At 68.3% G+C, this 57,671-nt stretch carries 47 protein-coding genes (2 of these 47 cut by a window edge); 18 read left to right on the forward strand and 29 right to left on the reverse strand.

The features are described from left to right. The 6 genes from AB5T46_RS10045 to AB5T46_RS10070 form a co-directional block, all read right to left on the reverse strand. Positions 1 to 1,214, reverse strand: partial view of an HlyD family type I secretion periplasmic adaptor subunit gene (locus tag AB5T46_RS10045; RefSeq protein WP_370563784.1) — the 5' portion only. 208 nt of this gene lie to the left of the window's left edge; only the first 1,214 of its 1,422 coding nucleotides appear in the window; its start codon is at positions 1,212 to 1,214; its stop codon lies off the left edge, out of view. Positions 1,215 to 1,305: 91 nt separating this feature from the next. Beyond that, positions 1,306 to 3,483, reverse strand: a complete 2,178-nt coding sequence (locus tag AB5T46_RS10050; RefSeq protein ID WP_370563785.1) for a type I secretion system permease/ATPase — start codon at positions 3,481 to 3,483, stop codon at positions 1,306 to 1,308. A 168-nt stretch (positions 3,484 to 3,651) separates the two neighbouring features. Further along, the gene (locus AB5T46_RS10055; protein ID WP_370563786.1) at positions 3,652 to 5,586 is read right to left on the reverse strand and encodes an aspartate:alanine exchanger family transporter; all 1,935 of its coding nucleotides are present in this window, start codon (positions 5,584 to 5,586) and stop codon (positions 3,652 to 3,654) included. A gap of 60 nt (positions 5,587 to 5,646) precedes the next feature. After that, complete coding sequence (locus AB5T46_RS10060; RefSeq protein WP_370563787.1) at positions 5,647 to 7,020, reverse strand: glutamate decarboxylase; 1,374 nt, start codon at positions 7,018 to 7,020, stop codon at positions 5,647 to 5,649. A 56-nt stretch (positions 7,021 to 7,076) separates the two neighbouring features. Further along, the gene (gene glsA / locus AB5T46_RS10065) at positions 7,077 to 8,141 is read right to left on the reverse strand and encodes a glutaminase A (protein ID WP_370563788.1); all 1,065 of its coding nucleotides are present in this window, start codon (positions 8,139 to 8,141) and stop codon (positions 7,077 to 7,079) included. A 93-nt stretch (positions 8,142 to 8,234) separates the two neighbouring features. After that, positions 8,235 to 9,674 carry a DcaP family trimeric outer membrane transporter gene (locus AB5T46_RS10070; RefSeq protein WP_370563789.1) on the reverse strand — a complete coding sequence of 480 codons (1,440 nt, stop codon included), beginning with the start codon at positions 9,672 to 9,674 and terminating at the stop codon, positions 8,235 to 8,237. A gap of 333 nt (positions 9,675 to 10,007) precedes the next feature. On the opposite strand from AB5T46_RS10070, the gene AB5T46_RS10075 reads away from it, so the two are divergent. The 6 genes from AB5T46_RS10075 to AB5T46_RS10100 are packed head-to-tail and all read left to right on the forward strand — an operon-like array spanning position 10,008 to position 18,687. After that, positions 10,008 to 11,288 carry a TolC family protein gene (locus AB5T46_RS10075; RefSeq protein ID WP_370563790.1) on the forward strand — a complete coding sequence of 427 codons (1,281 nt, stop codon included), beginning with the start codon at positions 10,008 to 10,010 and terminating at the stop codon, positions 11,286 to 11,288. A gap of 55 nt (positions 11,289 to 11,343) precedes the next feature. After that, positions 11,344 to 12,246, forward strand: a complete 903-nt coding sequence (locus AB5T46_RS10080) for an HlyD family secretion protein (RefSeq protein ID WP_370563791.1) — start codon at positions 11,344 to 11,346, stop codon at positions 12,244 to 12,246. Then, entirely contained in the window at positions 12,243 to 13,406 is a 1,164-nt protein-coding gene (locus AB5T46_RS10085; RefSeq protein WP_370563792.1) for an ABC transporter permease, read from the forward strand. The genes AB5T46_RS10080 and AB5T46_RS10085 overlap by 4 nt, the downstream gene beginning before the upstream one ends. Next, the gene (locus tag AB5T46_RS10090) at positions 13,403 to 14,530 is read left to right on the forward strand and encodes an ABC transporter permease (protein ID WP_370563793.1); all 1,128 of its coding nucleotides are present in this window, start codon (positions 13,403 to 13,405) and stop codon (positions 14,528 to 14,530) included. Before AB5T46_RS10085 ends, AB5T46_RS10090 begins: the two co-directional genes overlap by 4 nt. A gap of 9 nt (positions 14,531 to 14,539) precedes the next feature. Further along, positions 14,540 to 16,222, forward strand: a complete 1,683-nt coding sequence (locus AB5T46_RS10095; RefSeq protein ID WP_370563794.1) for an aspartate-alanine antiporter-like transporter — start codon at positions 14,540 to 14,542, stop codon at positions 16,220 to 16,222. Then, a complete protein-coding gene (locus tag AB5T46_RS10100) occupies positions 16,219 to 18,687 on the forward strand; it encodes a patatin-like phospholipase family protein (RefSeq protein WP_370563796.1) in 2,469 nt (822 codons plus the stop codon). The genes AB5T46_RS10095 and AB5T46_RS10100 overlap by 4 nt, the downstream gene beginning before the upstream one ends. Positions 18,688 to 18,757: 70 nt before the next feature. Here the strand turns inward: AB5T46_RS10100 and glmS are convergent, their stop codons facing one another. Continuing rightward, positions 18,758 to 20,605, reverse strand: a complete 1,848-nt coding sequence (gene glmS, locus AB5T46_RS10105; protein ID WP_370563797.1) for a glutamine--fructose-6-phosphate transaminase (isomerizing) — start codon at positions 20,603 to 20,605, stop codon at positions 18,758 to 18,760. Between the two features lie 169 nt (positions 20,606 to 20,774). On the opposite strand from glmS, the gene AB5T46_RS10110 reads away from it, so the two are divergent. The 9 genes from AB5T46_RS10110 to AB5T46_RS10150 all read left to right on the forward strand — a co-directional run bounded on the left by AB5T46_RS10110 (position 20,775) and on the right by AB5T46_RS10150 (position 31,106). Beyond that, a complete protein-coding gene (locus AB5T46_RS10110) occupies positions 20,775 to 22,085 on the forward strand; it encodes an efflux RND transporter periplasmic adaptor subunit (protein ID WP_370563798.1) in 1,311 nt (436 codons plus the stop codon). A 2-nt stretch (positions 22,086 to 22,087) separates the two neighbouring features. Next, positions 22,088 to 22,303 carry a hypothetical protein gene (locus AB5T46_RS10115; RefSeq protein WP_370563799.1) on the forward strand — a complete coding sequence of 72 codons (216 nt, stop codon included), beginning with the start codon at positions 22,088 to 22,090 and terminating at the stop codon, positions 22,301 to 22,303. A 138-nt stretch (positions 22,304 to 22,441) separates the two neighbouring features. Then, positions 22,442 to 23,164, forward strand: a complete 723-nt coding sequence (locus AB5T46_RS10120; protein ID WP_370563800.1) for an ABC transporter ATP-binding protein — start codon at positions 22,442 to 22,444, stop codon at positions 23,162 to 23,164. A gap of 10 nt (positions 23,165 to 23,174) precedes the next feature. Next, entirely contained in the window at positions 23,175 to 24,485 is a 1,311-nt protein-coding gene (locus AB5T46_RS10125; protein WP_370563801.1) for an ABC transporter permease, read from the forward strand. A gap of 11 nt (positions 24,486 to 24,496) precedes the next feature. Beyond that, positions 24,497 to 25,717 (forward strand): ABC transporter permease, encoded by a 1,221-nt coding sequence (locus AB5T46_RS10130; protein ID WP_370563802.1) that lies wholly within the window; start codon positions 24,497 to 24,499, stop codon positions 25,715 to 25,717. Between the two features lie 67 nt (positions 25,718 to 25,784). After that, on the forward strand, positions 25,785 to 26,288 hold the full coding sequence (locus AB5T46_RS10135; RefSeq protein WP_370563804.1) for a nuclear transport factor 2 family protein: 504 nt from the start codon (positions 25,785 to 25,787) through the stop codon (positions 26,286 to 26,288). A 55-nt stretch (positions 26,289 to 26,343) separates the two neighbouring features. After that, positions 26,344 to 27,693 carry a sigma-54-dependent transcriptional regulator gene (locus AB5T46_RS10140; protein WP_370563805.1) on the forward strand — a complete coding sequence of 450 codons (1,350 nt, stop codon included), beginning with the start codon at positions 26,344 to 26,346 and terminating at the stop codon, positions 27,691 to 27,693. Further along, the gene (locus tag AB5T46_RS10145) at positions 27,693 to 29,003 is read left to right on the forward strand and encodes a sensor histidine kinase (RefSeq protein WP_370563806.1); all 1,311 of its coding nucleotides are present in this window, start codon (positions 27,693 to 27,695) and stop codon (positions 29,001 to 29,003) included. The genes AB5T46_RS10140 and AB5T46_RS10145 overlap by 1 nt, the downstream gene beginning before the upstream one ends. Before the next feature lie 93 nt (positions 29,004 to 29,096). Continuing rightward, positions 29,097 to 31,106, forward strand: coding sequence for an amidohydrolase family protein (locus tag AB5T46_RS10150; protein ID WP_370563807.1), 2,010 nt, complete (start codon positions 29,097 to 29,099; stop codon positions 31,104 to 31,106). A 126-nt stretch (positions 31,107 to 31,232) separates the two neighbouring features. Here the strand turns inward: AB5T46_RS10150 and glmU are convergent, their stop codons facing one another. Beyond that, positions 31,233 to 32,597 carry a bifunctional UDP-N-acetylglucosamine diphosphorylase/glucosamine-1-phosphate N-acetyltransferase GlmU gene (gene glmU / locus AB5T46_RS10155; protein ID WP_370563808.1) on the reverse strand — a complete coding sequence of 455 codons (1,365 nt, stop codon included), beginning with the start codon at positions 32,595 to 32,597 and terminating at the stop codon, positions 31,233 to 31,235. A gap of 147 nt (positions 32,598 to 32,744) precedes the next feature. Between glmU and AB5T46_RS10160 the strand changes: the two genes are divergently transcribed. Next, a complete protein-coding gene (locus AB5T46_RS10160) occupies positions 32,745 to 33,128 on the forward strand; it encodes a GtrA family protein (protein ID WP_149194304.1) in 384 nt (127 codons plus the stop codon). Between the two features lie 38 nt (positions 33,129 to 33,166). Here the strand turns inward: AB5T46_RS10160 and AB5T46_RS10165 are convergent, their stop codons facing one another. The 16 genes from AB5T46_RS10165 to AB5T46_RS10240 all read right to left on the reverse strand — a co-directional run bounded on the left by AB5T46_RS10165 (position 33,167) and on the right by AB5T46_RS10240 (position 51,345). Beyond that, the gene (locus AB5T46_RS10165) at positions 33,167 to 34,396 is read right to left on the reverse strand and encodes a DmpA family aminopeptidase (protein ID WP_370563809.1); all 1,230 of its coding nucleotides are present in this window, start codon (positions 34,394 to 34,396) and stop codon (positions 33,167 to 33,169) included. Between the two features lie 226 nt (positions 34,397 to 34,622). Then, positions 34,623 to 35,045: a F0F1 ATP synthase subunit epsilon gene (locus AB5T46_RS10170; protein WP_370563810.1), complete on the reverse strand. Its 423-nt coding sequence runs from the start codon at positions 35,043 to 35,045 to the stop codon at positions 34,623 to 34,625. 116 nt (positions 35,046 to 35,161) lie between these two features. Then, positions 35,162 to 36,583, reverse strand: a complete 1,422-nt coding sequence (gene atpD, locus AB5T46_RS10175) for a F0F1 ATP synthase subunit beta (protein ID WP_370563811.1) — start codon at positions 36,581 to 36,583, stop codon at positions 35,162 to 35,164. 151 nt (positions 36,584 to 36,734) lie between these two features. Further along, a complete protein-coding gene (gene atpG, locus AB5T46_RS10180) occupies positions 36,735 to 37,598 on the reverse strand; it encodes a F0F1 ATP synthase subunit gamma (RefSeq protein ID WP_370563812.1) in 864 nt (287 codons plus the stop codon). 140 nt (positions 37,599 to 37,738) lie between these two features. Further along, the gene (gene atpA, locus AB5T46_RS10185; protein ID WP_370563813.1) at positions 37,739 to 39,304 is read right to left on the reverse strand and encodes a F0F1 ATP synthase subunit alpha; all 1,566 of its coding nucleotides are present in this window, start codon (positions 39,302 to 39,304) and stop codon (positions 37,739 to 37,741) included. Between the two features lie 122 nt (positions 39,305 to 39,426). Then, complete coding sequence (locus AB5T46_RS10190; protein WP_370563814.1) at positions 39,427 to 39,960, reverse strand: F0F1 ATP synthase subunit delta; 534 nt, start codon at positions 39,958 to 39,960, stop codon at positions 39,427 to 39,429. Positions 39,961 to 39,964: 4 nt separating this feature from the next. After that, positions 39,965 to 40,435 carry a F0F1 ATP synthase subunit B gene (locus AB5T46_RS10195; RefSeq protein ID WP_370563815.1) on the reverse strand — a complete coding sequence of 157 codons (471 nt, stop codon included), beginning with the start codon at positions 40,433 to 40,435 and terminating at the stop codon, positions 39,965 to 39,967. Positions 40,436 to 40,525: 90 nt separating this feature from the next. Further along, the gene (gene atpE / locus AB5T46_RS10200) at positions 40,526 to 40,813 is read right to left on the reverse strand and encodes a F0F1 ATP synthase subunit C (RefSeq protein WP_149194313.1); all 288 of its coding nucleotides are present in this window, start codon (positions 40,811 to 40,813) and stop codon (positions 40,526 to 40,528) included. 58 nt (positions 40,814 to 40,871) lie between these two features. After that, the gene (atpB, locus tag AB5T46_RS10205; RefSeq protein ID WP_370563816.1) at positions 40,872 to 41,750 is read right to left on the reverse strand and encodes a F0F1 ATP synthase subunit A; all 879 of its coding nucleotides are present in this window, start codon (positions 41,748 to 41,750) and stop codon (positions 40,872 to 40,874) included. Next, entirely contained in the window at positions 41,747 to 42,181 is a 435-nt protein-coding gene (locus AB5T46_RS10210) for a hypothetical protein (protein ID WP_370563817.1), read from the reverse strand. Before AB5T46_RS10210 ends, atpB begins: the two co-directional genes overlap by 4 nt. A gap of 345 nt (positions 42,182 to 42,526) precedes the next feature. Then, positions 42,527 to 44,419 (reverse strand): N-acetylmuramoyl-L-alanine amidase, encoded by a 1,893-nt coding sequence (locus AB5T46_RS10215; RefSeq protein WP_370563818.1) that lies wholly within the window; start codon positions 44,417 to 44,419, stop codon positions 42,527 to 42,529. A gap of 341 nt (positions 44,420 to 44,760) precedes the next feature. Next, a complete protein-coding gene (gene lpdA, locus AB5T46_RS10220) occupies positions 44,761 to 46,581 on the reverse strand; it encodes a dihydrolipoyl dehydrogenase (protein ID WP_370563819.1) in 1,821 nt (606 codons plus the stop codon). Positions 46,582 to 46,596: 15 nt separating this feature from the next. Beyond that, positions 46,597 to 47,727: a mechanosensitive ion channel family protein gene (locus AB5T46_RS10225; protein ID WP_370563820.1), complete on the reverse strand. Its 1,131-nt coding sequence runs from the start codon at positions 47,725 to 47,727 to the stop codon at positions 46,597 to 46,599. Further along, entirely contained in the window at positions 47,724 to 48,209 is a 486-nt protein-coding gene (locus AB5T46_RS10230) for a YybH family protein (RefSeq protein WP_370563821.1), read from the reverse strand. The genes AB5T46_RS10225 and AB5T46_RS10230 overlap by 4 nt, the downstream gene beginning before the upstream one ends. Next, positions 48,206 to 49,957, reverse strand: a complete 1,752-nt coding sequence (aceF, locus tag AB5T46_RS10235; protein WP_370563822.1) for a dihydrolipoyllysine-residue acetyltransferase — start codon at positions 49,955 to 49,957, stop codon at positions 48,206 to 48,208. The genes AB5T46_RS10230 and aceF overlap by 4 nt, the downstream gene beginning before the upstream one ends. Before the next feature lie 617 nt (positions 49,958 to 50,574). After that, positions 50,575 to 51,345, reverse strand: coding sequence for a DUF2884 family protein (locus AB5T46_RS10240; protein ID WP_370563824.1), 771 nt, complete (start codon positions 51,343 to 51,345; stop codon positions 50,575 to 50,577). 241 nt (positions 51,346 to 51,586) lie between these two features. Between AB5T46_RS10240 and AB5T46_RS10245 the strand changes: the two genes are divergently transcribed. Further along, positions 51,587 to 52,228 (forward strand): OmpW/AlkL family protein, encoded by a 642-nt coding sequence (locus tag AB5T46_RS10245; RefSeq protein ID WP_370563825.1) that lies wholly within the window; start codon positions 51,587 to 51,589, stop codon positions 52,226 to 52,228. A 147-nt stretch (positions 52,229 to 52,375) separates the two neighbouring features. Here the strand turns inward: AB5T46_RS10245 and AB5T46_RS10250 are convergent, their stop codons facing one another. Together AB5T46_RS10250 and AB5T46_RS10255 are read right to left on the reverse strand one after the other, a co-directional pair. Continuing rightward, positions 52,376 to 53,251, reverse strand: coding sequence for a hypothetical protein (locus tag AB5T46_RS10250; RefSeq protein ID WP_370563827.1), 876 nt, complete (start codon positions 53,249 to 53,251; stop codon positions 52,376 to 52,378). A gap of 97 nt (positions 53,252 to 53,348) precedes the next feature. Then, positions 53,349 to 54,239, reverse strand: coding sequence for a DMT family transporter (locus tag AB5T46_RS10255; RefSeq protein WP_370563828.1), 891 nt, complete (start codon positions 54,237 to 54,239; stop codon positions 53,349 to 53,351). A gap of 178 nt (positions 54,240 to 54,417) precedes the next feature. On the opposite strand from AB5T46_RS10255, the gene AB5T46_RS10260 reads away from it, so the two are divergent. After that, positions 54,418 to 54,978, forward strand: coding sequence for a DUF1415 domain-containing protein (locus AB5T46_RS10260; protein ID WP_370563829.1), 561 nt, complete (start codon positions 54,418 to 54,420; stop codon positions 54,976 to 54,978). A 62-nt stretch (positions 54,979 to 55,040) separates the two neighbouring features. Here AB5T46_RS10260 and AB5T46_RS10265 read toward each other — a convergent pair whose 3' ends face one another. The 3 genes from AB5T46_RS10265 to AB5T46_RS10275 form a co-directional block, all read right to left on the reverse strand. Beyond that, positions 55,041 to 55,763: a pseudouridine synthase gene (locus AB5T46_RS10265; RefSeq protein ID WP_370563830.1), complete on the reverse strand. Its 723-nt coding sequence runs from the start codon at positions 55,761 to 55,763 to the stop codon at positions 55,041 to 55,043. Positions 55,764 to 55,776: 13 nt separating this feature from the next. Continuing rightward, positions 55,777 to 56,823 (reverse strand): class I SAM-dependent methyltransferase, encoded by a 1,047-nt coding sequence (locus AB5T46_RS10270; protein WP_370563831.1) that lies wholly within the window; start codon positions 56,821 to 56,823, stop codon positions 55,777 to 55,779. A gap of 166 nt (positions 56,824 to 56,989) precedes the next feature. Beyond that, a protein-coding gene (locus AB5T46_RS10275; protein ID WP_370563832.1) for a Crp/Fnr family transcriptional regulator crosses the window boundary here: on the reverse strand, positions 56,990 to 57,671 show its 3' portion. 116 nt of this gene lie beyond the right edge of the window; 682 of the gene's 798 nt are visible here — the last part of the coding sequence; its start codon lies off the right edge, out of view; it ends in the stop codon at positions 56,990 to 56,992.

Here is a 57,671-nt window from a genome sequence, read left to right on the forward strand (position 1 = left end):
TGCGACACGCTTTCGACAATGCCGGTCAGGTAGCCATAGCGGGTGTAGGGAAAGCTTTCGACCTTGACCGTCACCGACTGGCCCGGCTTCACGAAGCCGATGTCCTTGTTGAGCACGGTGGCTTCGACTTCCAGTGATTCCTCGCTCGGCACCACGGCCAGCAGCGCCTGGGCCGGGGTCACCACGCCGCCAATCGTGTGCACGGCCAGCTGCTGCACGGTGCCGTCGACCGGGGCGCGCAGTTCCATCTGCCGGTCGCGCTGGCCGGTCTTGCTGACCTCCGGGGCCAGCTGGGCAATCTGCTCGCGGGCCTCACGCAGGCCGTCCAGGGTTTGTTGGCGGGTGTCGGTAACCAGCACGCGTAGTTCTTCCTGTGCGGCGCTGAGGGCCGAGCGCACTTCCTGCAATCGGCTGCGTTGCGCGGCCAGGTCACGTTCGGCGGCGATGCGCTCCTGCTCGCGTAGCAGGTAGTCGTGGCGGCCGACGTACTTGCCTTCGACCAACCTGGCGTAATCCTCGGCGCGAGTCGTGGCGATTTGGGCGGACTCCTGTAGCGGGCGAATCATGCCCTGGACGGTCTGCAGCTCGGCCTGGCGCTGGGCGATCGCAGCCGTCAGGGCCTGACGCCTGGCCTGGAAGGTGTCGAACTGGCTGGCGGTCAGTTGCTGCTCGGCCGCGGTCCGCGCCTCGGGTAGGTTGGCATCCATCGGCAGGATGGGCGTGCGGCCCGATTCGAGCGCTTCGGCCAGGGCCATCAGGCGGAGTTCGGTCAAGCGGGCATTGACCAGCGCCTCGCCGGCCTGCTCATGCTCGGCGCCGGTGGCGGTGGCGTCCAGCTCGATCAGCAGTTGGCCCTGCTTCACCGTCTCGCCGTCTCGCACCAGGATACGGCGCACCACGGCGGTTTCCGCCGGTTGCACGACCTTGGTGCGGGAACTGACCACGGTCTTGCCCGGCGCCACGGCTACGATGTCGAGCTTGCCGACGCAGGCCCAGAGCAGGGCGACGCAGAAGAAACCGATGATGATCCGCATCGTCCAGCGCGGCAGCGGCGACACCGGCGTGTCGGTGAGCTCCAGGTGCGCCGGCAGGAAGGCCAGCTCGTCGCGGCTGCGTTCGGGCGGCTCGAGTTCCTTGCGTACCACCCAGGCCGACTTGAAGACTGCCGCATAGCGCGCCAGGAAGTCGCGAAGGGCCGCCAGGACGTGGGTCATGACGCTGCTCCTGGATGCACCACCGGGAGCGGCGCCATCAAACCTTTGGATTCCCGCCTTCGCGGGAATGACGATCCGAGGCCATAGGCGTTCATTCGGAGCCCTGCTGGAGTCGGTGCAAACGGGCGTAGTGGCCTTCGGGCCGGTCGACCAGTTCGGCATGGGAGCCGGTTTCGACGATCCGGCCCTTCTCGACCACGACGATGCGGTTGGCCCGGCGCACCGTCGACAGCCGGTGGGCGATGATCAGCACGGTGCGGCCCTTGCAGATCGCGTGCATGTTGGCCATCACCGCATGCTCGGACTCGTAGTCGAGTGCGCTGGTCGCCTCGTCGAAAATCAGGATGCGCGGGTCGGTGATCAGTGCCCGGGCGATGGCGATGCGCTGGCGCTGCCCGCCCGAGAGGCCGGTGCCGTGCTCGCCGACGCTGGTGTCGTAGCCTTCCGGCAGCTCGACGATGAAGTCGTGGGCGCCGGCCAGCTTGGCGGCCCGGATCACCCGCTCCAGCGGCATGCCCGGGTCGGCCAGGGCGATGTTCTCGCGCACACTGCGGTTGAACAGGAAGTTTTCCTGCAGCACCACGCCCAACTGGCGGCGTAGCCAGGCCGGATCGGCCAGCGCCAGGTCGTGCCCGTCGATCAGGACGCGGCCACGCTCGGGAACGTACAACCGCTGCACCAGCTTGGTCAGCGTGCTCTTGCCTGAGCCGGAGCGGCCGACGATGCCGATGACCTCGCCCGGCTGGATGTCCAGCTCGATCCCGCTGAGCACTTCGGCGGTGTCGGGACGGTAACGGAACGAAACCTGCTCGAACGTCACCCGGCCATGAATCTGCGGCAGCGCCATGCGGCTGCCCGGCAGCTCGGTACGGGTATTGAGGATGTCGCCCAGCCGCTCGACCGAGATGCCGACCTGCTGGAAGTCCTGCCACAGCTGCGCCAGGCGCACGATCGGCGCGGCCACCTGGCCGGACAGCATGTTGAACGCGATCAGCTGGCCGATCGACAGCTTGCCCTCGATCACCAGCTTGGCGCCCCAGAACAGGATGCCGATGCTGACCAGCTTCTGCACCAGCTGCACGCTCTGCTGGCCGAGCGTGGCCACCCGGGTGACGCCGAAGCTGGCGCCGACGTAGCCGGCCAGCTGGTTGTCCCAGGTGCGGATGACGCGGGGATCGACGGCCGTGGCCTTGATGGTGCCGATGCCGCTGATGCTCTCGACCAGGAAGGACTGGTTGTCGGCACCGCGGGCGAATTTCTCGTTGAGGCGTTTGCGCAACACCGGGGTGATACCGGCCGAGATCATCGCGTAGACCGGTAGCGACAGCACCACGATCAGCGTCAGCCAGCCGCTGTACCAGAACATCACCGCCAGGAACACCCCGGTGAACAGCAGGTCCAGCACCGAGGTCAATGCCTGGCCGGTGAGGAACGTGCGGATGTTCTCCAGCTCGCGCACGCGGGCGATGGTGTCGCCCACGCGCCGCGACTCGAAATACGCCAGCGGCAGCGCCAGCACGTGCCGGAACAGGCGGGCGCCCAGCTCGACGTCGATCTTGCTGGTGGTGTGGGAGAACACGTAGGTGCGCAGCCCCGACAGCACGACGTCGAATGCCGCGATCGAGACCAGTCCGATCGCGATCACCTCCAGCGTGGTGATGCTCTGGTGCACCAGCACCTTGTCCATCACCACCTGGTAGAACAGCGGCGTGACCAACGCGAACATCTGGATGAAGAACGAGACGATGAAGACTTCGAGCAGCAGCTTGCGGTACTTGACCACCGCGGGAATGAACCAGCTGAAATCGAATCGCGCCAGTTCCCCGAGCACCGACGCGCGCGAGGCCAACTGCAGCAACCGGCCTGCGTAGCGGGACTCGAATTCCTCGAACGAGATCGCCCGCGGCCGTTTCTCGACCAGGTCGTGGATCAGGATCTTGTCGTCGTTGCGGCGAGCGACGATGAAAGGCTCGCCCTCCGGCACCAGCGCCAGCGCCGGCAGGCTGGCCATGCCGATGCGCGCGGCCGGCTGGGCAACCACCTTGGCCTTGAGGCCCAGCCGCTTGGCGGCGAGCAGCAACGTGGTCTCGTCGAACGGCTGGTCGGCGCGGCCGAGCTCATGGGCCAGCTGCCCGGCATCGGCCGCCACGCCATGGAACTGCGCGAGCAATACCAGCCCGCGCAGCGCCAGATCGGGCTGCGAAGCCGGTCGCGAATCCCCTGACGCCACGGCATCGACTGCCGCCAGCGTCGCACCCCCCCGTGCCATGCTGACTTCCCTGCCAAGCAGGCGACCTCGGAAGATCGCCCTGAAATGCCAGCATCCTGCTAGCCGGCAGTCCTGTCAACTGCAGAAAAGTTTCCGTTTCTCACGGGGTGGTGGCAAATCGGAATGAAGCCTCCAATCCGGGCGTCGTCTCGTCTCTACCCCTGCAGCTCACGACAGGATCATTGCCACATAACCGCCAATGAGGGCCAACACCGTCGTGAGCGCATAGGTCACCGGGAATGGCACGGCAGCGACCGAACTCTTCGATTGGTCGGCGATGGCATTGAGCCCCGGCGTGGCGTTCCGCGCGCCCGCGCAGGCACCGTCGCAGATGACCGAGTTCAGGCCGAACATCTTCAGGCCCACGAAGTAGGCCACGACAACGGGCAACAGAGCCGCCGTCGTTCCGATCAATGCGACCCAGGCCACGGTGGTTCCCTGAAAGGAATCGATCACCTTCGGGCCTACGTTGGCCGCGAGTACGGCAACGAACATGTTCAGGCCGATGTCCTGCAGGAAGCTGCGTGCCCCCTCACTGACCGGACCGCCGAACTCCGGGTTTCGGCTGCGGAAGTAGCTGACGAAGATGCCCGCCAGCATGCAGCCGGCCGAGGTGCCCAATGCGAGCGGAATGCCCGCTACGGTGATGCTGAGAATGCCGACGAGATATCCGGCCAGCATGGCGATTGCCATGTAGGTGACCTCGGTCACGGTCGAATCCAGGATCGGCCGGCCACCCAGTGCCTTCGCAATCCGCTGAATGGACACATCCGGTCCCGTCAGTCGAGCCACGTCTCCAAATCTGACATCGGTATTGGGGCCGATCGGGATTTCCTGCCCGCCGCGGAACATCGCCGTCAGCTGGACGCCGAAACCGATCGTTCGACCCAGTTCGTCGAGCGTCTTGCCTGCGATCTCATGCGAGCCAACGCGGATATCGGCAGTTTCGAGAGGAATGTTCCGGGCAAGCTCGTCATCCACTTCCGGTCCGATTTTCTCACCCTCCTCGAGGATCAATTCATGGACCTTCGTGCGAAGGGTAACGATGTCGCCCTTGCGGATCTCCGTATCGTCAGCCTGGTCGAGGATCTTGCCATCCCGCACGACTCTCAGGATCGGCGCGTAGGGATGCTGCTTGAACATGTCGAGAACGGTCTTGCCGATCAGTTCCTCATGCTCGACGCGATAGGCGCGAAGATCGTAAGGGGAGAAGCCCAGCACCAGCGAATCCGGTGCGCCGGGCACCGGATGGGTCGCGCCGTGGCTGAATTCCTGCTCGGCGACCTTGGCGTCCGCCACCGGATCGCGGCCGAAAAGCTTCGGCAGGTAGCGGATGACCAGAATGATCCCGATGCTCGAAAGGATGTAGCTGATCGCGTATCCGGTCGCGATGTTCGCGCCGACCTGCGCAGCCGAGAGGCCCTCGGGAAGCTGCACCGCACCGCTCTGGACCGCGCCCTGGGCAACACCCATCACCGCGGTGATCGTGTAGCTGCCCGAAATCATGCCCGCCGCGTAACCGGGCTCCATCCCGACGAGCTTCGCGCCGCCGACACAGATGATCCAGTTGAGCGCCCAGACGATCACGCCGATCACGATGAACGCTTTGCCGCCGGATCTGAGCCCGGAGAAGAATTGCGGGCCGACCCGCAATCCGAGCGCATACATGAACAACAGCAGGAAGATCGACGAGACGATCGTGGGGATGTCGTACGAAATATCGAAAGCCAGCTTGGCGATGATCGACAGGATCACGCCGCTCACCAGCGTCCCGGCCGTCGAACCCAGGGAAATTCCCGCAACCGAGGCCGCGCCGAGCGGGTAGCCGATCGCCAGCGCCAACAGGAGAAAAACGATGGGCTGGCTTCCGAGTAGTTCGAAGAAACCATGCAACCCCGTCTCCATTACCGGCTTGAAAAGCTCGAGCACATTGCCTGCTGCCGGTTCCGCACTGGTGGCCAGTTGCTCGACGCCTGCTCCGGCACCTCCGCTCGCCTGGGCGCCCGCCGGCATGGCTACAACTGCAACAATGCACAGTGCGGCCATCAGAATGGCAAGCCATGCGCCGCCGCGTACAGACCGGTGAAACTGCCTCTGCTTCATTTGACCTTCCCCGCATTCGAGCCAGATTTGCCACGCATGCCGAACCGAAAGTGCCGCCCTTCAGCACTTGCTGACGGCAACCTTGTGCGGATCGTGGAGCACCGGGGCTGTCGCGGTGCCGCCGTGCTGATGCAGCCATTGGCAGGCATGGATGATGTCGTCTGCGAGTTCATCGATGACGTTGTGGTTCAGATGTGGCCGTACCACCACGCGCAGGCTGTTGACCGTCTGCGCATCCGGAGGCATCGAATAGGCCGACAACACCCAGCCGCGCTCACGCACTCTCGCCGAGACGTCGAACTCGTTGAAGTTGGTGAACTCCGACTTCAGCGTCAGCGCCACCACCGGGATGCGCTGGGTCTTGTTCATGATCTCGAAATAGCCGCTGTCGACCAGGCGCTTGCGCAGGAATTCGGCGTTGTCGACGGTGTGCCGCATCACCATGCGATAGCCGTCGAAGCCCAGGCGCAGGAAAGCGTAGTACTGATAGGCGATCTGGAACGCGTTGCGGCTGAAGTTCAGGGTGGCGGTCGGCATCTCGCCGCCGAGATAGTTGACGTAGAACATCAGGTCTTCGTTGAAGATCTTCCGCTCCCGGAAGATGATCCAGCCCAGCCCGGGCGGCACCAGGCCGAACTTGTGGCCGGAAGCGTTGATCGACTGCACCCGCGGCAGGCGGAAATCCCACACGTACTCCGGATACAGGAACGGATTGACGAAGCCGCCGGAGGCGCCGTCGATGTGCATCGGAATGCTGATGCCGGTTTTCCGCTCGTAGGCGTCGAGCCAGTCGTGGATCTCCTGGATGTCGTCGTCCTCGCCGGTGAAGGTCTGGCCGGCGATCGCCACGACGGCGATGGTGTTCTCGTCGACGAGCCGGTCCAGGTGCTCGGTGGTGAGGCGGTAGTTGCCGGGCTTGAGCGGCGCGATGCGCGGTTCGACGTCGAAGTAGCGCAGGAACTTCTTCCAGACGATCTGCACGTTGCCGCCGGTGACCATGTTGGGCCGGCTGCCGTCCTTGCCGGCGGCCTCGCGCGCCTGGCGCCAGTTCCACTTGTGCGCGAGCCCGGCCAGCATGCATGCCTCGGAGGAGCCCACCGTCGCCGTGCCGTAGGGGTCCACGTTCTTCGGGCCGTTCCACAGTTGGTGCAGCCAGCGCACCATCCGCCCTTCCATTTCGAACATCTGCGGATACATGTCGTGGTCGATGTAGTTCTTGAGGAAATGCTGGTGGGCGATCTCCAGCGCTTCCGGCTCGGTGAACGTGGTCACGAACGACGACAGGTTCATCACCGGTTGGCAGTCGGACCAGGATTCGCTGTTGACCGTCGCCTTGGCGGCGCGTGCGGACATGCCGTATTGCGGGAAATGGCTGTCCGGGATCGGCTCGTTGAACTCGTCGAACAGCAGGTCGAACGGCGCTCTGTGCTTCATGGCGATCCTCACATCGAGTGAAATGGACGGCGGTGTCTGGCGAAGGAAAAGGCGGGCTATCGGCCGGTATCGAACATGCCGCTGCCGATCAGGTCGTGGACGATCAGTTCGATCGCCTTCTGGCCCTTGACCGAGTTGCCGGCGGCGTCCAGAGGCGGCGCAAAGGTCGCGATCGCGAACCGCCCCGGGGCGACCGCGACGATGCCGCCGCCGACGCCAGACTTGGCCGGCAGGCCGACGTTCCAGGTCCAGGTGCCGCTGGTCTCGTACAGGCCGGTGGTGGACATGATCGCCAGGGTCTTTTCGGCGGCAGCCGGACTGACGATCTTCTTGCCGGTGATCGGATGGGTGCCGCCGTTGGCTAGGGTGGCGCCCATGGTCGCCAGATCCTGGGCGGTGACGTGGATCGAGCATTGCCGGGTATAGAGGTCGAGCGCGACTTCCGGGTCGCCGTTGAGCGTGCCGTAACCCTTGAGCAGGTGCGAGATCGCCCGGTTGTGCTCGCTGCTGCCTGCCTCCGACCGGTAGACGGTCAGGTCGACGTCGAGCGCGCGACCGGCATAGTCGTTCATGAGCTGCTGGATCGTCTGCCAGCGCGCCTTGGGCTCGGCCGGTTCGATCCAGCTGACGATGGCGATGGCGCCGGCGTTCACCAGCGGGTTCATCGCCGGCGTGGCCTGGGCGTGCGATTCGAGCGCGATGATCGAGTTGAAGGGCAGGCCGGTCTGGTTGACGCCGATGGTGTCCTCGACCCACTGCTCGCCTTTCTGCTCGATGACCCAGGAAGCGGCAAACGGCTTGGAGGCGGACTCGATGGCGAACGGATGATCGGTGTCGCCGACGGTGTAGATGCGGCCGTCGACGGTGACGACGGCGATGCCGAACAGGTCCGGCGGCACTTCTGCCAGTGCCGGGATATAGTCGGCATCCTTGCCTGCCGTGATGCCTTTGGTCGCAGCGTAGGCCTTGTCGACCGCGGCCTTGATCTGCGCGTCGGAAACGATCTCGCCGCGTGCCTGCGCCGGCGCGATGGCCGCCAGCATGCAGGCGATCGCCGCGCACAGGATGGCGAATGCAAAACCGAGGTGCCGTGACGGTAACCGATCGGATCGTGCGCTCATGGAGTACTCCTGTCTGGCGTGCGCGAATCGCGGCGAGGAATCGATGCGTGGCGACACGACTTGCACTGTGCGGTCATGTCGACGACGAACGGCTCAGTCCTTGCTCGAAAAGTCGTACTTGACGCTGACCTGCAACCGGCTGTCGGTTCCTGAGGCGCCGCCGTTGTCGGTACGCCGTCCCCACAGGAATTCCGCGCCGACCAGCAGGCTGTCGGTCGGATAGTGCAACAGGTTGACCGATGCGTACTCGCCTTTCTTGAAGGCATCTGCGTTCTGGTTGTTGCTGTTGTCGACCTGGGTAAAGCTGTATCCCGCGGACGAGCTCCAGCGGTTGTTCCACCAGTGATCGTAATAGAGGACGGCGGCCCACAGCGGCATGGCGACCGCGTCCGGGATCCGTCCCGGCGCGCTGTCGTCCGGGATCAGGTCGTTGCCGCCGTCGTTCATGTAGCTGGCAATGCCCTTGCCGCCGAGCACCGACAGGATCAGGCGGTCCTTGCCTCCGAAGCGGAGATTGGTGGAGAGATTGAGTCCCCAGCCGATGTCGTCGCCTTTGGGGGCGTTGTCTACGGTGCCGGCCGTGTCGAAGCCGACCTTGCGCAGGATGCCCGCCGCCTGGAAGTGTCCCCAATCGCGGTCCATCCGGAACTGGGCGGTCAGATCGGGCCAGTCGTCGTGGCCTTCGGCGGCGGCGCCGAAGGCGGGGAACTCGCGGCCGAAGCGGCCGGTGTCGATGTCATCGCCAGTGTCTTCGATGGCAACGGAAAAACTGTTGGGGCCGCTGAGCGGCGTCCAGCGGATCTGTGCGGTACGCAGATACGCCATGCCGTTCGGCCCCCAGTAGTCGATGGTGTTGGGGAACACATCCCCGTCCATGAACAGGCTGTTGGTCTGTCCTGCCAGCCATTGGCCGTACTGGCCGTAGGCATGGCGCAGATGCAGGGTGGTTTTTCCCTCGTCGGCACCGACGCCGTACAGGTCGGCCTCGAGCTTGACGTGGAGATCGCGGTTTCCGATCGGCCGCGTCGCCTGGATGCCCAGGCGACTCTGGCGCACGCTGGCGATGTACTTGCCGTCGCCGCCGTACCGACCGTCGACGGTCGGGATGCGCGTCGGCCGCAGGCTGTCCTCCCAGCCAGGGTGCATCCGTCCGAAATCCTGGATCGCATCGATCTGGGCGTAGCCGTAGATCTCGATTTCGGTATCGGGGCGTGCGTTGGGCGCAACCGGGGCCAGCGCGGTGGTGGAGGGCTGCGCCGGTTCGATCGGAGTGGCTGCGGTGACAGGTGCGGCGGTCGTGACCGATTCTGATGCTTCCAGCCGCGCCTCGAGCGCGGCCAGCCGGCTTTTGAGCGCTTCGATTTCCGCCCGGAGGCTTGCGCGGACCTCCGCGCCTTCCGGATTCGCGCCGAAGGCCGGTGCTGTGGCGATTGCGAGCAATGCGATGGACGTAGCGAGTGACGCTCGGCCGCGCATGTGAGTCCTCCTTGAACCGAAATTTCCAAGTCGCCCCCCTTTGTCGACTATGAACAAGGCTTCTTCTTGTTGTCGAGTGTCGAAGCCCTCAGGCGTGATCCAGGTCCCTTTTCGAGAATTCTGGATTCGTGATCAGCAGACCAAACAAGGGCTCCGGCGATTCCGCGGCCCGCAGGAATGATCAATGCACGGCGATGCCAGCGTGTATTCCCATTTCTTGGCCAACGCGGCTAAGCTGGCTGCGGTCGGGGGCACGGTCGACAGGGAGCATGGATGTACGGTCTGCCTGGGCATTCCAGTGTTGTACGCCGTTTTGGTTGCGGTCTGGCAATGCTGTTGCTGGGCTGGGCGAATCCATTGTGCGCTGCACCATTAAGCTTCCAGGAAGCCTTGGCTCGCCTGGAACGCAATCCCAGCTTCGAGGCTAGTGCGGCGCAGCGCGCAGGTGCCGATGCCGCGCACGACACGGCTCGCGCCCTGCGCTATCCGCACATCGGCCTATCCGGCGTCTACGGACGCTTCTCCGACCCCGTCGAAATCGATCTGGGGCCTTTGAACGATCTGATCCACCTGATCGATCCGCAGTTGCCTGCGCTGCCCAACCCGGTCCTGCAACCCGAGCGCTTCGCCTTCGCGATGGCGACCGTGACCTGGCCGGTGTTCACCGGCGGCCGTATCGATGCGGCCCGGCAGGCGACCGCCGCGGGCCAACGCAGTGCGCAGGCAAAACAGGACGCCACGCGCAACGCCCTGGTGCTCGACCTGGTGGCGCGCTATCACGGTGTCACCATCGCCGAGCGCGCCGCGAGCGTGCAGGACGGCATGGTCGAGAGCCTGCGCGAACATCTGCGCAATGCGCGCGCGCTCGAAGGCGAGGGCCAGATCGCCGCGGCGGAGCGCATGCGCGCCGAAGTGGCCCTGGCGCAGGCGGAGGCGGCCCAGCAGCAGCGCCGCCATGCATTGCAGCTGGCCCGCGCCGGGCTGGCCAATCTGCTCGGTGTCGATCCGCAGGTCGAACCTGTGACCGCACTGGCCGAACCGCCGCCACCCGAGGCGCAGACGGACCTGCAGACCGCAGCGCTCGCCTCGCATCCGGTGTTGCAGCAACTCGCAGCGCTCGCCGAGCAGGCCGAGCAAGGCGTGCGCGCGGCGCGCGCGGAGTACTGGCCGACGATCGCCGTGGTCGGCGGGTACGAGGTCTACAACTACCAACTGCCGGAATTGATCCCGGAATGGACCGTCGGCGTGAATCTCACCATGCCGCTGTTCGACGGTGGCGCGCGACGGGCCAAGGTGGCCGGTGCGCGCGCCCAATGGGACGAGGCAAAAGCGCTGCAGCGCGAGGCCGGGGATCGGATCCGCTTGCTGGTGCAAGAGCGCTACCTTGCCCAGGACGACGCGCGGCGACGGCTCGATGTGGCCGTGCGTACGGAGACGTTGGCCTCGGAAAGCCTGCGTCTGCAAAAAGTCGCGTTTCGCGAAGGCGTCGGCCGCAGCGTCGACGTCGTCGATGCCGAAAACGCATTGGCCACGGCGCGCCTGGCCCGGCTGGCCGCGCGCTACGACAGCGCCCTGGCCTGGACGGCGCTCATGCTCGCCGCAGGCCGCCGCCTCGAGGTCGAACGCGTGTTCTCCCGCCCAGGTCCGGAGGTCGAATCCGATGCGTCCTAGAGCGTGTCATGTGCTTCTGCTGCTGTTGGCCCTGTCCGGCTGTCGTGACGAACCGATGATCGAGGGACGCGTCGAACTGCAGGAACTCAACATCGCCGCCAAGTACCCGGGCCGGTTGGCGAAATGGCATGTCGTCGAAGGCCAGCGGGTGAAAGCCGGCAGGTTGCTGGCCGAGATCGTGAGCCCCGAAGCCGAGGCCAAGCGCGTGCAGGCCGACGCCATGGTCAAGGGCGCCGAAGCGCAGCAGGCGAAGGCGGACGAAGGCGCGCGCCGGCAGGAACTGGCGCAAGCCGAAGCCGGCGTCGGCGCGGCGCGCGCGCAGGCCGATCTCGCGCGCGTGACCGAAGGACGGATGCAGCGCCTGTTCGCCGAGGGCGTGGTGCCGCGCCAACGACTGGACGAGGCGACCGCCTTGCGCCGCTCGGCCGACGCCGCACTGGCCGGCGCCGAGGCGACGCGATCGCTGGCCCGCGAAGGCTTGCGCCCGGAAGACAAGGCCACGGCGGCCGCGTTCACGGCCGGTGCGCATGGGATGCGCCAGGAAGTCGAGGCGGCGCTGGAGGAGACACGACTGCGGGCATCGGCCGACGGCGAGATCGCGGATATTCTCGTGCACGAAGGCGAGATCGTCGCTGCCGGATTTCCGGTGGCGGTGCTGGCGCGCGACGATGTCCCTTGGGTGAGCTTCCACCTGCGTGAAGATCAGCTCGCCGGGCTGCGTATAGGCCAGCGGTTGACGGTGCGTATCCCCGCCCTCGCCGGCGATCCACAGGTAGTCCTCGAAGTCGACCGCATCGCGGTGCTCGGCGACTACGCCACCTGGCGTTCGACACGCGATCTGGGCAGCTACGACCTGCGCAGCTTCGAGGTCCGCGCCCGCCCGCAGGCGCCGGTCGCCGGCCTGCGCGCCGGCATGAGCGTGCTGGTGCCGTTGGCGCAGTTGCGCCCGCGCGAATGAGCGCGGCGCGATCGCCGGGCCTGCGGGTCGCGTTGCGCGAGATTAGATGCTGGCGTAGCGACTGGGTGACGGTCGCACTGTTGTCCTGGCTGCCGTTGCTGGCCAGCGTGCTTCTGCTGGCGATCTTCGTCGCGCGTACCAGCCGGGACCTGCCGATCGCGGTGCTCGACCATGACGGCAGCGCGGTTTCGCGCGCCCTGATCGATCAACTCGATGCGGCCAGCGGTGTCCGCGTCGCGATGCAGGCGTCGTCGCTGCATCAGGCCAGCACTGCCGTACTGCGGGGCGAGGTGTACGCGGTGGTGGAGATTCCTGCGCACTTTCGGCGCGACGTGATGCGCGGCAGCCGTCCACAGGTCGGCCTGCTGCTGAACCAGCAGTCGATGAGCGCGGCCAATGCCATTGCCCGCGACGTGCAGACGGTGGTGTTGACCGCGTCCGGCCGGCAATCGGCCGGATTGCGGCTGGCCACGGGCATGCCGCCCTCGGCGGTCGCGGCGGCGGCCCAGCCGCTGCGTGTCGAGATCCATCCGCTGTTCAATCCCGGCGTGGACTATGCCGCTTATCTCGGCATCGCCTTGCTGGTCGCCGGCTTGCATTGCTTCGTCGCGCTGCATGGCGTGCGCGCCGTCGCCGGCGAGCGCGACGACGGGCAGCGTGCCTGGTCGCGGGCGGCGGCCGGCCACTGGCGGCCGGCCATGCTCGGCAAGCTCGGGCTCGCCTGGATCTGGTGGTGGCTGTATGGCCTGGCCGTGCTCGGCGGCGCTTACCTCTGGCTCGGGTTGCCGATGATGTCGGCACCTGCGCTGTTCGCATTGGGCTGGGGCGGCCTGGTCGCGGCGTACCTGGGCCTGGGCGCCGTGCTGGCGATGCTGCTGCCCGCGCACATCGCCTATTCCGGTGTCAGCGCCTTGTCGGCACCGGCGATGGCCTTCTCGGGTGTGACCTTTCCGCTTGCGGCGATGCCGCTGATCCCGCGCATGTTCGGCGAGTCGCTGCCGCTGACCTGGTTTCTTCGCCTGCAGACCCAACTGGTGACCGAGCGTGTGGACGCCGTGCTGGCCTGGCCCACGGCGGGACGGCTGTGGCTGTTCGCGTTGGTGCTTGTCGGCACGTTCGCCTTGCTGCTGGCGCGCCGTTGGCGCGGGCACCGGCCATGAGCGCCTTCTTCGACGGCGCCCGCTACGAACTCGACGCCTTGCGCCGCGCCCCCGGTGCGCTGGTCATCCTCGCCGTGGCGGCCTTGTTCTACGGGCTGATCTATCCGGCCCCGTACTCGGCGCAGGTGTATCGCGATCTGCCGGTGTATGCGCTCGATGCCGACGGGAGTGCATTGTCGCGAGAAGTGCTGTCGCGCATCGATGCCAGCCCGGATCTGCGGATCGTCGCCGGATCCACCGACCGCCTGGCCGCACGTCGGGCACTGGAACGAGGCGATGTGCTGGGCATCGTCGAGATGCCTCCCGACTTCCAGCGGCAAGCGTTGCGGGGCGAGCAGCCGATGGTCGGGATCTTCGCCAACGCCGGCTACCTGCTCGCCTACAGCGAAGTCGCGACCGCGGCAAGCGAAGCGGTTCTGGAAACCGGTGCGGAGCTCGGCGTGGCGGCCGAAGCCGCGCGCAGCGGCGTTCCGGGGCGTGCCCTGGCCGTTCAATTGCCGATGGGCGTGCAGGTCACGCGCCTTTACGATCCGGCCGGGGGCTACGCCAGCTTCGTGGTGCCGGCGGTGCTGGTGGTGATCCTGCAGCAGACCCTGCTCATCGGCCTGGGCCTGTTGTGCGAAGCGCGCCGCGAGGGAAATCCGCGTGCCAGTGAAGGATGGATCGCCGACGCCGTCTGGGTCTTCGGCCGCGCCGCGCCCTGGACCGGCCTGTATCTTCTGGAGCTGGTGCTGCTGCGCTGGGGCGTGTTCGCGCTCTACGATCTGCCCGACGCAGGTTCGGCATGGCGCGTGCTGCCCTTCATGGCTTTGTTCCTGCTCGCCGCGACCTTGTTCGGCCTGGTCCTGGCCGAGCGCTTTCGCCGCAGCGACGATGTGATCCCGTTGCTGCTGTTCACCTCGTTGCCGATCGTATTCCTGTCGGGCTTCTCCTGGCCGACGCCGCTGATCCCCGAACCCCTGCAATGGCTGGCGCGGCTGCTGCCCAGCACGGCCGGTGTCGAGGGTTTCGTGCGATTGAACCAGTTGGGTGCAGGCTGGGCGGAAGTGTGGTGGCCAGCATTGAATCTCAGTGGTTTGGTCATCCTGTTTTCCGGTCTGCTGGTGTGGCAACGACGATTTTAGGGGAATCGTATGTTCGAGCTGCTGCGTCCCATCCTCCATTCGGCCGAAGCCATGCTGTTCTTGACGATCGCCCTCGGCGTGCTGTTAGGACGGCAGAAGTTGCGCGGATTTTCCTTCGGCAGCGCTGCGGGCACGTTGATCGTCGGAACGTTGCTCGGCGCCTTGTCCGGCGCGGCGGCTCCAGAACTCTCGCCTACACTCAAGTCCATTGCTTTTCTCTTCTTCGTATTCGCCGTTGGCTTCCAAAGCGGGCCGCAGTTTTTCGCCTCGCTCGGGCGAGCAAGCTTGCCGCTGGCCGTCATCGCGATCGTGGTGGCGATCATGGGCCTGATCGCTGCCGTCGTGGCAGCATGGTTGTTCGGCTTCGACAAGGGCACCGCGATCGGCCTGGCCGCCGGTTCGCTCACCCAGACCGCCATGCTCGGCACCGCCTATGGCGCCCTGGAGGGGGTGGGGCTGTCGGCGTCCACCTTGCAGGAGATCGAAGGCCGGGCTGCGGTGACCTTCGCCTTGACCTACGTGATCGGCACGGTCGGCGTCGTGCTGTTCTGCTCGCAGATCGCACCGCGCCTGATCGGCGTCGACCTGAAGGCCGCCGCCCAGCAACTGGAGGTCGGCCAGATCGGCGTGACCCAAGGCGCCGGGCCGCAACTGGACTTTCGTTCGCTGGTCGCGCGTGTCTTTCGCGTGGACGCGGCGCAGGGCCTGGTGCTCAAGGATCTGAATGCATCGCTCGGGCGCCTCGCCGCGGTCGAACGTGTGCGCCGAAGCAATCAGGACCTTCCCTTGTCGGACGATCTTTGCCTGCAGCGCGGCGATCTTGTCGCGGTGCAGGGCTATCGGCCGGCAATCGTCGACGCCGCCGGGCGTATCGGCCAGGAGGTGGCGGCGGAGGAGCTCGTTTCGGACCTGCTCGGGGACGGCGTCGACGTCGCGCTCGCCAGCCGTTACGCCGGCCTGACGCTGCACGATGCCGTGACCAGACTGGGCGAGGCCGGTCATGGCGTGTTCCTGCGCCGCATCCGCCGCCAATCGCAGGAATTGCCGGTGACGTCCATGACGGTCCTGTTGCCCGGCGACGTGTTGACCCTCGCCGGACCGCCCGACCGCCTGGGGGCCGTGCTGCCATCGATCGGCACCCCCGTCAATCGCGGCCATCGCGCCGATGTCGCGTTCCTGGCCGCCGGGCTCCTCTGCGGCGTATTGATCGGGCTCGTCACGCTTACGGTGAAGGGCCTGCCCATTACGCTGTCCGCCGGCGGCGGCGCCTTGATCGCCGGCCTGCTCTTCGGCTGGTGGCATGCGAAGCGACCGCATATCGGCATTCCGCAATCGGCGACCCAGATCATGTGGGATTTCGGCCTGGCCGCGTTTTGCGCACTGGTCGGTCTCACGGCCGGGCCGCAAGCGCTGTCGGCCTTGCAGTCGGAAGGGCTGGCCATGTTGGCCGCGGCGCTGATGGTGGCGCTCGCACCGCAGTTCGCCGGCCTGCTGGTCGGGCGCTTGCTGGGGATCCACCCGGTATTGCTGGTCGGCGCATTGGCCGGCGCGCAGACCCAGGATGCCGCCATGCTCGCGGCGAGCGACGTGGCGCAGAGCCCGACGCCGGCCTTGGGCTTCACCGTGCCTTATGCCATCGGCAACATTCTTCTGACGATGCTGGGTCCGGCCGTGGTAGTGCTGGTAGCTTGATTCCGCCGACACGTTGCGACTGCTACAAAGCGCATGCCCGGCTGCTCCGCGCTTGTGCGGATACCGATCGCCAGCAGTTTGCGGATCGGCGGCGGGATATCGAGCTGAGACTTGCGATCAGCGGCGGTGCTGGAGGCATTAGCGATAGTGACCGCTGCCAATTTCTAGGTTGCACGGCACGACGCGCTGAAGCTTTGGTCCGCCAGGAACTTTGTCGCCATACTTCATCCGAAGCAGAGCCGAGGAGGGGAAGTGCGATGGGCGTCGCGGTCCGGATGAGAATTCTGGCCTTGGGGCTGGCGCTGAGCGCCTGCGCACCGGCCGCCGCCAAGACCTGTCTCGTGCTCGGTGGCGGCGGTGCGCGAGGCGCGGCCCACATCGGCGTGATCAAGGTGATCGAGCGCGAGCGCATTCCGATCGATTGCGTCGCCGGCACCAGCATGGGTGGTGTCGTCGGCGCCCTGTACGCCTCCGGTTATAGCGCCGCGGACATCGAGGCCGTGCTCGACGCGATCGATTGGAACCGCACCTTGCGCGACCAGCCCGTGCGCGCCCTGCTCCCGATGACGCGCAAGCGCGACGAACTGCATTACCTGCTGACCACCGAGCTGGGATTGGGGCGCGACGGCAAATTGCGGATGCCCACCGGCGCCGTCCAGGGGCAGCAGCTGGAATTGCTGCTACGGCGATTGTTTCTGCCGGTCTCGGATGTCGAGCGTTTCGACGACCTGCCGATTCCGTTCCGCACGATCGCCACCGACATCGGGACCGGCGAGGGCGTGGTCTTCGACCGGGGCGACCTGGCCCTGGCCGTGCGCGCAACGATGTCGGTCCCGGGCATCTTCGCGCCGGTGGACTATCAGCAACGGCTGCTGGTCGATGGAGGCGTCGTCGAGAACGTGCCGATCTCGGTGGCCCGGAGCATGGGCGCCACGCGTGTGATCGCCGTCGACGTGGGAGCGGGCCTGTTGCCGAAAGAGAAGTTGACTTCATCGGTGGCGATCACGCTGCAGACCTTGTCGGCGTTGATGCTTCGGCGGACACAGGAGCAACTGGCGACACTGGGTCCGGACGATGTGCTGATCACGCCGCAACTGGGCGATATCGGCAGCGCCCAGTTCGATCACGCAATGGAAACCGTACCGTTGGGGCAGGCCGCGGCCGAAGCCGCCCTGGATCGCCTGCGTGCATTCTCGGTGCCCGAAGCCGAATACGAGGCGTGGCGGGCGCAGCATCGGCGCCGCGAGTTCGATCCGCCGTTGATCGACTTCCTCGAGGTCGCCACGCAAGGAAGCCGCGCCCCCGAACGGATCGAACGCCGGCTGTCGAACGCGGCGGGAAAACCGCTGGACACCGCCAGTCTCGAGCAAGACATCAACGAAGCCTTCGCCGCCGGCGACTACCAGCGCATCGGCTATCGGCTGGTGCAGCGCGACGGCCGGACAGGGTTGCGGATCCTGCCCGAGGACAAGGCCTGGGGACCACTGTTCTGGCATGCCGGCTTGACCCTGAGCGACGATTTTTCGGGCCGCAGCAACTACCAGCTCAGTCTGGAAGCCCGATTGACCGGCCTCAACGCCGAAGGCGGCGAGCTACGCGGGCGGCTCGAGGCGGGTGCGGTGGGCGGATTGCGCCTGGATTTTCGCCAGCCCTTTGGATCGCTCGGACAGTACCTGGTGCAACCGTATGCGCAATACCGCGCTTACGAGCAGCCGCTTGTGCTCGAACCGGGCACCACGCTTGCCGAATTCCGGGTGCGCGAATCCACGGCCGGCGTCGAACTGGATTGGATGCCGACGCCGTTCTGGCAAGGGTGGTTGCGCGCTGAGACCGGGCGCGACCGCATCAGCGTGCATGTCGGCGATCCGGCGCAGTTCGAAGGCGGCCGCAACGGCTGGGGCGCACTGGGCGCAGGGGTGATCCGCGATACTTTCGATTCGGTCCAGTTTCCCAAGCAGGGCAGCCGCACGCAATTGGCCTATACGCGTATCACCGAGGCGCTGGGCGCCGACGACGACGGCGATGCCGCCGAGGTCACCTGGGACAAGGCGTTGACCCGGGGCCGCCATACCGTGTTGCTCGGCCTGCACGGCAAGAGCGTCTTCGGCGATCCCCGCACGATCCGTACCGCCAGCTTTTTCGGCGGGCTGACCTACCTGTCGGGCTTTGGCGAACGCGAAGTCGTAGGCAACCACGGCGTGCTGGCACGCGCCGTTTACTATCGTCGTTTCGGCCGGCTCGACGCCTTGTTTTCGGTGCCGGCCTACGTGGGCGGCAGCCTGGAGTACGGCGGCGCTTTCGCCGATCGCAACGACATCAACGCCGGCAACCTGATCGTTGCCGGCAGCGTCTTCATGGGCGTCGAAAGCCCGCTGGGCCCGATTTTCCTGGGCTACGGTCGCAACGATCTGGACATCGATTCGTTCTACCTGAGCTTCGGCTCGCTGCTGCGAGCTATTGAATAGGGATTGCTTCCTATCTGGTTCGTTGGCCGGCCTCCAGGTTGGGTGGTCCCTGAAGCCGATAGCCGACCTATCACTCCACGGTCACGCTCTTGGCCAGGTTGCGCGGCTTGTCGACATCGGTGCCGCGCGCCAGCGCGGTGTGATACGCCAGCAGCTGCACCGGGATGGTATGCACGATCGGGCTGAGCACGCCGACGTGGCGCGGGGTGCGGATCACGTGCACGCCTTCGGATTCGCCGAAGTTGCTGTCCTGGTCGGTGAACACGAACAGTTCGCCGCCGCGCGCGCGCACTTCCTGCATGTTGGACTTCACCTTCTCCAGCAGGCTGTCCTTCGGCGCGATCACCACCACCGGCATGTCGGCGTCGACCAGCGCCAGCGGGCCGTGCTTGAGCTCGCCGGCCGGATACGCCTCGGCGTGGATGTAGGAGATCTCCTTGAGCTTGAGCGCACCCTCCAGCGCGATCGGGTAGTGCACGCCGCGGCCGAGGAACAGCGCGTGCTGCCTCGGCGCGAAGCGCTCGGCCCAGGCGGTGATCTGCGGCTCCAGGTTGAGCGCGTGCTGCACACTGCCGGGCAGGTGGCGCAACGCGTCGATGTACCCCGCCTCCTGATCCTCCGGCAGGCGGCCGCGCAGCTTGGCCAGGGTCGCGGTCAAGGTGAACAGTGCCACCAGCTGGGTGGTGAAGGCCTTGGTCGAGGCGACGCCGATCTCGGCGCCGGCACGGGTGTAGTAGGCCAGCCGGCTGGCGCGCGGGATCGCGCTTTCCGGCACGTTGCAGATCGAGAGCGTGCGCATCTGCCCGAGCGACTTGGCGTACTTCAGCGCTTCCATGGTGTCGAGCGTTTCGCCCGACTGCGAGATGGTGACGATCAGCTGATTGGGATTGGCGACCGCGGTGCGGTAGCGGTACTCGCTGGCGATCTCGACGCTGCACGGCAGGCCGGCGATCGACTCGATCCAGTAGCGGGCAACCGATCCGGCGTAGTAGCTGGTGCCGCAGGCCAGGATCTGCACGCTCTCGACGTCGGCCAGCACCTCTTCGGCATTCGCGCCGAACAACGTCGGGCCGAAGGCGCCGGTATCCATCACCGCCTCGATGGTGTCGCCGAGCGCACGCGGCTGCTCGTGGATCTCCTTCTGCATGAAGTGCCGGTACGGGCCGAGTTCCAGCGATGCCAGCGACACGTCGGACAGGTGCTCCTCGCGCTCGACGCGCGCGCCGTCGTCGCCGAACACGCGTACGCCGTCGCGCGTCACCTCGGCGGTGTCGCCCTCCTCCAGGAAGATCACCCGGCGCGTCGCCTGCACGATCGCCGAGACGTCGGAGGCGACGAAGTTCTCGCGCTCGCCCAGGCCGATCAGCAGCGGGCAGCCCATGCGCGCGCAGACGATGCGCTCGGGCTCCTTGCGGCTGACCACGGCCAGCGCGTAGGCGCCGTCCAGTTCCTTGACCGCGCGCTGCACCGCCGCCAGCAGGTCCGGTCCGGGCTCCGACCCGTCGCCGTTCTTGAGGTGATGATGGATCAGATGCGCGATCACCTCGGTATCGGTCTGCGACTCGAACGCATAGCCCAGCGCCGACAGGCGCGCGCGCTGCTCCTCGTGGTTCTCGATGATGCCGTTGTGCACCAGCGCCACGCCGTGGCTGATGTGCGGATGCGCATTGAGCTCGGTGACGCCGCCGTGGGTGGCCCAGCGGGTATGGCCGATGCCGAGGCCGGCGGCGAAGCCCTCGGCGCCCGCCGCGGCCTCCATCTCCGTCACGCGTCCGGTGCGGCGCACGCGGCGCACTTCGTTGCCGTCGACCACGGCGATGCCGGCCGAATCGTAGCCGCGATATTCCAGGCGCTTGAGGCCTTCGATCAGGACGGGAACCACATCACGATCCGCGATCGCGCCGACGATGCCGCACATGGGGACTGCTCCTTGTTGTTGTCGATCTAGTGTAACGGCGAAGGCCGGAAAACCGTCCGCGCGGACGCGTCCGGCCCTGGTGCGGACATCTCCGGACACGTGCTTTCTTGATTGGTTTCAATCATTTAAGTGTTGGCACGGTTCCTGCATCACAACAGGTAACCCAATCATGAGCAGCCGAACCGCCATGCCCCGACCCAGCCCCATCCGCGATACCTCCGGCCAGGACAGCACGCTCGCCGCGCAGCCGCCGATGCAGCGCCGGCTGCGCCGCTGGCTGCTGCCCGGCCTGGCCGGCGCCGCGGTCCTGGCGGCGCTGGTGTGGGTGGTCGCGGGCTGGAGCGGCGGCGGCCGTTCGTACGACGCCGCGCGCATCCGCATCTCCGAGGTCAAGCGCGGCGACCTGGTCCGCGACATCTCCGCCGACGGCCGCGTGATCGCCGCCAACAGCCCCACCCTGTACGCCATCGCCGGCGGCACGGTGACGCTGAAGGTGGTCGCCGGCGACGCCGTGAAGGAAGGCCAGGTGCTGGCCGAGATCGACAGCCCGGAACTGCGCAGCCAGCTGGTGCAGGAGGAGTCGACGCTGGCCAGCCTGCAGGCCGAAGCCAATCGCGCCGCGCTCGACGCCCGCATCGCCCGCGCCGAGGCGCGCAAGCTGCTCGACCAGGCCGAGATCGAGCGTGTCGCCGCGCAGCGCGACCTGGAGCGCTACCGGCGCGGGTTCGAAGGCGGCGCCGTGGCCCAGGTCGACGTAGCCAAGGCCGAGGACGGCGTGAAAAAGGCCGAGATCGGCCTGGCCTCGGCACGCGAGGATTACGACCTGAAGGGCCAGGGCGCCGGACTGGACGCGCGCAACCGGCAGCTGCTGGCGGCGCGCCAGCGCTCGGTGGTCGAGGAACTGCAGCGCCAGGTCGATGCATTGAACCTGCGCGCGCCGTTCGACGGCCAGGTCGGCCAGGTGCAGGCCGCGCAGCGCAGCAACGTCGCCGCCAACGCGCCGATCCTGAGCGTGGTCGACCTGGCGGTGTTCGAGCTCGAGATCAAGGTGCCGGAAAGCTTCGCCCGCGACCTCGGCATCGGCATGCCGGCGCAGATCCGCAGCGGTGCCGAGATCTTCCCCGCCGAGGTGTCCGCGGTGTCGCCGGAAGTGGTCAACGGCGAGGTGTCCGCGCGGGTCCGCTTCAGCGACAAGCAGCCGCCCGGCCTGCGCCAGAACCAGCGCCTGTCGGCGCGCATCCTGCTCGACACCCGCGACGACGTGCTGATGGTCGACCGCGGCCCGTTCCTGGAGCAGGAAGGCGGCACCCACGCCTACGTCGTCGCCGACGGCCGCGCCGAACGCCGGCCGATCCACACCGGCGCGGTCAGCCTCAACGCCGTGGAGATCACCGAAGGGCTGCAGGAGGGCGAGCGCATCGTCATCTCCGGCAGCGATCAGTTCGACAACGCGGACCGTGTCCGCATCTCGGGAGAATGAGCATGAACGCCAACAACGCCTTTCCGTTCCACCTGAACTGGAATCCGCAGCAGATCGCCGACGCGGTGCCGCTGCGCCTGTTCGAGGTCGACCTGTTCGCCGTCGACCGCGGCCGGGCCACCAGCGCGAATGCCGAATCACCGCCGCGCGGCAAGCGGCGCACCGCCGGTTATCTGCCGACGCCCGGATTGCCCACGCAGTTCCGCGTGCACGGCTGACGCCTCTTCACCCGTCGCCCGTAGAGCGGAGCTTGCTCCGCTGCTCCCGGCTCCGGAGCCCGCGTAGCGGAGCAAGCTCCGCTCTACGGCAGGCCGTCAGCGACTCCGCCACCTACACATTCCAATCAGGATCCCGCCATGCTGCACATGCAAGCCGTCTCCAAGGTCTACCGCACCGAACTGGTGGAAACCCATGCCCTGCGCGCGCTCGACCTGCACGTGCGCGAAGGTGAGTTCGTCGCCGTCACCGGACCGTCCGGCTCCGGCAAGACCACCTTCCTCAACATCGCCGGCCTGCTGGAGACCTTCACCGGCGGCGACTACCACCTCGACGGCGTCGACGTCAGGGGCCTGAACGACGACGCGCGCAGCCGCCTGCGCAACCAGAAGATCGGCTTCATCTTCCAGAGCTTCAACCTGATCCCCGACCTCAACCTGTTCGACAACGTCGACGTGCCACTGCGCTACCGCGGCATGAGCGCCTCCGAGCGCAAGCTGCGGATCGAGGACGCGCTGGGGCTGGTGGGCCTGGGATCGCGGATGAAGCACTATCCGGCCGAGCTGTCCGGCGGGCAACAGCAGCGCGCGGCGATCGCGCGCGCGTTGGCGGGCAGTCCGCGCCTGCTGCTGGCCGACGAGCCGACCGGCAACCTCGACTCGCAGATGGCACGCAGCGTGATGGAGCTGCTGGAGGACATCAACGCGCAGGGCACGACGGTGGTCATGGTGACCCACGATCCGGAACTGGCCGCACGTGCGCAGCGCAACGTGCACATCGTCGACGGCGTCGCCACCGACGTGGTGCGCGAGCCGGCGCTGGTCGGCCGCGGCGCAGACGCCACCGAATCCGCTTCCGCCTGAGGCCGCCGCCATGCTCGCCTACTATTTCAACCTGGCCCTGCGCAGCTTCCGCCGCAACCGGGTGCTGACCATGCTGATGGTGCTGGCGATCGCGCTGGGCATCGGCGCCAGCATGACCACGCTCACCGTGTTCTGGGTGCTGTCCGGCGACCCGGTGCCGGGCAAGAGCGACCGGCTGTTCTACGTGCAGCTCGATCCGCAGCCGGCCGACAGCTACACCCCGGGCGACGAGCCCCCGCGGCAACTCACCCGCTACGATGCCGAGGCGCTGCTGCGCGAGGGCCGTGCGCAGCGGCAGGCGCTGATGACCGGCGGCAACGTGAACGTGGAACCGGAGCGCCAGGGGGTGGACCCGTACCGCGCCGACAGCCGCTATACCTCGGCCGATTTCTTCGCGATGTTCGATGTGCCGTTCCGGTATGGGCGCGCCTGGGACGCCGGCGCTGACGAGCGCCACGAGCGCGTGGCGGTGATCAGCAGCGAGATGAACGAGCAGATCTTCGGCGGCGGCGACAACACCGGACGCACGATACAGCTCGAACGCAATACGTTCCGGATCGTCGGCATCCTCGACGAGTATCGGCCCACCCCGAAGTTCTACGACCTGAACGCGTCCAACGGATACGGCGCGGTCGAGCAGGTGTTCATGCCGTTCACCACCTCGCGCGACCTCGATCTCGCCCGCAGCGGCAGCATGGATTGCTTCCGCGCCCGGGATGCGGGACAAAAGGACACCGACATCGGCGCCGGCTGCGTGTGGATCCAGTACTGGGCGGAGCTGGCATCGGCGGCCGACGCAGCCGACTACCGCCGGTACCTGGTCAACTATTCCGCGCAGCAGCGCACCGCCGGCCGCTACGAGCGCGAACCGAACGTCCAGCTGCGCAACCTGATGGGCTGGCTGGATTTCAACCAGGTGCTGCCGAGCGACGTACGCCTGCAGATGTGGCTGGCGCTCGGCTTCCTGCTGGTCTGCCTGCTCAACACGGTGGGCCTGCTGCTGGCCAAGTTCCTGCGCCGCTCCAGCGAGATCGGGGTGCGGCGCGCGCTCGGTGCCTCGCGACGCGCGGTGTTCACGCAGTGCCTGGTCGAGGCCGGCACGGTCGGACTGGCCGGCGGCGTGCTCGGCCTGGGACTTGCCGCGCTCGGGCTGTGGGCCGTGCGCCAGCAGTCCACCGACTATGCGGACCTGGCGCGGCTCGATCCCGCCATGCTGCTCGTCACGTTCGCACTCGCGCTGCTCTCCAGCCTGCTCGCCGGCATGCTGCCCGCCTGGCGCGCCTGCCAGATCGCTCCCGCCATCCAGCTCAAGTCGCAGTAAGGATCCCCGCCATGGAAATCCGCCCCATCCTCTCCACTCTGCGGCGCCACAAGACCGCGGCCGCCCTGATCGTGCTGCAGGTCGCCGTGACCTGCGCGATCATCTGCAACGCGGTCTTCCTGATCGCCGGGCGCATCGAGGCGATCAGCCGGCCCACCGGCATCGACGAAGCCGGCATCGTCCGCATCCAGCTCACCGGCATCGGCCAGGACGTCAACCCGATGGCGGTCACCCGCGAGGACCTGGCTGCGCTGCGGGCGATCCCCGGCGTGATCCACGCCACCAGCGTCAACCAGGTGCCGCTGGTCAACTCGTCCTGGAACACGTCGGTCACCACCGCGCCCGACCAGGTGCTGCCGACCCTCAGCACCACGATGTACATGGGCGGGCCGGAGCTGTTCGAGACGCTGGGGCTGGAGCTGGTCGCCGGCCGCATGCTGAGCGCCGACGAGTTCGAGGACTACGACGAGGAGGAGGGCTTCCGCGGAATCACGCCCGGCGCCGCGGTGGTGACGCGGAGCTTCGTGGAGCGCGCGTTCCCCGGCAGCGACGGCATCGGCGAGGTCTTCTACTTCAGCGAGGATCCGATCCGCGTGGTAGGCGTGGTCGACACGCTGGTGCGGCCGAACCTCAAGAGCTGGGCCGGCCAAGCCGGCCATTCGGTCCTGCTGCCGGTCGCGGTGCCCTACACCATGGGCGGCAACTACCTGATCCGCACCACGCCCGAGCGACGTGCAGAGGTGCTGGACGCCGCCGTGCGCGTGCTGAAGGAGAACGGCGGCAACCGCATCATCCTCGAGCAGCAGATCTATGACGAGATCCGCCAGGACTACTACGCGCAGGACCGCTCCATGGCCTGGCTGCTGGCCGCGGTGATCGTCGCGCTGCTGGTGGTGACCGCGCTCGGCATCGTCGGCCTGGCCAGCTTCTGGGTGCAGCAGCGCACCAAGCAGATCGGCGTGCGCCGCGCGCTCGGCGCAACGCGCGGGCAGATCCTGCGCTATTTCCAGGCCGAGAATTTCATCCTCGCCACGATCGGCATCGTCATCGGCATGCTGCTGGCCTTCGGCCTGAACCAGATGCTGATGGAGCGCTATGAGTTGTCGCGGCTGCCTCTGGTGTACCTGCCGGTCGGCGCGGTCGCGCTATGGCTGCTCGGGCAGCTCGCCGTCTTCTGGCCGGCGCGGCGGGCCGCCTCGGTGCCGCCGGCCGTGGCCACGCGCTCGGTCTGACCGTTCCGCCCGGCCCGGAAGCCGGTCCGCATGACACGCCACCCGCCAAGATCCACCGGACAAGGAAATGCAATTGAACAAGGCAATCGTCATGTCGCTGGCTCTGGCCCTGGCAGGCGTCGCATCTGCCGAATCCGCACCGGAATCCGAACTGTTCCAGGCCATGAGGGAGCAGGACCGGATCTTCTTCGAACGCGGGTTCAATCGCTGCGACTTCGATTACCTCGAACGCACGGTTCATCCCGAACTGGACTTCTACCACGACCAGAGCGGCTACCAGGACAGGCAGACGTTCCTCGAAAACACCCGCAGGTACGTCTGCCCGGAATCCGGCGCCAAGCCGATCAGGAAAGTCGATGAGGACAGCTTGACGGTCTTTCCGCTGTCCCGGGACGGGAATCCGTACGGCGCCATCCAAAGCGGCACCCATCGCTTCTATCTCAGGGAGCCGGGCAAGAACGAGGACGTGCATACCGGCAGCGCCCGGTTCACGCACGTGTATCTCCTCGAGGACGGCAATTGGCTGCTGAGGGAGGTCCTGAGCTACGATCATTCGGATCCGGAAGACTGAACCCGACGGTTCCGCCGGCCTAATCCGTTTCCGGCAACCCATCTCCCGTGTCCCTATGCCTAACGTCCTCGTCATCGACGACAATCCCGCCGTCGCCACCGCGCTCGAAATGCTGTTCTCGCTGCACGACATCGACACCGTGGCGGCCGACTCGCCCGAGGCCGGGCTGGATGCGCTGGAGCGCGAGCCCTTCGATCTGGTGATCCAGGACATGAACTTCCGCACCGATACCACCTCCGGCGACGAGGGCGTGGCGCTGTTCCACGCCATCCATGCGCAGCACCCGGACCTGCCGGTGATCCTGCTCACCGCCTGGACGCACCTGGAATCGGCGGTGGAGTTGATCAAGGCCGGCGCCGCCGACTATGTGGCCAAACCGTGGGACGACCACAAGCTGCTGACCACGATGCAGAACCTGCTGGAGCTGTCGGCGAGCCGGCGCGAGCTGGCGCGCCACCGTGGCGACGCGCGGCGCCGGCGCGAGGCGCTGGAACGCGACTATGACCTGCGCGGGATCGTCTGGGCCGATGCCGCCAGCGAACGCGTGCTGTCGCTGGCCTGCCAGGTGGCGCGCTCGGAGCTGCCGGTGCTGATCACCGGCCCCAACGGCGCCGGCAAGGAGAAGTACGCCGAGATCCTGCACGCCAATTCGGCGGTGCGCGACGGGCCGTTCGTGGCGCTCAACTGCGGCGCGCTGCCGGGCGAGCTGATCGAAGCGGAGCTGTTCGGCGCCGACGCCGGCGCCTACACCGGCGCCAACAAGGCGCGCGAGGGCAAGTTCGAAGCCGCCGACGGCGGCACCCTGTTCCTCGACGAGATCGGCAACCTGCCGCCGGCCGGCCAGATGAAGCTGCTGCGGGTGCTGGAGACCGGCCGCTTCGAGCGCCTGGGCTCCAATCGCGAGCGCCAGGTCAGGGTGCGCGTGGTCAGCGCGACCAATACCGACCTGCCGGCGGCGATCGCGGCCGGCACCTTCCGGGAAGACCTGTACTACCGCCTCAACGCGATCGAGCTGAAGCTGCCGCCGCTGGCCGAGCGCCAGGACGACATCCTGCCGTTGGCCCGGCATTTCCTGCCTCCCGGCAAGACCCTCGGTCGCGATGCCGAGCGCGCCCTGCTGCGCCACCCGTGGCCGGGCAACGTGCGCGAGCTGCGCAATGCGGTGCAGCGCGCCGCGCTGCTCACCCCGGGCGACACGATCCAGGCCGAGGCCTTCGGCTTCGCGCCGGCGTCGCCGCGGACCGCTGCGGCACCGGCGACCGTCAGCGACGAACCGGACCGCAACGCCATCGAATCGGCGCTGCGCCGCAACGACGGCGTGCTGGCGCAGGCCGCCGCCGACCTCGGCCTGTCACGCCAGGCGCTGTACCGGCGCATGGACAAGCTCGGCATCCCGCGAAGCTGATGCGCATCCTACGGGTACTGCCGCTGGCGATCCGGCTGATCGCGATCACCATCACCGGGGTCGTCGCGACGGCGGCGGCGACCGCTCTGCTCTCGACTTGGATGCCGATCTGGCCGGCCGCGGCAGTCGCTGCCGCGCTGGTCGGGAGCGTACTGGCGGCGGCGCTCTGGCGCACCATCGTGCCGCTGCGCGCGCTGTTCCGCGCGCTTGCCGGCACCGTCGACAGCTATCGCGACGGCGACTTCAATTTCGGCATCACCTGGAACAGGTACAGCGAGCTGATCGAGCTGGTCGCCGCCCACAACCGCCTCGGCGACGTGCTGCGCGAGCAGCGCACCGAGATCGTGCAGCGCGAACTGCTGCTCGACACCATGGTGCAGAACACGCCGGTGGCAATGGTGCTGCTCGATTCCGGCCGCCGCATCGTCCACGGCAACATCGCCGCGCGCAAGCTGCTCGGCGATGGCCGCCGGCTGGAAGGGCAGTCCTTCGATGCGCTGCTCGCGCATGCGCCGGAAGCGCTGCGCGACGCCTTCGCCCGCGGCGGCGACGGCATGTTCACGGTCGGCGACGAGAACAGCGAGGACATCTATCACCTTTCCCGGCGCGTGTTCCGGCTCAACGGCCGCGCGCACGAACTGGTCCTGTTGCGCCAGCTCACCGCCGAGTTGCGCCGCCAGGAAGTGCAGACCTGGAAGAAGGTGATCCGGGTGATCAGCCACGAACTCAACAACTCGCTGGCGCCGATCGCCTCGCTGGCGCATTCGGGCGCGGAACTGCTGCGCCGCGGCCAGCACGACCGCCTGCCGGGCGCGCTGCGCACGATCGAGGAACGCGCGCGGCACCTGGAGGGCTTTCTCCGCGACTATGCACGCTTCGCCAAGCTGCCCGTGCCGCGCCTGGAGAACATCGAATGGGGCGGCTTCGTCGAGCGACTGCGGAACCAGGTCGAGTTCGCCTTCGACGGCAACGGCGCCGACGGCCATGCGCGCTTCGATGTCGCCCAGCTCGAACAGTGCCTGATCAACCTGTTGCGCAATGCCCACGAGTCCGGCTCGCCCGCCCACGCGGTGCGCCTGTCGCTACGCCGGCTTCCGGAGGCATGGCGGATCGATATCCTCGACCGCGGCAGCGGCATGAACGAGGCGGTGCTGGCCAACGCGCTGCTGCCGTTCTATTCCACCAAGCGCCACGGCACCGGCCTCGGGCTGGCGCTGGCGCGCGAGATCAGCGAAGCGCACGGCGGCCACATCTCGCTGCTCAACCGCGACGGCGGCGGACTGTGCGTCTCGATCCATCTGCCCGCATAGGCGGGCAGGCCGACCACGCGGACGCGACGCGGCACGCCGGCACCGGCACCGGCACGCGCTAAGGTACGCGTCTTCGCCTGGGGAACGGACCTGGTGCCTCGCAGGCTGCTGTCGCTCGTCATGCTCCTGATCGCCGGCACGGCCGCCGCGGCCGAGAGCCGGCACACCGTACTGCTGCTGGGCCGCGCAGCGGGCGAACAGACGCTCTCGCTGGAGGACGGCGAGTATCGCGCCGAATACAAGTACAGCGACCGCGGCCGTGGCGAGGCGCTGGTCGCGACCTGGCGGCTCGACGATTCGGGATTGCCGGTCGACTACCGCGTCGAAGGCCACGACTACATGAAGACCGCCGTCGACGAGCGCTTCGGCACCGGGGATGGCGTGGCGCACTGGCGGAGCGGCTCCGGACGGGGCAGCGCACCGCTGGGCCCGCGCGCGTTCTACGTGCCCGAGTATGCGCCGCCGGAGCTGACCGCCGTGCTGGCGCGCGCCCTGCTGAAGGCGCCCGGCCGGCGGATCCCGCTGCTGCCGTCCGGCGAGGCCCGCCTGGAAGACGCCGGCGAACTGTCGTTGGAGTTCGACGGCACGTCGCGAAGGATTCACCAGTACCGGATCTCCGGACTGGGCTTCGCGCCCGTACCGGTCTGGCTGGACGAGCACGGCGACACCGTGGCGATCGTCACCGGCTGGCTGTCCGCGATCGCACCGGGCTGGGAACCGGCCTACGAGCGCCTGCTGTCGGAACAGCGCGCTGCCGACGAAGCGGCGGCGGCGCAGCTCGCACGACGGCTGACGCACCGCCGCGGGGCGGACCTGCTGATCCGCGACGTGCGTCTTTTCGATCCGCGCGACCTGTCGGTGACGCCCGCCAGCAGCGTGCTCGTCCATGGCGAACGCATCGTCCGCGTTGCGCCCGGTGGCGACATCACGCCACCGCCCGGCGTGGAGATCGTCGAAGGGCGCGGCCGCTTCCTGATGCCCGGCCTGTGGGACAACCACCAGCATTTCAGCGACTCGACCGGAATCCTCGACCTGATCAGCGGCGTGACCACCGCCCGCGACCTCGCCAACGACAACGAAGCGCTGATGGCGCGCGTCGAGCGCATCGACGCCGGCCTGGAACTGGGACCACGGGTGTTGCGTGCCGGCATCATCGACGGCCCCGGACCGTTCGCCGGACCGACCCCGATGCTCGCCGAAGACGCGACGCGCGCGATCGAGATCGTCGACTGGTATGCCGACCACGGATACGGGCAGATCAAGATCTATTCCTCGCTCGACCCGTCGCTGGTCGGCGTCGTCGCGGACCGCGCCCATGCACGCGGACTGCGCGTGAGCGGTCACGTCCCGGCCGGCATGTCCGCCAGGCAGTTCGTCGCCGCCGGCGCCGACGAACTCCAGCACATCAACTTCCTCGTTCTCGATCTGCTATCGGACCGAGTCACGGAAACCCGCAACATGAACCGCTTCACCGAGGTCGCGGCGCATGCGCGCGCCTATCCGCCGGACCATCCCCAGGTCCGCGAACTGCTGGATATCCTCCGGCGCCATGGAACGGTGCTCGATCCGACGCTCAACATCTACGAGAGCATGTTCGGCGCCGACTCCGCAGCGCCCCCGCCGGCGCTGGCGAAGGTGGTGGGCCGCTTCCCGCCGCAGGTCGCGCGACAGCAGAAGTCACGCGCGCTCGAAGTGCCGGAGGGCGAGGAAGCCGCCTACGCGCAGGCGCTGCCCGCACTGATGGCGCTGCTCAGGGCCGCGCACGAGGCCGGCATCCCGATCGTCGCCGGCACCGACTCGCTGGCCGGCTACAGCCTGCAGCATGAGCTCGAACTCTACGCACGCGCCGGCATCGCACCGTCGGAGGTCCTGCGCATCGCCACCCTCGCCCCGGCCGAGGTCATGGGCAGGACCGACGATCTCGGCGCCCTGGCACCGGGACGCTACGCCGACATGCTGCTGATCGACGGCGATCCGAGCCGCGATATCGGCGACATCCGCCGCATCGACGCGGTGTTCAAGGGCGGCGACCGCTACGATCCAGCAGAGCTGGAACGCGCGCTGGGCATCACCCCTTCCGTGGACGCCGCCGGCGCTCGCTGACGTCTGCCGGCGGCCAGGCGCACGCCATCCTACTGGACGACCAGGCACGGCATCCAGGCGGCCGGAACCCGGAGTCGTTGCCATCCGGGTTCGACGATGCTGCAATCCCGGCGAACCCGCATAGTGTCACTTCTTCTTCGGCCGCTTCCAGTGCTCGATGATCGCCTGCCGGGCACGCGCGACGGCCAGCTTGCCGTCGGGCACGTCGCCGGTGATCACCGAGCCGGCCGCGATGGTGGCGTCGTCGCCGATCGTCACCGGCGCCACCAGCGAGGCATTGGAGCCGATGAAGGCGCGGTCGCCGATGGTGGTACGGAACTTGTTGGCGCCGTCGTAGTTGCAGGTGATGGTGCCTGCACCGATGTTGGCGCCGGCACCGACGGTGGTGTCGCCGAGATAGGTGAGGTGGTTGGCCTTGCTGCCGACACCGACCGTCGTGTTCTTGGCCTCGACGAAGTTGCCGATGTGGGCGCCGTCGGCGAGCACGGTGCCCGGGCGCAGGCGCGCGAACGGACCGATCGTGACCACGCCCTCGGTGACGGCGCCGTCCAGGTCGCAATGGGCGCGCACTTCGGTCCCCGCCGCCAGCCGCACGTCCTTCAGCCGGCAGAACGGGCCGACGCGCACGCCGTCGCCGAGATGCACCTCGCCCTCGAACACGACGTCGGCGTCGATCTCCACGTCGCGGCCCACCGTCACCGTGCCGCGGATGTCGACCCGCGCCGGATCGGCGAAGCGCGCGCCCTCGACGCACAGCGCACGCACCGCACGCAGCTGCCAGGCGCGCTCGAGCTGCGCCAGCTGCCACGAATCGTTCGCGCCCTCGGCCTCCAGCGGATCGTCGACCATCACGATCTCGGCGGCGCTGAACTCGTCGGCGGCCATGGCGAAGATGTCGGTCAGGTAGTATTCGCCCTGCGCATTGTCGTTCGACAGCCGCTCCAGCCAGCCTTTCAGCGCGGTCGCCTCGACTGCGAGGATGCCGGTGTTGACGATGCCGATGCGGCGCTGCTCGTCGTCGGCGTCCTTCTGCTCGACGATGGCGGCGACATGGCCTTCGGAGTCGCGCACGATGCGGCCGTAGCCGGCCGGATCGTCGAGTTCGGCCGCCAGCACCGCCAGCCGGCTGTCGACCTCGCGCAGCCGCTGCAGCGAATCGGCGGTAAGCAGCGGCACGTCGCCGTACAGCACCAGCACCTGGGTGCCGTCGGGGACGCCGGGCATCGCCTGGCGCACCGCGTGGCCGGTACCGAGCCGGCGCGCCTGCTCGGCCCAGTGCAGGTCGGTCTGGTCGGCGAAGGCATCGCGCACCTGCTCGCCGCCGTGGCCGTGGACGATATGGATGCCGGCCGGCCGCAGCGCGCGCGCGGCCTCGATGACGTGCGCCAGCATCGGCCGACCCGCGACCTTCTGCAGCACCTTGGGGAGATCGGACTTCATCCGCTTGCCCTCGCCGGCGGCGAGGATGACGACGTGCAGGGGCGTGCTCATGACGGCTCCGGGCGGAAGATTGCGGGATTCTAACGGGCGCCGCTGCTAGCATGCGGCAACTCATGATCATCGCACCATGACTATCGACGCCCGATACTGCCCGTCATCCGCGGCTAACGCCGCGGCACGCGTTCCGGATCCGTGCCGTTGAGCCTGACTCGACAGTCCAGCAGCTATCTGGTGATCGGCGGTCTGCAATGGCTGCTGGACTGGGCGGTGATGGTCGCGCTCAGCCATGCCGGCCTGCCGGTGCGCCAGGCCAATGTCGTCGGCCGCATCTGCGGGGCGCTGCTCGGCTACTGGATGAACGGGCGCTTCACCTTCGCCGGCGAGGACACCACGCTCGGCCGCACCCAGCTGCAGCGCTTCGTGCTGATGTGGATGGGCACCACCCTGGTCAGCACCTGGGCAATCGGACAGGTCGACGATTACCTCGGCCTGAAATGGGCGTGGCTGGCGAAGCCGCTCGTGGAAGCGGCGCTGGCCGTGGTCGGTTTCGTGTTGTCGCGGCACTGGGTCTACAAGCGCTGAATCGACCCGCGGTGGCGGCAGGCGTGAATCACGATGGATCAGGGCCGCGGCGCGGCGCGCAACTGCGGCAATACCAATTCCAGCGGCAGCGCATGGATGGTGCCGCGGTGGCCGGTCACGGTGTGCGCCCGAAACAACGAATTGACGATCGCCTCCTCGGTGGCTTCGGCCACGGCCAGGAACAGAGCATCCATCGCGTCGTTCGACAGCAGCTGCAGCCGATGCGCGCGCGTGCCCGCCTGCATGCGGCTTTCCGGTGCGGTGGAGAATGCGATCACGTAGTCGCCGGAGCCGTTCGACATCGAGGCACCGGTGCGTGCCAGGCCGATCACCGCACGCCTGGCGAGCCGCTGCAGCAGGCGCGCATCCAGCGGCGCGTCGGTGGCGACCACGATCATGATGCTGCCGTCGCCGGCCGCGGGCGGACGGTCGGCTGCAGCGGCTCCGGCGGACGCGCCGAAACCCGCGGGATCCGGCAGCGCACGGCCGACCGGCACGCCGGCGATGACGAGTTCGCCGCCGTAGTTGCTCTGCACCAGCACGCCGACGGTATGGCCGCCCGCGTCGTCGGGCAGCCGCCGCGAACTGGTGCCGATGCCGCCCTTCCAGCCGAACGCCACGGTCCCGGTGCCGGCGCCGACCGCGCCTTCCTCGACGTTGTCGGCGGAAGCCGTCTCGAGCGCCTGCCGCACATGCCCGGGGCGGATCGGCCGCGCGCGAATGTCGCTGAGAAAGCCGTCGTTGGTTTCGCCGACCACCGGATTGAGCGAGCGCACCTGCGCCATGCCCGGCTTGTCCAGCATCCATTCGACCAGCGCGTCCGCCGCCTTCCAGACGCCGAGCGTGCCGGTGAGCAGGATCGGGGTCTCCAGCTCGCCCAGTTCCCGCACCTGGGTCACGCCGAGCAGTTTGCCGTAGCCGTTGGCGACGTGGATCGCGGCCGGAACGCGCTCGCGGTACAGGTCGCCCGGGTGCGGGATCACCGCGGTCACGCCGGTGCGGATGGCGTCGCCCTCGACGATCGTGGCGTGCCCGACGGCGATGCCGGGCACGTCGACGATGGCGTTGCGCGGCCCGATGGGCAGGGTGCCGATGACGACGCCCGCGTCGCGGGCGCGCGGACGGCCGGATGCGGTGCGGTCTCGATCCGCCGCGGCGCCGGTGGGCTGCCGCGTCGGTGCGTTCTCCTGCGCACTCGCCGGGAATATCGACACCGCCATGGATACCACCAGCAGGCTCGCCGTCGCCATCGCCTTGTGCAGAGGCATGTTCCACTATCCCATCGCCGAACGGATCGGGCGACCGTAGGCCGACATGGGCACTCACGCAAGTCGCCCCCGATCCACGGCCCTTCGTAGGAGCGGGCCATGCCCGCGATGCCGCGGGCGTTGAACGACGCGGGCATGCCCATTGCGCGCAGGCCGCGAGCACGCCGGTATCGCGCGTATGACGCGCTCCTACGAGGAGGCCGGCTCGATGCGCCGGCGGTCCGGGTCAGTGCTTGAGGTTCTTGCGCAGGCGCTCGAGCGCCTGCAGCTGCGCGGTGACCTCGGCCAGCTTCTGCTGCGCCTCGGCGACGTCCATCGCCTCGCCGCGGCCGGCGAGCACGCGCTCGGCCTCTTCCTTGGCGGCCTTCACGGCGGCCTCGTCGATGTCGTCGGCGCGGATCGCGGTGTCGGCCAGGATCGTCACCACCTGCGGCTGCACCTCGAGGATGCCGCCGCCGATGGCGAAGTCCAACTGGCTGCCATCGGCCTGGGTGACCACGACCTTGCCGGCCTTGAGCCGGGTGATCAGCGGCGCGTGGCGCGGCGCGATGCCGAGCTCGCCGAGTTCGCCGGTGGCGACCACGAGGGTGGCCTCGCCGTGGAAGATCTCGGCCTCGGCACTGACGATGTCGCAACGGATGGTGGTCATGTCTCTCTCGCTTCGCTCGTTCGATGGGATTGGGGATTCGGGATTGGGGATTCGCTGCACAAACGCCCGCGCCCCGTCTTTCCGAATCCCTAATCCCTAATCTCTAATCCCGGCTGTCAGGCGATCTTCTTGCCCTTCTCCACCGCCTCTTCGATGCTGCCCACCATGTAGAAGGCCTGCTCCGGCAGGTGGTCGTACTCGCCGTCGACGATGCCCTTGAAGCCGCGGATGGTGTCCTTGAGCGCCACGTACTTGCCCGGCGAGCCGGTGAAGACCTCCGCCACGTGGAAGGGCTGCGAGAAGAAGCGCTCGATCTTGCGCGCGCGCGACACCGCCTGCTTGTCCTCCTCGCTCAGCTCGTCCATGCCGAGGATGGCGATGATGTCCTTGAGCTCCTTGTACTTCTGCAGCGTGGCCTGCACGCGGCGCGCGGTGTCGTAGTGCTCGTTGCCGATCACGTTCGGGTCGAGCTGGCGGCTGGTCGAATCCAGCGGGTCGACCGCGGGGTAGATGCCGAGCGAAGCGATCTGGCGCGAAAGCGTGACCGTTGCGTCCAGATGCGCGAAGGTCGTCGCCGGCGACGGATCGGTCAGGTCGTCCGCAGGCACGTACACGGCCTGGATCGAGGTGATCGAACCGGTCTTGGTGGAGGTGATGCGCTCCTGCAGCACGCCCATTTCCTCGGCCAGCGTGGGCTGGTAGCCCACCGCCGACGGCATGCGGCCGAGCAGCGCCGAGACCTCGGTGCCGGCCAGGGTGTAGCGGTAGATGTTGTCGACGAAGAACAGCACGTCGCGGCCCTTGCCGGTCTCGTCCTTCTCGTCGCGGAAGTACTCGGCCATGGTCAGGCCGGTCAGCGCCACGCGCAGGCGGTTGCCCGGCGGCTCGTTCATCTGGCCGTAGACCATCGCCACCTTGGAGTCCTTCAGCGACTCCAGCTTGATGACGCCGGCCTCGGCCATCTCGTGGTAGAAGTCGTTGCCTTCGCGGGTGCGCTCGCCGACGCCGGCGAACACCGACAGGCCGGCGTGCTCGGTGGCGATGTTGTTGATCAGCTCGAGCATGTTCACGGTCTTGCCGACGCCGGCGCCGCCGAACAGGCCGACCTTGCCGCCCTTGGCGAACGGGCACATCAGGTCGATGACCTTGATGCCTGTTTCCAGCAATTCGCCGGTCGCAGCCTGGTCCTCGTAGCTGGGCGCTGCGCGATGGATCTCCCAGTGCTCGGTCGCCTCGACCGGGCCGGCCTCGTCGATCGGCTCGCCGAGCACGTTCATGATCCGGCCCAGGGTGCCGGTACCGACCGGCACCGAGACGGCCTTGCCGGTGTTCTCGGCGATCAGGTTGCGCTTGAGGCCGTCGGTGGAACCGAGCGCGATGGTGCGCACCACGCCGTCGCCGAGCTGCTGCTGCACTTCCAGCGTGATCGCGGTGTCCTTGACCTTCAGCGCGTCGTACACGCGCGGCACGCTCTCGCGCGGGAATTCGACGTCGACGACGGCGCCGATGATCTGGACGATCTTGCCCTGGTTGCTCATTTTGTGTCGCTCCGATTACTTGTTTCGTTGCCGGTTCTCACCGGCGTATCTGTTGTCTCGGGATTCGTGATTTGGGATTCGGGATTCGTAAAAGCGCGGGGCGCTGCTCTTCCGAATCCCCAATCCCGATTCCCGAATCCCACCGCCGTCGTCAGACGGCGGCTGCGCCGCCGACGATCTCCGAGATTTCCTGGGTGATCGCCGCCTGCCGGGCCTTGTTGTAGGACAGGTTGAGCGTGTCGATCAGCTTGGTGGCGTTGTCGCTGGCCGCCTTCATCGCCACCATGCGCGCGGCGTGCTCGGAGGCGACGTTCTCCATCACCGCCTGGTACACCAGCGACTCGATGTAGCGGGTCAGCACGTGCTCGAGCACGGCCTCGGCGTCGGGCTCGTAGATGTAGTCCCAGTCGTGGCGGGCGACCGGCTCGTCTGAGGCCGGCAGCGGCAGCAGCTGGTCGAACGCCGCGCGCTGGCTCATGGTGTTGACGAAGTCGTTGTAGACCAGGAACACCCGGTCCATGCCGCCCTCGCTGTAGGCGTCGAGCATCACCTTGATCACGCCGACCAGCTGCTCGACCTGCGGCGTGTCGCCCAGGTGGGTGACGCTGGCGAGCATGTTCACCTTGATCCGGCGGAAGAAGGTGGTCGCCTTCTGGCCGATGGTGACCACGTCGACCTCGACGCCCTGCTGCTGGTGCCCTCGGATCTCGCCGAGCAGCTTGCGGAACAGGTTGTTGTTGAGGCCGCCGGCCAGGCCGCGGTCGGAGGAGACGATCAGGTAGCCGACACGCTTGATCTGCTCGCGCTCGACCAGGTACGGGTGCCGGAACTCGGAGTTCGCCTGCGCCAGGTGCCCGATCAACTGCTTCATCGCCCGTGCGTACGGGCGCGAGGCCTTCATCCGCTCCTGTGCCTTGCGGATCTTGGAGGCCGAGACCATTTCCAGCGCACGTGTCACCTTGCGGGTGTTCTGCACGCTCTTGATCTTGGTTTTGATTTCTCTGCCGCCGGCCATCTTTCTCGCTCCGCGAGCCGGGAATGGGGAATGGGGAATGGGGAATCGTTAAAGCAATGCGCTCTGGCTTTTACGATTCCCGATTCCCGATTCTCGATTCCCGGCTTCTATGCTATTCCCGATTCTCGATTCCCGCCGGTTCAGAATGAACCGGTCTGCTTGAACTCTTCGATGCCCTTCTTGAATCCGGCCTCGATCTCATCGTTCCAGTCGCCGCTGCCGTTGATCTTGTCCATCAGCTCGCCGGCGGTGTTGGCGAAGTGCGCGTGCAGCGCCTCCTCGAAGGCGCCGATCTTGGCCACCGGCACGTCGTCCATGTAGCCCTTGTCGACCGCGTAGATCGACAGCGCCTGGGCGGCAACCGGCATCGGCGCGTACTGCTTCTGCTTCATCAGCTCGGTCACGCGCTGGCCGCGCTCGAGCTGCTTGCGGGTGGTCTCGTCCAGGTCGGAGGCGAACTGCGCGAAGGCCGCCAGCTCGCGGTACTGCGCCAGCGCGATACGGATGCCGCCCGAGAGCTTCTTCATGATCTTGGTCTGCGCCGCGCCGCCGACGCGCGAGACCGAGATGCCGGCGTTCACCGCCGGGCGGATGCCGGCGTTGAACAGGTCGGTCTCGAGGAAGATCTGGCCGTCGGTGATCGAGATCACGTTGGTCGGCACGAACGCGGACACGTCGCCGGCCTGGGTCTCGATGATCGGCAGCGCGGTCAGCGAACCGGTCTTGCCCTTGATCTCGCCGTTGGTGAACTTCTCGACGTAGTCCTCGTTGACCCGCGCGGCGCGCTCGAGCAGGCGGCTGTGCAGGTAGAACACGTCGCCCGGGTAGGCCTCGCGGCCCGGCGGGCGCTTGAGCAGCAGCGAGATCTGGCGGTAGGCGACGGCCTGCTTCGACAGGTCGTCGTAGATGATCAGCGCGTCTTCGCCGCGGTCGCGGAAGTACTCGCCCATGGTGCAGCCGGAATACGGCGCGATGTACTGCATCGCGGCCGATTCGGAGGCCGAGGCGGCGACCACGATGGTGTGGGCCATCGCGCCGTTCTCCTCCAGCTTGCGCACCACGTTGGCGATCGAGCTGTTCTTCTGGCCGATCGCCACGTAGATGCACGCGACGCCGGTGTTCTTCTGGTTGATCACCGCGTCGATCGCCACCGCGGTCTTGCCGGTCTGGCGGTCGCCGATGATCAGCTCGCGCTGGCCGCGGCCGATCGGGATCATCGAGTCGATCGCCTTGTAGCCGGTCTGCACCGGCTGCGACACCGACTTGCGCCAGATCACGCCCGGGGCGATGGTCTCGACCGGCGCGGTCTGCGCCGCGGCGATCGGGCCCTTGCCGTCGATCGGCTCGCCCAGCGCGTTGACCACGCGACCCAGCAGCTCCGGACCGGTCGGCACCTCGAGGATGCGGGCGGTGGTCTTGGCGGTGTCGCCCTCGCGCAGGTGCTCGTAGTCGCCGAGCACCACCGCGCCGACCGAGTCGCGCTCCAGGTTCAGCGCCAGCGCGAAGGTGTCGCTGCCGTCATCGGACGCAGGCAGCTCGATCATCTCGCCCTGCATCACGTCGGCCAGGCCGTGGATGCGCACGATGCCGTCGGACACCGAGGTGACCGTGCCTTCGTTGCGCGCCTCGGCGGCCAGCTTGACCTTGTCGATGCGGGCCTTGATCAGTTCGCTGATTTCGGAGGGGTTGAGCTGGGTGGTTGCCATGTCTGGTTCCTTTCGGATGCGCCGCGACTTGGCGACGCGCAATGTCTGAAACTAGTTGTAGAAACGAGGGGAGAGAAACGAGAAACGAGTACGCCTTCTCTTTTCTCGTTCCTCGTTTCTCGTTACTGGCTCAACGCACTCTGCAGCCGCGCCAGCTTGCCGCGCAGCGAGCCGTCGATGACCACGTCGCCGGCGGCGATCACCGCGCCGCCGATCAGGGCCTGGTCGACCGCCGTCTCCAGCTCGACCTCGCGGCCGAAGCGCTTCTTCAGCGCCGCGCGGATGCCTTCGAGCTCGCCGGCCTGCAGCTCGGACGCCGAGGTGACCCTGGCGCGCACGATGCGTTCGGCATCGGCGCGCAGCTGCTCGAACTGGCCGGCGATCTCCGGCAGCAGCGCCAGGCGCCGGTTCTCGGCCAGCAGCGCCAGGAAATCGGCGAACGCCTGGCCGGTGCCGTCGCCTTCGGGCTTCAGCAGCGCCACCGCGTCGGCGTCGTCGAGCCGCGGATGGCCGAGCAGGCCGGCGACCTGCGGATCCGCGGCCACGCGCGCCGAGAACGCCAGCGCATCGGACCACTGCGCGAAAGCGCCTGCTTCGCGCGCGATCGAGAACGCGGCGCGGGCATACGGACGGGCGAGCGTGAGGGCCTGGGTCATCGGATCAGATCTCCGCGGCCAGCTCGTCGAGCAGCGCCTTGTGCGCGGCCGGATCGATCTCGCGGCGCAGCAGCTTCTCGGCGCCGGTCACCGCCAGGAACGACACCTGGCGGCGCAGGTCCTCGCGGGCACGGTTGGCCGAAGCCTCGATCTCGGACTCGACCAGCGCCTTCTGGCGCGCGCCCTCGGCGATCGCCTCGACCTTGGCGGCGTCGACGATCTGGTTGGCACGCTGATGCGCCTGCTCGATGATCTCGTTGGCCTTGGCGCGCGCGGCCTTGAGTTCGTCGTTGACCTTTTCCTGCGCCTGCGCCAACGCCTTCTGGCTGTTGTCGGCAGCGGCCAGGCCCTCGGCGATCTTCTGCTGGCGTTCCTCGATCGCGCGCATCAGCGGCGGCCAGATGAATTTCCAGCTGAACCAGATCAGGATCGCGAACGCGATGCCCTGGCCCAGAAAGGTTGCGTTGATTTGCATCGTGTTGCTCCGCTATTGGCGAACGGGCGTCAGCGACGCCCGACCCTGTGATGCGCGACCCGATGGCCGCGCATCAGACCGGGAACCAAATCAGCCGCCGACGGCGTTGATGGCGGTGCCGATCAGCGGGTTGGCGAACGCGAAGAACAGCGCGATGGCCAGGCCGATGATGAACGCGGCGTCGATCAGGCCGGCGAGCAGGAACATGCGGCCCGACAGCATCGGCACCAGCTCCGGCTGGCGCGCGGCGCTCTCGAGGAACTTCGAGCCCATGATGCCGATGCCGATACAGGCGCCCAGGGCGCCGAGGCCGATGATGATGCCGATCGCGAGTGCGGTGTTGCCCTGGATGGCGGCGACGAGAGCGGTGACTTCCATGGTGATTCCTCAGATAACAGAGTGAGCGGAAAGTGGGGTGGGGTTGGCCGGACGCGCGTCAGTGCGCCTCGGACGACATCGACAGGTAGACCACGGTCAGGATCATGAAGATGAAGGCCTGCAGCGTGATCACCAGGATATGGAAGATGGACCAGGCCGCGCCGGCCGCGACCGCGCCGACGAAGGCGAGCGCGCCGCCGGCCTTGGCGCCCATGCCCGCCTCCATCAGCATGTTGCCGCCGGCCATGCCGAGCAGCGCGATCAGCAGGAACACCAGCTCGCCGGCGTACATGTTGCCGAACAGTCGCATCGCCAGGCTGACCGGCTTGGACAGGTACTCGATGACGTTGAGGCCGAAATTGGGCAGCGCGAGCACCGCCTTCATCCCGGCGCCCTGTGCGTGGAACGGCGCGGTGAACAGCTCCTTGCCGAAGCCGAATGCGCCCTTGGCCTTGACCGCGAAGCCGAACATCAGCAGCAGCACCATGACCGCCATGGCGGCGGTGATATTGAGGTCGGTGGTCGGCACGGCGCGGAAGTAGTGCTGTCCGGCGGCCGCGGCCATGCCCGGGAAGAAGTCCACCGGGATCATCTTCAGGGCGTTCATCAGGAACACCCAGACGAAGATGGTCAGCGCCACCGGCGCGACGAAGCGGCGGTTGCCGTGGAACACGTCCTTGACCTGGGTGTCGATGAAGGTGACGACGATCTCGATGAAGGCCTGGAACTTCGAGGGCACCCCGGCGGTCGCACGACGGCCCATCAGCCAGAAGGTGCCCATGGCCAGCACCCCCACCAGCAGCGAGACCAGCAGGCTGTCCACGTTCAGGGTCCAGAACGCGCCCTCGCCGATCGACACCTGCCAGTGCTGCAGGTGATGGGTGACGTATTCGCTGGGGCTGTCGCCGGCAACGCGGAGGAGATCGGCAGGAGTCATCGAAGCAACCAGGGCAAGCTCAACATGTACGCCAGGAACGCGACCAGGGCGCCCGCCAGCACGAATTCCGCAGGCAATCCGGCGCTTGCCATGGCCAAGGCCAGACCAGCACAGATCACCCCCCACTTCAGCATGGTCCCGACCAGCAGCCGGACGAACATGCGTCCGGCCGGAGCCACCGGCGAGCGTCCCGCGGTCCGCCAGCCGAACGCCGCGAATCCGACCGCGACCACGGCAGCGCCGGCGAGGAAGGCCGCCGCGGACGAACCGCCGGCGAGCACCGCCAGTAACCCCGCGCCGATCAGCCCGATCGCGATCTGGACCAACGGCAGCAGGAAGGCGGCGCGGCGGGTCCGGTCGGGTCGGGATTTATCGTGCTTGGGGGGCTGCAAAGCCGCAAAAGTATAGCAGTCGGGCGTTTTCAGCGGCAAGCGCCGGAAGCCTCCCTCTGCGCCGCCGGCGGGCTCGCCGACTGCGGGCCGGGCGTCGCCGGACCCGCCTGCGGAGGATTGCCGGAGATCCTGCATCGCCCCGGGGAACCTTCCGGGCCGGCCCCGGTCAGTCTTGGAGGGCCCGTCGTCCAATCCTCGTCGAATCTCCGCGGCGGGCTTCCAGCGCCCCGGCCTCACGGCCGGGGCCTGTTTTTTCCTTCGCCCGTTTGCGCGGACACGCAAGACCGATGGATTACGGCATCGGGATTGGTGCCCGCAGGCGGTATCCCGGGATTCGTTGCGTGCCCGCGCGGCACCGAGCCGCGCGGGCATGCGTCCGCCGCGTCAGTTGCGGATCTGCACGTCGTCGATGTAGACGTTGACGTCGTAGCTGGTCTGCGCGCGATACAGCCAGACCGCATCGAGCTTGACGGTACCGGCGGTGATCGCGCCGTTGGCGCCGCCGACCCATGCGTTCCACTGCGCGGCATCGGTCAGGCTCCACTCCACATAGGTCCACCGATTGGCCGGAAGCGTGCGGCTGGCGGAGCGCTCGGTGCCGTCGCTGTCGTCGATGCCCACGCCCACGCTCATTCCGGTGCCGCCCGCGTACACCCAGAAACCGATGCGGCCGTTGGCCCGGGTCAGCGACGTGTTGCTGCCGGGATTGCCGGAACCGGACAGCAGCCGCACCGCCCAATTCGCCGAACTCGACGTGCTGTCCTTGAGCAGCACCCGCAGCGAACAGTTGCCGTTCCTGCGCGTGGCGCAGTCGCGGGTCGCGGTGGAGGCTGTGGAGATGCCGGTGGTGCTGCCCGAGTACGCCGGGCTGGTGTTGAAATGGCCGACGCTGCTCTCGAACGAATCGAGGATCGTGGTACCGCCGCCGCTGCCCGGATTGAGCAGGCCGTAGTAGTGCCCCCAGTTCCAGTTGATGCCCGGATCGGTATGGGTCTGGCCGCTGAAGTGCTGGTGGCCCTTGATCTTGACGCTGGTGGGCAGCACGTTGATGCCGCTGCTGGGCGCGCCGCTGTAGGCCGCGGTGCAGCTGATCGCGCTGTAGCTGGCGCAGAAATGCCGCACCAGCGCCGCCGAGGCGTTGTACATCGCCGTCGTGTACCAGGCGCTGTTGTTGACGTAGCCCTCGTGCTCGATGCCCAGCGTGTAGCTGTTGTGGTTGCGCACGTGCCAGGCGGTGTGGGCGTGGCGCACCATCTGCGTCACCTGGCCGTCGGAACTGCGGATCACGTAGTGCGCGCTGACGTTGGCCGAGGCGTTCTTGAACCAGGAGATGGTCCCGGCGTAGCTGCCCTGGGCGGTGTGGATGGTGACCGCGCTGACCGAGGCACTGCGCGAGGCGGTGTAGTTCGACGCGTGCGCCGGGCTCCAGATCGCCGGGCCGTAGTCGGTGCTCAGCGGCTGCATGTCGGGCGCCTTGTCGGTTTCCGGCTTGCGCAACAGGCGCTCGCTGACCGGATCGATCGCATAACGCTCGGTTTCGATGCGGTCGCCTTCCACGTCCAGGCGCACGAACGGCGCGCCGAGCCGGGCCAGGGTCTCGGCGTCGAACGCCCGCTCCCAGGCGATCGGACGTTCCGGCACCACCATGCCCTTCTCGTCGACGCCGCGGTCCAGCGCCAGCAGCACATCGAAGGCGAAGCTGGCGCGGGCGTAATCGCCGATCGCGCTCTCGCCGGGGGCCTGGCCGAAGCCGGCATAGCGGACCAGCTCCGGCGCCAGCGATTCGGGATCGGACACCGACTTGCCGCGCAGATGGCGGTCGAGCAGCGCCGCGGCGGCGAGGATGTTGGTCGCCGGATCGCGCTTGATCCGCTCGACGGGCACGCCCAGCAGTGCGGCCGCCTCGCCGACCTGGTCGGCGAACCCGCCACCGGCGTACAGGCCCATCACCCCGTGCGCGTCGGGCATGTGGTGGTGGCCGTGGTTCTCCGCGGCGGGCGCGATCGGCTGCCAGCGGCTCTGCACGAAGGCGATCGCCTCCAGCGTGCCGCGCGGGATCGCCGGGTAGGCGGCATAGGCACGGCGGAAGTAATCCGGGTACGGCGCGCGCTCGGCGCGCAGGCGGGCTTCCTCCTGCCGCAGGCGTTGCTCCAGCGCGCGATCGTGCGCCGCCACGGACGGCGCGGACTGCCTGTCGACGGCTGCGTGCCGCGCGTCTTCCGATGCAACGGCGGCGGCGTTGGCCGTGGCCAGCGCAACGCCGCAAAGCATCGCCATCCTGAAACGAATCCTCATGTCCATCCCCTCTGCGCGCATTCGCGCCCTGTCGATCCCTGCCCCGAACCGGTCGCCCGACTACAGCAAAGTCCGGGCGCGGCGCACAGATGGGAGCCGCCCTAGGGTGGAGCACGAAGCGCGACGTGCTTCCGGCAAAAGGTGACGGTCCGTCACGTTTGCGGACTCGGGCTGGATTCTGGATTCGGGACGAGCCGCGACGCACTTTGCTCGTCATCCCGGCGCAGGCCGGGATCCAGTTGCCTTTCGGGCGCGTCGAAATGGATCCCGGCCTGCGCCGGGATGGCGGGATGCCGGCCCGCCCCGAATCCCGAGTCCCGAACTTACTTCCGCTTCTGGATATAAAGATCGGTGATGGTGCCGTCGTAGACCTCGGCCGCCATCGCCACCGATTCGCTCAGCGTGGGGTGCGGATGGATGGTGTGGCCGATGTCGGCGGCCTCGGCGCCCATCTCGATCGCCAGCGCGATCTCGGCGATCAGGTCGCCGGCGTGCGGGCCGATGATCGCGCCGCCGATCACGCGGTGGGTGGCCTCGTCGAACAGCAGCTTGGTGAAGCCTTCGCTGCGGCCGATGCCGACCGCGCGCGCCGAGGCCGCCCACGGGAACTTGCCGACGCCGACCTTGAGCCCCTTCGCCTTCGCCTCGGTCTCGGTCACGCCGACCCAGGCGATCTCGGGGTCGGTATAGGCCACCGACGGAATCACCCGCGCGACCCACTCTTTCTTCTCGCCGGCGGCCACTTCCGCCGCCAGCCTGGCCTCGTGGGTCGCCTTGTGCGCCAGCATCGGCTGGCCGACGACGTCGCCGATGGCGAAGATGTGCGGCACGTTGCTGCGCATCTGCCGGTCGACGTCGATGAAGCCGCGCTCGCCCACGCGCACGCCGGCCTTGTCGGCGTCGATCTTCGCACCGTTCGGCACCCGGCCCACCGCCACCAGCACCCGGTCGAACAGTTTGGCGTCGGGGACGCTCTCGCCCTCGAACGTGCAGACGATGCCGTTCTTCTGCGCCTTGGCCTCGACCACCTTGGTCTTGAGGTGGATCGCCACGCCCTGCTTCTTCAACCGGTCGGCGAGCGGCTTGACCAGGTCCTTGTCGGTGCCTGGCATCAGCTGCTCGGCCAGTTCCACCACGGTGATCTCGCTGCCGAGCGCGTGGTACACCGTCGCCATCTCCAGGCCGATGATGCCGCCGCCGACCACCAGCAGCTTCTTCGGGATGTCCGTGAGCTCTAGGGCGTCGGTGGAATCCATCACCCGCGGGTCGTCCCAGGGGAACCCCGGCAGCTTCAGCGCCTGGCTGCCGGCGGCGATGATGCACTGCTCGAAGCGGATCAGCTGGGTCTTGCCGTCGTCGCCCCGCACCTCGAGCTCGTTGGGCGAGACGAACGCGCCGCTGCCGGTGACCACCCGCACCTTGCGCTGCTTCGCCATCCCGGCCAGGCCCTTGTTGAACTGGCCGACCACCTTGTCCTTGTGGCCGCGCAGGCCGTCGAGGGCGATCTTCGGCTTGCCGAAGGCGATGCCGTAGTCGGCCGCATGCGCGGCCTCGTCGATCACCGCGGCGGCGTGCAGCAGCGCCTTGGACGGAATGCAGCCGACATTGAGGCAGACGCCGCCGAGCGCCTGGTAGCGCTCGACCAGCACCGTGTCGAGCCCGAGATCGGCGGCACGGAACGCGGCGGTGTAGCCGCCGGGGCCGGAGCCGAGCACCACCAGGGCGCATTCGACGTCGGCCTGGCGGCCGCTGTGCGCGGCTGGCCTGGCCGCCGGCGGTTCTGTCGGCGCACCCGGCGACTTCGCGACCGGCGGCTTCGAGGGACCGCCGTCAGGAGCATCGGATGCGCCCGCGTCCGACGCCTTCGTCCTGCCGTCGTCGCCGGAGGCGCCGTCTTCCGCGTCTTCGGTTTCGAGCAGCACGACCACCTTGCCCTCGGACACGCTGTCGCCGACACCGACCTTCACCTCCTTGATCACGCCGGCGGCGGACGAGGGCACCTCCAAGGTCGCCTTGTCGGATTCCAGGGTGATCAACCCCTGGTCCTTGTCCACGCGGTCGCCGGGCGCGACCAGCACCTCGATCACCGGCACGTCGGAAAAGTCGCCGATGTCCGGCACCTTGATCTCGATGGTCTGGGCCATGGGGGGAACGCTCCTTCAGGATTCGGATGTGGGGGGCGCGGCGGGCGCGTCCGGGGCCGCGTCTTCGGCGATCTCCCGTTCCACGTCCTGTTGCGCGTCGTTGCCGGCCAGCGCGACGCGCTCGTGCCGCGACAGGTCGTCGTCGCCGGAGGTGTCCTGCGCGGCGGCGGCTTCCGCCTGTGCCTCTCCGCGCAGCGCGGCGAACGCGGCCTCCCCGTGCAACCCGAACAGGCTGCGCAGGTGCAGATCGCGCTGCGGGAACGGAATCTCGATGCCGTGGCGCCTGAGTGCGGTGTCCAGCTCCCACAGGTAGGCCGCCTCGATCGCTGCGTTGCGGCGCGCCGCGGCCTCGTTGAGCCAGACCGCCAGGATGAACTCGACCGCGCTGTCGCCGAAGTTGACCAGCCATACCTGCGGGCGGCGGTCGCCCTCGGTGGCCAGGGTGAACGGCACCGCGGCGGCGGCCTCGAGCGCGGCCTTCTTCACCAGCTCCTTGTCCACGCCGTAGGCGACGCCGAAGCGCACCCGGATCCGGCGGTGGATCGAGCCGTGGGTCCAGTTGACCACGCGGCCGCTGACGAACTCGGAATTGGGGACGATGACGTCGATGTTGTCGTTGGTGGTGATCAGCGTGGCGCGGATGTTGATCGCGCGCACGGTGCCGCGCAGGTTGTCGTCGAGCTGCACGAAGTCGCCCACTTTCAGCGAGCGGTCGAACAGCAGGACCAGGCCGGAGATGAAATTGCTGAAGATGGCCTGCAGACCGAAGCCCAGGCCCACGCCGATGGCGCCGGCGAAGATCGCGAACTTGGTGACGGGAATGCCGGCCAGGTCCAGCGCCACCAGAAAGCCCACCACCAGCAGCAGGTAATGCACCAGGCGCGAGACGGTGTACAGCGCGGCCGCATTGACGTTCTCGTAGCGCCTGCCGTAACGCGCGATCGCACGCCGCAACAGCGCCGACATCAGCCACGCGACCAGCAGCGCGACCACCGCGAACAGCAGCCCGCCTACGGTCAGGCGCAGGCCGGACACGGCGACCAACGGCTGCTCGAACAGCGGTTGCAAGCCGTTCCAACCGCGTTCGACCGCCCCGCCCACGTCGGGCAGGCGCTCCGCCGGAGGCGCGGGCCGGGGCGCGGTCATTGCTGCGCGGGCGCCGGCGGGATCACGGTGTTCTGGTCGTACACCAGCCGCCATTCGCCCTGCTCGCGCGCGAACACCAGCGACAGCAGCGCCTCGCGCCGGGTGGCGTAGCTGCCGTCGTCCTGGCGCTGCTGCGACAGGTAGTGCACCAGGGCGATGCCGGTGTCGCCGAACTCGCGCACCTGTCGCACCTCGAAGCGCATGCGCCAGCCGTCCTCGGCGAACCAGTCCACGTGCAGCTGCCGGAACTCCTCGCGCGTGGTCAGCACCTTGCCGTTGGGCAGGATCAGGGTCAGCGCGTCGCCGCGGGTGACGGTGACCAGCAGCGCGTCCAGGTCGCGCGCCTGGATCGCCTGCAGATGGCGGCCGAGGGTTTCACGCAGCGGCGCGGCGGCACCGCGCTCCTGCGCCACGGCCGCGGCCGTGGCCAGCAGCAGGCATCCACCCAGGAGCAGGGCGCGCCGGCAATGCGCCCGGCTCACAGCAGCACCCGGCGCATGTCGCCGAGCAGCTGCGCCAGGTACGCGGTGAAGCGTGCCGCGGCGGCGCCGTCGATCACGCGGTGGTCGTAGGACAGCGACAGCGGCAGGGCCAGGCGCGGCTGGAAGGCCTTGCCGTCCCAGACCGGCTTCATCGCCGATTTCGACACGCCCAGGATCGCCACTTCCGGCGCGTTGACGATCGGGGTGAAGCTGGTGCCGCCGATGCCGCCGAGCGAGCTGATCGAGAAGCAGCCGCCCTGCATTTCCGACGGACCGAGCTTGCCGTCGCGGGCCTTCTTCGCCAGCGCGGCGCTTTCCTGGGCGATCTCGATCACGCCCTTGCGGTCGCAGTCGCGCACCACCGGCACCACCAGGCCGTTCGGCGTGTCGGCGGCGAAACCGATGTGGAAGTACTTCTTCAGCGTGAGGGTTTCGCCGGCGGCGTCGAGCGAGGCGTTGAACTGCGGATACTTCTGCAAGGCGGCGACGCTGCCCTTCATCAGGAAGGCGAGCATGGTCAGCTTGATGCCCGCCTTCTCGTTCTCCTTGTTCAAGGCGACGCGCAGCGCTTCCAGCTCGGTGACGTCGGCGTCGTCGTGCTGGGTGACGTGCGGGATCATCGCCCAGTTGCGGGCGAGGTTGGCGCCGGAGATCTTCTGGATCCGCGACAGCGGCTTTTCCTCGGTCTCGCCGAACTTGGAGAAGTCGACCTTCGGCCACGGCAGCAGATTGAGCCCGCCACCGCCGGCGGGCGCGCCGGCCGCGGCACCACCGCCCTGCAGCGCTGCCTTGACGAACTGCTGTACGTCCTCCTTCGCGATGCGGCCGCCGCGCGCGCTGCCCTTGACCCGCAGCAGGTCGACGCCGAGTTCGCGCGCGAACAGGCGCACCGCCGGGCTGGCGTAGGGCACCTTGTCGGGCATCACTGCGTCGGCGTCGAAACGCACCGGCGGTTCGCTGCCGCCAGGGGTACGGCGCTCCATCGAGGCCTGTGCGATGTTGTCCGGCTTGCGGCCGGGCGAGGCCGGCTCGGCGACGGTGTCGTCGGTCTTGTCGGCGGGCTGTGGCGCCGCGGCCTGCGCCGGGGACGCCTTGGCCGGCGCGGCGGCCTCGGCCCCCTCGATCCGCGCGACCACGCTGCCCTCGGACACGTTGTCGCCGACCTTGACCTTGAGTTCCTTGACCACGCCGGCGAACGGCGCCGGCACTTCCATCGTCGCCTTGTCCGATTCCAGCGTGACCAGGCCCTGGTCCTGCTCGACCGTATCGCCGACCGCGACCAGCACCTCGATCACCGGCACGTCGTCGTAGTCGCCGATATCGGGCACCACGGCATCCCGTACGCCGGCGGTGGCGGATGGCTTGCCTGCGGCGGGCGCAGGCGGCTGCTCCGCCGCGGGGGCCTTGGCGGGCTGCGGCGGAGCGGGCTTTTCGTTCCCTGCGGCGGATTCGGCCTTCGCCGCTTCGGGCTTGCCGGAGGCATCGCTCGTGTCCGTGTCCGTGTCCGCATCCGCCTCGATCATCGCGACCACGCTGCCTTCGGAGATCTTGTCGCCGACCTTGACCTTGACCTCCTTGACCGTACCGGCAAACGGCGCCGGCACTTCCATCGTCGCCTTGTCCGATTCCAGCGTGACCAGGCCCTGGTCCTGTTCCACGCGATCACCGACGGCGACCAGGACTTCGATCACCGGCACGTCGTCATAGCCGCCGATATCCGGGACGCGTGCTTCTTTCAGGTCGGCCATGCGGCGCTCCGCGATGCGAGGGGGAGATCCGTATTGTGGCCGGATGAACGCCGGCCGCCAACCGCGCCCTCGAAACTGACGGAGCGGTATCCGGTGAAACCGTCGTGACGAGGGCGACGTCCTGCGACACCGGTGATGCCGCCGCCTGGTTGGAGAGCGGTGTGCGGCCTTCGGACGGACGTCGCGCCCTGGCGGCCGGGGAATCGCTTTTCCCTCGGCCAGGGCATCCTGCCCAGGTACACCGTAGGAGCGCGCCATGCGCGCGATGCCGCGGGTGCCGGCAGGATCCGGTGGATGCCGCGATTCCGGACCGGCAGGCGCGCCGGTCACCGGAATTCGCGGGCGGCGCCATGCCCGCGGCATCGCGCGCATGGCGCGCTCCTACGAAGCAGCGGCGCACAGCTGTGGTGTCCCGCAATCGTGCTGCGCCTGTTTGCACGGACACGCAAGGCGTCGGCCGGGAGTCCTGACTCGGGCGACGCCTCGGCCGGCAGGCCACGGCATCCGTCCGAAGCCGAAGCCTGTCCATCTGAGGCCTGCGCATCTTCAGCAAAAAAAACGCCCCCGGGGGATGCGGGGGCGGAGAAAGTGCGGCGAGACGCCGCTGCAGGGGTTGATCAGGCGCCGTCGCGGCGCCGCTTGTGTTCGACCTCGACCCGCAACAGGTCGAGCGGGCGGCCGTCGGGCAGGCGGTAGTCGAGCGCGTCGTCGATCTCGTCGAGCCGGCGCATGCGCATGCACAACGCCTCGGCGCTGCGGCCCAGCGCTTCGGCCCGCGGCTCGATCAGCGCCTCGAGCTCGGCGTCCAGGTTCTCCATCCGCTGCAGACGCGCGGTATCGCCGCCGAACGCGGCCCGGACCGCGCCGCCGACGATGTCGCCCATGACCGTGGGCAGCACGTCGCGCACCGCGGCGCCGATGGCCTCGCCGAGCGCGTCGCTGCTGTAGCGGTTGGCGGAGATGGACTGGCCGAGCCGCGTGTCCAGCCGCTTGCGCGCCGTCTGCAGCTTGCGCCGGCTGGCCTCGGGATCGTTGCTGAAGCCGGCGGCCACCTCGCCCAGGGCGATGAAGGCGATTTCGGTCGCTTCCAGCCCGATCTCGCGCGCCAGCGGCACGATCTCGCGTGCCTCGCGTTCGTACTCGGCCACGCGGCGGCGGTCGGCGCCGCTGAGCGTGACCCAGCGGTCGTCCACGAACAGCCGCCCCTGGCGCACCACCAACTGCCGCGGGCTGCCCGAGCTGCGGGTGAAGATGACGCTGCGCTCGGACAGGCTGAAGTCGTAATCGCTCTCGACATCGCAGGACATGTTGGTGTCGCTCTTGGCGACGGCGCCGCCGCAGGCCAGCAGCAATGCCGCCGCCGCCAGTCGCCATTCTCTCGTGCGCATGTCCCGACCCCTTGCTTGCGATTGCGGTCGATTGTGCGGCACCGGTGCGATCCGGTCCCGTGCCGGTGGGTGGCGTGACTTTCGTCAGGTGCGGTTGCGCTTCCTGAATTGGCTGAAGCGATCGTGAAAACGCCGGCTGCGATTTAACGCGCAGGCCAAGTGCGGTTCATACCCGCCTCGCTACGGTGGCCCGCGCCCTCTCCCCGGGCACACAACATCTATAACAACGAGGAGATCCCCCATGTCTTCACTTCGCAAACTGAGTCTTGCCACCGCCATCGCCCTGATCGCCAGCCCGGCCGCGTTCGCCCAGGACAGCGGACCGCTCTCCACCGACACCACCTCGGGCAAGCGCGTCTCCGTGGTTGGCGGCGTGACCCTGCTGCAGCCCGAGTCCGACCCCCTGCCCGGCTCGCGCATCGACGTCGACGGCGGCCCCGCGCCGACCCTGAGCGCGACCTACCACGTCAACGACAACATCGGCGTCGAGCTGTGGGGCGCCGCGGACAAGTTCAACCACCGCGTGCGCGGCGACGACGGCAAGATCGGCACCATCGAGCAGCAGCCGGTCGCGCTGAGCGGCCAGTACCACTTCGGCCAGGCCGACAACACCTTCCGGCCGTTCGTGGGCCTGGGCTACTACCAGTCCAACATCAGCAACGAGGACCTCAACCCGGGCGGCGACCACGTCGGCCTGACCACGCCCAAGGGCGCGATCGGCACCGTCGGCCTGGACCTCAACATCACCCCGACCTGGTTCGCCCGCGCCGACGCGCGCTACATGCGCGCCCGTGCCGACGCACAGCTCGCCGGCGAGACGATCGAGCGCGACATCAAGCTCGATCCGTGGACCGTGGGCGTCGGCGTCGGCGCGCGGTTCTGACCGCGGCCGCGCAGCGGCCATCGCCTCCACCGGACGGGCCCGAAAGGGCCCGTCCTGCTTTCGCCCGATGCGGGCCGGAACCCGATTCGCACGACCCGGTGCGCGCCACCGGCGATCGCCGGGGCCGGGCGCGCCCTCGCGGGCCGCTCAGTCGCCGATGATGCGCAGTCCGAAGATCATATTCGCGTGCGCCACATACTGGGCGCTGCCGCTGATGTTCATCCGGATCGTGGTCGGGTTCTTGAAGAACTGCTTCGCCTGGCCTTCGGTGAGGCCCCAGTCCCGGACCAGCGTGCGGCGCGACAGGAAGCCTGCGATGCAGGTCGCCGTGTCCCGCTCGCGCGTCGAGATCTGCGTATCGGCCGGCAGCGGCACCTCGAAGCTTTCGGAGCTTGTCATCGACGTCGTCAAGCGGCCATTGAACGGCAACCCGGTCATCGGGTCGATCATCGCGGGGTCGTCGAGCACCGCGTTCTCGATCGTCAGCGTGGGCGAATACGACAGCCGAGCGACGACCGATGCGCCGCCCGGCGGTTCCGGGTTGCGGTAGACCACGTTGAGAAAGGGCGAGAACCAGTGGCACAGGAGCGAGTGCGACGCCTTCTCCGGCAGCGTGATCCGGGCGACGTCGTCGAACGCAAAGCTCGTGAACCCCGGCAACGGCTGCAGTTGCGCACAGGCGCTGCCGACCGTGGTGCCGGGAACGGGCGCCGGGCAGCTTTCCGCCAGGGAGATGTTCATCTGCCCCGAGCCCAGCCATTTCAGCGGGCGCCCGAACGAATCGACATCGCTGACATCGTCGACACTCGGGGCGCCGGCTGCCGTGGCGCCGGGCAGGATGTCCCGGATGCGCATCGACAGCTGCTGGCGCAGCGGATCGGGAAGCAGATCCGCCGATCGGCGTTCGACGGCCTCGGCACGCTGCAGCGGCGACTGCGGCTGGCTGGCGTGACCGGCCAGGGACACCAGGGCGGCGGCGAGCGCGGCTATGGCGAGATGACGGTGTAACGGTTTCACGGGCATTCCTCCTGGACGTACCGGAAGATCGGTACTTCCAGGCGAACGCAAAAACCAACCGGAATGCGACATCCGCCGGTCGGGACGGGCCCTACAGCGGCGCTCAGGGCGGCGCGGTCACCACGTGCACGCGCTCGCGGCGCAGCAGATACAGGCCGCTGGCGATGATGATCGCGGCGCCGATCCAGGTCATGCGGTCGGGCAGCACCTGCCAGACAGTCAGGTCCAGCAGCAGCACCCAGACCAGGCCGGTGTATTCGAGCGGCGCGATCTGCGACGCCTCGCCGAGCCGGAACGCATGGGTCAGCGCCACCTGGCCGAGCGCCCCGGCCAGCCCGACGCCGGCGATCGGCCAGGCGTCGTGCGCCTGGATCGGCACCCAGCCGTGCCAGGCCAGCGCGCCGGCACCGAGCGCCAGCAGTACCAGGAACCAGAACACCATTGCCTCGATGCTGTCGCGCTGCGCCAGCACCCGCACCGTGATCGCCGCGGCCGAATAGCAGGCGGCGGCCAGCAGCAGCGCCAGCCCGGCCAAGGTCATCACGCCCTCGCCGGTGGGTCGCAGCACGACCAGCACGCCGACCATGCCCAGCGCGATCGCGCTCCAGCGCCGCGGACCGACCTTTTCCTTCAGGACCGGCACCGCCATCGCCGTGACCAGCAGCGGCGCCACGAACACGATCGCGTACGCGGTCGACATCGGCATCCGCGCCAGGCCGTAGACGAACCCGAACATCATCGCGATGCCCAGCACGCCGCGCAGCAGATGCAGGCGCCAGTGCACCCGCAGCAGGGTGGCCGCGCGACCGCTCAGCAGCACCCAGACGAAGACCGGCGGCAGCGCCGCGGCGCCGCGCAGGGTCGCCACCTGCAGCGGCGGATAATCGGCCGCAAGCCATTTCATGCCGGCGTCCATCAGTGCGAAAAACAGCACCGCGAGCAGCATCCACAGCGCGGCACGGCGGGCGGTATCCGGGGCATGGGTCGAAGGCACGGGCAGCCGGGGAGCGGGGTGGGCGCACAGCTTATGGGCTGTCGGTCGGGCAGGCCATCGCACGCCGTGGGTCGGCGACAAATCGACGTGGATCCCAGCCTGCGCTGGGATGACTGCGGCGGGCGTTTCAGTGCGGAAGTGAGCGGCCGGCATACACTGCATGAACCATGAGGTTCCGATGACTGCCAGCACGAATGCCTCCGATCCGATCGCCGAAACCCGCCGCTGGCTGCAGCGCGCGGTGGTCGGCCTCAACCTGTGCCCGTTCGCGAAAGCGGTGGTGGCGAAGGACCAGGTGCGCTTCGTGCTCAGCGGCGCCGCCACGCCCGACGCCTTGCTGCAGGCGCTCGCCGATGAGCTCGCGCTGCTGCGCGACACCCCGCCCGAGACCGTCGACACCACCCTGCTCGTCCACCCGCGGGTGCTGGCGGACTTCTACGACTACAACGACTTCCTCGGCGCCGCCGACGCCCTGCTCGCCTCGATGGACCTGGAGGGCGTGCTGCAGGTGGCCAGCTTCCATCCGCAGTACCGCTTCGCCGGCAGCGGCGAGGACGACATCGAGAACTTCAGCAACCGCTCTCCGCACCCGATGCTGCACCTGCTGCGCGAGGACAGCGTGACGCGCGCGGTGGCGGCCTATCCGGATCCGGACGTCATCGTCGAACGCAACCAGCGGACGCTGCGGCGGCTGGGTCGCGACGGCTGGCGGCGGTTGCTGGAAGACGGGTCGGAATAGCCGCGTCTTTCGAGACACGCCGCTCCGCATGGCCGTCGCGGCATCGCGCGCATGGCGCGCTCCTACGGAGAAGCGCCGGCGTTATCCGCGGCGAACAGGCGCGCACGCGCGTCGGCGTCGAGCTGGCGCCATTCGCCGGCCGCCAGGTCCTCCAGCGCGAGTCCACCGACACGGCTGCGGTGCAGGCGTTCGACGTGGTTGCCGACGGCGGCGAACATGCGCCGCACCTGGTGGTAGCGGCCCTCGGTCAGGGTCAGCCGGGCGCCCCGCGGATCGATGACGTCCAGCCGCGCCGGCTCGAGCGGCGTCGTTTCCGATTCCAGCAGCAGCGTGCCGCTGGCGAACAGCACCGCCTCGTCGCCGCGCAGCGGCTGCGCCAGTTCCGCCTCGTACACCTTCGGCAGGTTCGACTTCGGCGCGATGATCCGGTGCAGCAGCGCGCCGTCGTCGGTCAGCAGCAGCAGGCCGCTGGTGTCGCGGTCGAGCCGGCCGACCGTGGACAGCCCCGGCGTGCGCAGGCGGAAGCGCGGCGGCAGCAGGTCGTAGACCACGCGCCCCGGATCGCGGGTGGAGCAGGTGTAGCCGACCGGCTTGTGCAGCATCAGCAGCATGCCCTGCGGCGGATCCAGCGACTCGCCGTCGACGCGCACGTCGGCATGCGCGACCACGTCGTCGGCGTAGAGCACCTCGCCGTGCGGATCGGTCACCCGCCCCGCGCGGCATAGCAGCGTCGCCTGCTTGCGGCTGCCGTAGCCCAGGTTCGCGAGCAGGCGTACCAGCTTCATCGCCCAGGGCCTGTTAACACGCCCTTGCCTCGATCACCTTGAAGCCGTCACGCTGGGCGACGGTGCGCACCGTACCGAAGCCGGTCCCGAGCGCCTGTTCGTAAGGCAGCTGGCGGTTGGCCACCAGCCACAGCACGCCGCCGGGGTGCAGCGACTGCGCGGCTGCTTCGATGAAGCGGCGCCCGATGTCCGGCCGCGCCGCATTCCCCTGCCCGTGGAAGGGCGGATTGCTGACGATGAAATCGTAGCGATTCGGCAGGCCGGCGCAGACATCGTGCCAATGGAAGCCGAGCGCGACCCGCCCGGCGTGCGCGGCGAGATTGCCGCGCGCCAGGTCGAGCGCGCGCCGCTCGGCCTCGTACAGGTCGAGCGCGGACACGCCCGGACAGCGCCGCAGCACTTCGTCGGCGAGATAGCCGTAACCGGTGCCGAGGTCGGCGCCGCGGCCGGCGAGCGTCGGCGGCAGGTGCGCGGCAAGCAGGGCCGACGCGGCGTCGATCCGGTCCCAGGCGAACACGCCGGGCCGGCTCAGGAAGCGTCCACCCGCCACCGGCCGCGGCGCGTCCAGAACGCCCCATTGCGCGGCGAGCGCGGCATCGCCGCCGGCCTGCCCCGACCGCGTCCAGAACACCCGGCACTTGTGCTTCGACAGCGACGTCACCGGCCCGGCGATGCGCGCCAGGTCGGCTTCGCCCGTCCGCGCGCCGGCATCGTTGGCCAGGCTGACGACGACCGTGCCGCCGTCGGTCGCGCGAGACAGCGCCTGCGCATACAGCGCGCGGGCCTCGTCACGCTGGCGCGGCGGCAGCAGCAGCACCAGCGGATGGCGGGTACCGCCGTCCTCACCGTCCTCACGCACCCGGAATCCGTCGCGCCACAGCGCATCGGCCTCGGGACGGAAGCTCTGCTCGCAGACCAGGCGCTCGCGCGGCAGTGGCATCAGCGCCGCACCGGCGCGCGCGCGCAGGAACAGCACCTCGCCGGGCGGCCACTGCAGGTGTCCGCCCGCGAACGGCAGCAGCAGGGTGTCGAGCGCGGGGTCTTGGCGGCCGATGGGCACGGGCGATGCAGGGCGACGGACGAGACGTGGATTCTACGCGCCGCATGGCGGGCCACTACAGCGCCTGCGGAGTCGTGACTTCCGGCGCTCTCGCAAGAGCGCCCGTCCGCTCGCTCCGGCTTCCCTTCGCTGGGCAACGCAGGTCGGGCCCGGACGTCGATACCGCCTAGGAAAGCACGGCCGGCACGCGACTGTTCATGCCGCCGGCTGCCGCGCACGGCCCGGTGGCGCCGGCCGGCGCCGGCACCGTGCCGCCGGACTGCAGGCAGGCCCTGCCGCGGAATGCATCCAGGTCGTTGATGCGCAGCACGTGGCGGTGGCGACTGACCAGGCCGCTACGGTGCCAGCGCTGGAGCTGTTCGTTCAATTTCGAGCGGCTCACGTTCACCATCGCCGCGAGGATGCTCTGGGTCGGCGGCAGTGCGATCTCGGCGGTGTTGCCGCGCGGCGCTCCCTGCACCTGCAGCTGCGTCAGCAGGTAGCGCGCCAGCCGCGCCTCCAGCCGGTGCAGGCACATGTTCTCGAGATTGTCGATCGCCCGGCGCAGATTGCCGCACAACGCGGCGTAGGCGCGCTCGAGCACCGCCGGCTCCGACACCAGCGCAGGGAAATGCCGGCGCGCGAGCTTCAGCACCACGGTGTCGGCGTAGGCGATCGCGGTGAAGCTGCGCCGGTGGCGGTCCAGCAGCACCGCTTCATCGACGGCCTCGCCGGGCGCGATCGTGCCGACGATCAACTCCTGCCCGTCAGGACCGTACAGGATCTCGTAGATCCACCCGTCGGCCACCAGCGCGAGGAAGTCGCCGGGATCGTTCTTGAAGAACAGCGTCTCGCCCTCGCCGAAACGG

Origin of the sequence: Luteimonas salinilitoris (assembly GCF_041300785.1) — a bacterium.
GTDB lineage: Bacteria > Pseudomonadota > Gammaproteobacteria > Xanthomonadales > Xanthomonadaceae > Luteimonas > Luteimonas salinilitoris.

Excerpts from the sequence above, each read along its gene's own strand:
- AB5T46_RS10125 (WP_370563801.1), top strand. The coding sequence starts at position 23,175 with ATGCTCGCCTACTATTTCAACCTGGCCCTGCGCAGCTTCCGCCGCAAC.
- AB5T46_RS10085 (WP_370563792.1), top strand. The coding sequence starts at position 12,243 with ATGAGCGCGGCGCGATCGCCGGGCCTGCGGGTCGCGTTGCGCGAGATT.
- atpG (WP_370563812.1), bottom strand. The coding sequence starts at position 37,598 with ATGGCCGGCGGCAGAGAAATCAAAACCAAGATCAAGAGCGTGCAGAAC.
- AB5T46_RS10090 (WP_370563793.1), top strand. The coding sequence starts at position 13,403 with ATGAGCGCCTTCTTCGACGGCGCCCGCTACGAACTCGACGCCTTGCGC.
- AB5T46_RS10250 (WP_370563827.1), bottom strand. The coding sequence starts at position 53,251 with ATGCCCGTGAAACCGTTACACCGTCATCTCGCCATAGCCGCGCTCGCC.
- glsA (WP_370563788.1), bottom strand. The coding sequence starts at position 8,141 with ATGAGCGCACGATCCGATCGGTTACCGTCACGGCACCTCGGTTTTGCA.
- AB5T46_RS10170 (WP_370563810.1), bottom strand. The coding sequence starts at position 35,045 with ATGACCACCATCCGTTGCGACATCGTCAGTGCCGAGGCCGAGATCTTC.
- AB5T46_RS10050 (WP_370563785.1), bottom strand. The coding sequence starts at position 3,483 with ATGGCACGGGGGGGTGCGACGCTGGCGGCAGTCGATGCCGTGGCGTCA.
- AB5T46_RS10095 (WP_370563794.1), top strand. The coding sequence starts at position 14,540 with ATGTTCGAGCTGCTGCGTCCCATCCTCCATTCGGCCGAAGCCATGCTG.
- AB5T46_RS10215 (WP_370563818.1), bottom strand. The coding sequence starts at position 44,419 with ATGGCGATGCTTTGCGGCGTTGCGCTGGCCACGGCCAACGCCGCCGCC.
- AB5T46_RS10265 (WP_370563830.1), bottom strand. The coding sequence starts at position 55,763 with ATGAAGCTGGTACGCCTGCTCGCGAACCTGGGCTACGGCAGCCGCAAG.
- AB5T46_RS10145 (WP_370563806.1), top strand. The coding sequence starts at position 27,693 with ATGCGCATCCTACGGGTACTGCCGCTGGCGATCCGGCTGATCGCGATC.
- AB5T46_RS10225 (WP_370563820.1), bottom strand. The coding sequence starts at position 47,727 with ATGACCGCGCCCCGGCCCGCGCCTCCGGCGGAGCGCCTGCCCGACGTG.
- AB5T46_RS10060 (WP_370563787.1), bottom strand. The coding sequence starts at position 7,020 with ATGAAGCACAGAGCGCCGTTCGACCTGCTGTTCGACGAGTTCAACGAG.
- AB5T46_RS10055 (WP_370563786.1), bottom strand. The coding sequence starts at position 5,586 with ATGAAGCAGAGGCAGTTTCACCGGTCTGTACGCGGCGGCGCATGGCTT.
- AB5T46_RS10260 (WP_370563829.1), top strand. The coding sequence starts at position 54,418 with ATGACTGCCAGCACGAATGCCTCCGATCCGATCGCCGAAACCCGCCGC.
- AB5T46_RS10165 (WP_370563809.1), bottom strand. The coding sequence starts at position 34,396 with ATGCCTCTGCACAAGGCGATGGCGACGGCGAGCCTGCTGGTGGTATCC.
- atpD (WP_370563811.1), bottom strand. The coding sequence starts at position 36,583 with ATGAGCAACCAGGGCAAGATCGTCCAGATCATCGGCGCCGTCGTCGAC.
- AB5T46_RS10140 (WP_370563805.1), top strand. The coding sequence starts at position 26,344 with ATGCCTAACGTCCTCGTCATCGACGACAATCCCGCCGTCGCCACCGCG.
- AB5T46_RS10115 (WP_370563799.1), top strand. The coding sequence starts at position 22,088 with ATGAACGCCAACAACGCCTTTCCGTTCCACCTGAACTGGAATCCGCAG.
- aceF (WP_370563822.1), bottom strand. The coding sequence starts at position 49,957 with ATGGCCGACCTGAAAGAAGCACGCGTCCCGGATATCGGCGGCTATGAC.
- AB5T46_RS10135 (WP_370563804.1), top strand. The coding sequence starts at position 25,785 with ATGCAATTGAACAAGGCAATCGTCATGTCGCTGGCTCTGGCCCTGGCA.
- AB5T46_RS10190 (WP_370563814.1), bottom strand. The coding sequence starts at position 39,960 with ATGACCCAGGCCCTCACGCTCGCCCGTCCGTATGCCCGCGCCGCGTTC.
- AB5T46_RS10245 (WP_370563825.1), top strand. The coding sequence starts at position 51,587 with ATGTCTTCACTTCGCAAACTGAGTCTTGCCACCGCCATCGCCCTGATC.
- lpdA (WP_370563819.1), bottom strand. The coding sequence starts at position 46,581 with ATGGCCCAGACCATCGAGATCAAGGTGCCGGACATCGGCGACTTTTCC.
- AB5T46_RS10195 (WP_370563815.1), bottom strand. The coding sequence starts at position 40,435 with ATGCAAATCAACGCAACCTTTCTGGGCCAGGGCATCGCGTTCGCGATC.
- AB5T46_RS10130 (WP_370563802.1), top strand. The coding sequence starts at position 24,497 with ATGGAAATCCGCCCCATCCTCTCCACTCTGCGGCGCCACAAGACCGCG.
- AB5T46_RS10120 (WP_370563800.1), top strand. The coding sequence starts at position 22,442 with ATGCTGCACATGCAAGCCGTCTCCAAGGTCTACCGCACCGAACTGGTG.
- AB5T46_RS10080 (WP_370563791.1), top strand. The coding sequence starts at position 11,344 with ATGATCGAGGGACGCGTCGAACTGCAGGAACTCAACATCGCCGCCAAG.
- AB5T46_RS10110 (WP_370563798.1), top strand. The coding sequence starts at position 20,775 with ATGAGCAGCCGAACCGCCATGCCCCGACCCAGCCCCATCCGCGATACC.
- AB5T46_RS10240 (WP_370563824.1), bottom strand. The coding sequence starts at position 51,345 with ATGCGCACGAGAGAATGGCGACTGGCGGCGGCGGCATTGCTGCTGGCC.
- glmS (WP_370563797.1), bottom strand. The coding sequence starts at position 20,605 with ATGTGCGGCATCGTCGGCGCGATCGCGGATCGTGATGTGGTTCCCGTC.
- atpB (WP_370563816.1), bottom strand. The coding sequence starts at position 41,750 with ATGACTCCTGCCGATCTCCTCCGCGTTGCCGGCGACAGCCCCAGCGAA.
- atpE (WP_149194313.1), bottom strand. The coding sequence starts at position 40,813 with ATGGAAGTCACCGCTCTCGTCGCCGCCATCCAGGGCAACACCGCACTC.
- atpA (WP_370563813.1), bottom strand. The coding sequence starts at position 39,304 with ATGGCAACCACCCAGCTCAACCCCTCCGAAATCAGCGAACTGATCAAG.
- glmU (WP_370563808.1), bottom strand. The coding sequence starts at position 32,597 with ATGAGCACGCCCCTGCACGTCGTCATCCTCGCCGCCGGCGAGGGCAAG.